Source organism: Novosphingobium sp. (genome assembly GCF_019748365.1).
Lineage (GTDB): Bacteria > Pseudomonadota > Alphaproteobacteria > Sphingomonadales > Sphingomonadaceae > Novosphingobium.
Map to the genome: position 1 here is coordinate 1 of NZ_JAIEPN010000091.1, position 57,671 is coordinate 57,671.

General features: G+C 64.6%; 50 protein-coding genes (1 of these 50 running past the window's edge). 37 read left to right on the forward strand and 13 right to left on the reverse strand.

The window, feature by feature from the left end:
• From K5Q19_RS11255 to K5Q19_RS11300, 10 genes are all read left to right on the forward strand, one after another.
• The coding region (locus K5Q19_RS11255) for a GntR family transcriptional regulator (protein WP_292944968.1) at window positions 1-657 on the forward strand (657 nt) is incomplete at its 5' end.
• 66 nt (window positions 658-723) lie between these two features.
• A complete protein-coding gene (locus tag K5Q19_RS11260) occupies window positions 724-1,647 on the forward strand; it encodes a hydroxymethylglutaryl-CoA lyase (protein ID WP_292944971.1) in 924 nt (307 codons plus the stop codon).
• The gene (locus K5Q19_RS11265; protein WP_292944973.1) at window positions 1,648-3,696 is read left to right on the forward strand and encodes a hydantoinase/oxoprolinase family protein; all 2,049 of its coding nucleotides are present in this window, start codon (window positions 1,648-1,650) and stop codon (window positions 3,694-3,696) included.
• Window positions 3,697-3,711: 15 nt separating this feature from the next.
• Window positions 3,712-5,586, forward strand: coding sequence for a hydantoinase B/oxoprolinase family protein (locus tag K5Q19_RS11270; RefSeq protein WP_292944975.1), 1,875 nt, complete (start codon window positions 3,712-3,714; stop codon window positions 5,584-5,586).
• 3 nt (window positions 5,587-5,589) lie between these two features.
• On the forward strand, window positions 5,590-6,792 hold the full coding sequence (locus tag K5Q19_RS11275; RefSeq protein WP_292944978.1) for a CoA transferase: 1,203 nt from the start codon (window positions 5,590-5,592) through the stop codon (window positions 6,790-6,792).
• A gap of 16 nt (window positions 6,793-6,808) precedes the next feature.
• A complete protein-coding gene (locus tag K5Q19_RS11280) occupies window positions 6,809-7,456 on the forward strand; it encodes an N-carbamoylsarcosine amidohydrolase (RefSeq protein WP_292944981.1) in 648 nt (215 codons plus the stop codon).
• A gap of 169 nt (window positions 7,457-7,625) precedes the next feature.
• Entirely contained in the window at window positions 7,626-9,263 is a 1,638-nt protein-coding gene (locus tag K5Q19_RS11285) for a glycosyltransferase (protein WP_292944984.1), read from the forward strand.
• Window positions 9,256-10,311: a Gfo/Idh/MocA family oxidoreductase gene (locus tag K5Q19_RS11290; protein WP_292944987.1), complete on the forward strand. Its 1,056-nt coding sequence runs from the start codon at window positions 9,256-9,258 to the stop codon at window positions 10,309-10,311. The genes K5Q19_RS11285 and K5Q19_RS11290 overlap by 8 nt, the downstream gene beginning before the upstream one ends.
• Window positions 10,312-10,313: 2 nt before the next feature.
• Window positions 10,314-11,165 carry a class I SAM-dependent methyltransferase gene (locus K5Q19_RS11295; RefSeq protein ID WP_292944990.1) on the forward strand — a complete coding sequence of 284 codons (852 nt, stop codon included), beginning with the start codon at window positions 10,314-10,316 and terminating at the stop codon, window positions 11,163-11,165.
• Window positions 11,153-12,274, forward strand: a complete 1,122-nt coding sequence (locus tag K5Q19_RS11300) for a glycosyltransferase family 4 protein (protein WP_292944992.1) — start codon at window positions 11,153-11,155, stop codon at window positions 12,272-12,274. Before K5Q19_RS11295 ends, K5Q19_RS11300 begins: the two co-directional genes overlap by 13 nt.
• Here K5Q19_RS11300 and K5Q19_RS11305 read toward each other — a convergent pair.
• Entirely contained in the window at window positions 12,258-14,006 is a 1,749-nt protein-coding gene (locus K5Q19_RS11305; RefSeq protein WP_292944994.1) for a hypothetical protein, read from the reverse strand. The two genes, K5Q19_RS11300 and K5Q19_RS11305, sit on opposite strands and share 17 nt — an antisense overlap.
• A 155-nt stretch (window positions 14,007-14,161) precedes the next feature.
• Complete coding sequence (locus tag K5Q19_RS11310; protein WP_292944996.1) at window positions 14,162-15,298, reverse strand: CDP-alcohol phosphatidyltransferase family protein; 1,137 nt, start codon at window positions 15,296-15,298, stop codon at window positions 14,162-14,164.
• A gap of 379 nt (window positions 15,299-15,677) precedes the next feature.
• Here K5Q19_RS11310 and K5Q19_RS11315 point away from each other — a divergent pair, with 379 nt between their 5' ends.
• From K5Q19_RS11315 to K5Q19_RS11375, 13 genes are all read left to right on the forward strand, one after another.
• On the forward strand, window positions 15,678-16,802 hold the full coding sequence (locus K5Q19_RS11315; RefSeq protein WP_292944999.1) for a glycosyltransferase family 1 protein: 1,125 nt from the start codon (window positions 15,678-15,680) through the stop codon (window positions 16,800-16,802).
• A 387-nt stretch (window positions 16,803-17,189) separates the two neighbouring features.
• Window positions 17,190-18,431 carry a glycosyltransferase family 1 protein gene (locus tag K5Q19_RS11320; RefSeq protein ID WP_292945001.1) on the forward strand — a complete coding sequence of 414 codons (1,242 nt, stop codon included), beginning with the start codon at window positions 17,190-17,192 and terminating at the stop codon, window positions 18,429-18,431.
• Window positions 18,432-18,439: 8 nt separating this feature from the next.
• The gene (locus tag K5Q19_RS11325; RefSeq protein ID WP_292945004.1) at window positions 18,440-20,167 is read left to right on the forward strand and encodes a glycosyltransferase family 9 protein; all 1,728 of its coding nucleotides are present in this window, start codon (window positions 18,440-18,442) and stop codon (window positions 20,165-20,167) included.
• A complete protein-coding gene (locus K5Q19_RS11330) occupies window positions 20,164-20,784 on the forward strand; it encodes an HAD family hydrolase (protein WP_292945007.1) in 621 nt (206 codons plus the stop codon). The genes K5Q19_RS11325 and K5Q19_RS11330 overlap by 4 nt, the downstream gene beginning before the upstream one ends.
• Window positions 20,781-22,070 (forward strand): AGE family epimerase/isomerase, encoded by a 1,290-nt coding sequence (locus tag K5Q19_RS11335; protein WP_292945010.1) that lies wholly within the window; start codon window positions 20,781-20,783, stop codon window positions 22,068-22,070. The genes K5Q19_RS11330 and K5Q19_RS11335 overlap by 4 nt, the downstream gene beginning before the upstream one ends.
• Window positions 22,067-23,608, forward strand: coding sequence for a D-glycero-beta-D-manno-heptose-7-phosphate kinase (rfaE1, locus tag K5Q19_RS11340; RefSeq protein ID WP_292945013.1), 1,542 nt, complete (start codon window positions 22,067-22,069; stop codon window positions 23,606-23,608). The genes K5Q19_RS11335 and rfaE1 overlap by 4 nt, the downstream gene beginning before the upstream one ends.
• Window positions 23,605-24,576 (forward strand): ADP-glyceromanno-heptose 6-epimerase, encoded by a 972-nt coding sequence (rfaD, locus tag K5Q19_RS11345; RefSeq protein ID WP_292945016.1) that lies wholly within the window; start codon window positions 23,605-23,607, stop codon window positions 24,574-24,576. Before rfaE1 ends, rfaD begins: the two co-directional genes overlap by 4 nt.
• Entirely contained in the window at window positions 24,573-25,778 is a 1,206-nt protein-coding gene (locus tag K5Q19_RS11350) for a hypothetical protein (protein WP_292945018.1), read from the forward strand. Before rfaD ends, K5Q19_RS11350 begins: the two co-directional genes overlap by 4 nt.
• Before the next feature lie 46 nt (window positions 25,779-25,824).
• Complete coding sequence (locus tag K5Q19_RS11355) at window positions 25,825-26,568, forward strand: ABC transporter permease (protein WP_292945021.1); 744 nt, start codon at window positions 25,825-25,827, stop codon at window positions 26,566-26,568.
• 11 nt (window positions 26,569-26,579) lie between these two features.
• Window positions 26,580-27,749, forward strand: a complete 1,170-nt coding sequence (locus K5Q19_RS11360) for a hypothetical protein (protein WP_292945024.1) — start codon at window positions 26,580-26,582, stop codon at window positions 27,747-27,749.
• On the forward strand, window positions 27,742-28,455 hold the full coding sequence (locus K5Q19_RS11365) for an ABC transporter ATP-binding protein (protein ID WP_292945027.1): 714 nt from the start codon (window positions 27,742-27,744) through the stop codon (window positions 28,453-28,455). Before K5Q19_RS11360 ends, K5Q19_RS11365 begins: the two co-directional genes overlap by 8 nt.
• Complete coding sequence (locus K5Q19_RS11370; protein WP_292945030.1) at window positions 28,442-29,593, forward strand: polysaccharide biosynthesis/export family protein; 1,152 nt, start codon at window positions 28,442-28,444, stop codon at window positions 29,591-29,593. Before K5Q19_RS11365 ends, K5Q19_RS11370 begins: the two co-directional genes overlap by 14 nt.
• A gap of 25 nt (window positions 29,594-29,618) precedes the next feature.
• Window positions 29,619-30,644, forward strand: coding sequence for a hypothetical protein (locus K5Q19_RS11375; RefSeq protein WP_292945033.1), 1,026 nt, complete (start codon window positions 29,619-29,621; stop codon window positions 30,642-30,644).
• Between the two features lie 41 nt (window positions 30,645-30,685).
• On the opposite strand, the gene K5Q19_RS11380 is transcribed toward K5Q19_RS11375, so the two are convergent.
• The 3 genes from K5Q19_RS11380 to K5Q19_RS11390 all read right to left on the reverse strand — a co-directional run bounded on the left by K5Q19_RS11380 (window position 30,686) and on the right by K5Q19_RS11390 (window position 33,340).
• Window positions 30,686-31,768 carry a hypothetical protein gene (locus tag K5Q19_RS11380; protein WP_292945036.1) on the reverse strand — a complete coding sequence of 361 codons (1,083 nt, stop codon included), beginning with the start codon at window positions 31,766-31,768 and terminating at the stop codon, window positions 30,686-30,688.
• 227 nt (window positions 31,769-31,995) lie between these two features.
• Window positions 31,996-32,595, reverse strand: coding sequence for a 2-hydroxychromene-2-carboxylate isomerase (locus tag K5Q19_RS11385; RefSeq protein WP_292945039.1), 600 nt, complete (start codon window positions 32,593-32,595; stop codon window positions 31,996-31,998).
• Between the two features lies 1 nt (window position 32,596).
• Entirely contained in the window at window positions 32,597-33,340 is a 744-nt protein-coding gene (locus K5Q19_RS11390; protein ID WP_292945042.1) for an SDR family NAD(P)-dependent oxidoreductase, read from the reverse strand.
• A gap of 95 nt (window positions 33,341-33,435) precedes the next feature.
• On the opposite strand from K5Q19_RS11390, the gene K5Q19_RS11395 reads away from it, so the two are divergent.
• From K5Q19_RS11395 to K5Q19_RS11435, 9 genes are all read left to right on the forward strand, one after another.
• Window positions 33,436-33,678: a nitrilase-related carbon-nitrogen hydrolase gene (locus tag K5Q19_RS11395; protein ID WP_292945045.1), complete on the forward strand. Its 243-nt coding sequence runs from the start codon at window positions 33,436-33,438 to the stop codon at window positions 33,676-33,678.
• A gap of 26 nt (window positions 33,679-33,704) precedes the next feature.
• Complete coding sequence (locus K5Q19_RS11400; RefSeq protein ID WP_292945048.1) at window positions 33,705-34,379, forward strand: carbon-nitrogen hydrolase family protein; 675 nt, start codon at window positions 33,705-33,707, stop codon at window positions 34,377-34,379.
• Window positions 34,379-35,002, forward strand: a complete 624-nt coding sequence (locus K5Q19_RS11405; RefSeq protein ID WP_292945050.1) for a flavin reductase family protein — start codon at window positions 34,379-34,381, stop codon at window positions 35,000-35,002. The genes K5Q19_RS11400 and K5Q19_RS11405 overlap by 1 nt, the downstream gene beginning before the upstream one ends.
• A 159-nt stretch (window positions 35,003-35,161) precedes the next feature.
• Window positions 35,162-36,502 carry an MFS transporter gene (locus tag K5Q19_RS11410; RefSeq protein WP_292945184.1) on the forward strand — a complete coding sequence of 447 codons (1,341 nt, stop codon included), beginning with the start codon at window positions 35,162-35,164 and terminating at the stop codon, window positions 36,500-36,502.
• Window positions 36,495-38,558, forward strand: coding sequence for an alpha-galactosidase (locus K5Q19_RS11415; protein ID WP_292945052.1), 2,064 nt, complete (start codon window positions 36,495-36,497; stop codon window positions 38,556-38,558). Before K5Q19_RS11410 ends, K5Q19_RS11415 begins: the two co-directional genes overlap by 8 nt.
• Window positions 38,555-39,589: a UDP-glucose--hexose-1-phosphate uridylyltransferase gene (locus K5Q19_RS11420; RefSeq protein WP_292945054.1), complete on the forward strand. Its 1,035-nt coding sequence runs from the start codon at window positions 38,555-38,557 to the stop codon at window positions 39,587-39,589. Before K5Q19_RS11415 ends, K5Q19_RS11420 begins: the two co-directional genes overlap by 4 nt.
• Window positions 39,586-40,722, forward strand: coding sequence for a galactokinase (gene galK, locus K5Q19_RS11425; RefSeq protein WP_292945057.1), 1,137 nt, complete (start codon window positions 39,586-39,588; stop codon window positions 40,720-40,722). The genes K5Q19_RS11420 and galK overlap by 4 nt, the downstream gene beginning before the upstream one ends.
• A 68-nt stretch (window positions 40,723-40,790) precedes the next feature.
• Entirely contained in the window at window positions 40,791-41,930 is a 1,140-nt protein-coding gene (locus K5Q19_RS11430) for a glycoside hydrolase family 68 protein (RefSeq protein WP_292945060.1), read from the forward strand.
• Window positions 41,927-42,799 (forward strand): ROK family protein, encoded by an 873-nt coding sequence (locus tag K5Q19_RS11435; protein ID WP_292945063.1) that lies wholly within the window; start codon window positions 41,927-41,929, stop codon window positions 42,797-42,799. The genes K5Q19_RS11430 and K5Q19_RS11435 overlap by 4 nt, the downstream gene beginning before the upstream one ends.
• On the opposite strand, the gene K5Q19_RS11440 is transcribed toward K5Q19_RS11435, so the two are convergent.
• The 4 genes from K5Q19_RS11440 to K5Q19_RS11455 form a co-directional block, all read right to left on the reverse strand.
• Complete coding sequence (locus K5Q19_RS11440) at window positions 42,792-43,790, reverse strand: substrate-binding domain-containing protein (RefSeq protein ID WP_292945065.1); 999 nt, start codon at window positions 43,788-43,790, stop codon at window positions 42,792-42,794. The genes K5Q19_RS11435 and K5Q19_RS11440 overlap by 8 nt on opposite strands.
• Before the next feature lie 43 nt (window positions 43,791-43,833).
• Window positions 43,834-45,210, reverse strand: coding sequence for a putative 2OG-Fe(II) oxygenase (locus K5Q19_RS11445; protein ID WP_292945068.1), 1,377 nt, complete (start codon window positions 45,208-45,210; stop codon window positions 43,834-43,836).
• A gap of 4 nt (window positions 45,211-45,214) precedes the next feature.
• Window positions 45,215-46,729, reverse strand: coding sequence for a tryptophan halogenase family protein (locus tag K5Q19_RS11450; protein WP_292945071.1), 1,515 nt, complete (start codon window positions 46,727-46,729; stop codon window positions 45,215-45,217).
• A gap of 138 nt (window positions 46,730-46,867) precedes the next feature.
• Entirely contained in the window at window positions 46,868-49,414 is a 2,547-nt protein-coding gene (locus K5Q19_RS11455) for a TonB-dependent receptor (RefSeq protein WP_292945074.1), read from the reverse strand.
• 357 nt (window positions 49,415-49,771) lie between these two features.
• Here K5Q19_RS11455 and K5Q19_RS11460 point away from each other — a divergent pair, with 357 nt between their 5' ends.
• Window positions 49,772-50,965, forward strand: coding sequence for an acyl-CoA dehydrogenase family protein (locus K5Q19_RS11460; RefSeq protein WP_292945077.1), 1,194 nt, complete (start codon window positions 49,772-49,774; stop codon window positions 50,963-50,965).
• A 62-nt stretch (window positions 50,966-51,027) separates the two neighbouring features.
• A complete protein-coding gene (locus K5Q19_RS11465) occupies window positions 51,028-52,158 on the forward strand; it encodes an acyl-CoA dehydrogenase family protein (RefSeq protein WP_292945080.1) in 1,131 nt (376 codons plus the stop codon).
• A 140-nt stretch (window positions 52,159-52,298) separates the two neighbouring features.
• Here the strand turns inward: K5Q19_RS11465 and K5Q19_RS11470 are convergent, their stop codons facing one another.
• From K5Q19_RS11470 to mutM, 4 genes are all read right to left on the reverse strand, one after another.
• On the reverse strand, window positions 52,299-53,270 hold the full coding sequence (locus K5Q19_RS11470; RefSeq protein WP_292945083.1) for a nitronate monooxygenase family protein: 972 nt from the start codon (window positions 53,268-53,270) through the stop codon (window positions 52,299-52,301).
• Between the two features lie 170 nt (window positions 53,271-53,440).
• Window positions 53,441-53,869 carry a GtrA family protein gene (locus K5Q19_RS11475; RefSeq protein ID WP_292945086.1) on the reverse strand — a complete coding sequence of 143 codons (429 nt, stop codon included), beginning with the start codon at window positions 53,867-53,869 and terminating at the stop codon, window positions 53,441-53,443.
• Window positions 53,866-54,021: a hypothetical protein gene (locus K5Q19_RS11480; RefSeq protein ID WP_292945089.1), complete on the reverse strand. Its 156-nt coding sequence runs from the start codon at window positions 54,019-54,021 to the stop codon at window positions 53,866-53,868. Before K5Q19_RS11480 ends, K5Q19_RS11475 begins: the two co-directional genes overlap by 4 nt.
• 16 nt (window positions 54,022-54,037) lie before the next feature.
• On the reverse strand, window positions 54,038-54,853 hold the full coding sequence (gene mutM, locus K5Q19_RS11485; protein ID WP_292945091.1) for a bifunctional DNA-formamidopyrimidine glycosylase/DNA-(apurinic or apyrimidinic site) lyase: 816 nt from the start codon (window positions 54,851-54,853) through the stop codon (window positions 54,038-54,040).
• A gap of 59 nt (window positions 54,854-54,912) precedes the next feature.
• Here mutM and ubiE point away from each other — a divergent pair, with 59 nt between their 5' ends.
• The 3 genes in view from ubiE to K5Q19_RS11500 are tightly spaced (at most 12 nt apart) and all read left to right on the forward strand, a layout consistent with a single transcriptional unit that may run on beyond the window.
• Window positions 54,913-55,665, forward strand: a complete 753-nt coding sequence (ubiE, locus tag K5Q19_RS11490) for a bifunctional demethylmenaquinone methyltransferase/2-methoxy-6-polyprenyl-1,4-benzoquinol methylase UbiE (RefSeq protein ID WP_292945094.1) — start codon at window positions 54,913-54,915, stop codon at window positions 55,663-55,665.
• A gap of 10 nt (window positions 55,666-55,675) precedes the next feature.
• The gene (gene ubiB, locus K5Q19_RS11495) at window positions 55,676-57,229 is read left to right on the forward strand and encodes a 2-polyprenylphenol 6-hydroxylase (RefSeq protein WP_292945096.1); all 1,554 of its coding nucleotides are present in this window, start codon (window positions 55,676-55,678) and stop codon (window positions 57,227-57,229) included.
• Between the two features lie 12 nt (window positions 57,230-57,241).
• On the forward strand, window positions 57,242-57,671 hold the start of the coding sequence (locus K5Q19_RS11500; RefSeq protein ID WP_292945098.1) for an acyltransferase. 689 nt of this gene lie beyond the right edge of the window; only the first 430 of its 1,119 coding nucleotides appear in the window; it begins with the start codon at window positions 57,242-57,244; its stop codon lies off the right edge, out of view.

Consider the following 57,671-nt stretch of genomic DNA (forward strand, 5'->3'; position numbering starts at 1 on the left):
AGGGCCTACGAGATGATCCGCGACATGATCCTTTCCGGGGACTTGCCCTCTGGGGCAAAGATCGGCGAGGAGGCGCTGGCGGAGCAATGCGGGGTCTCACGCACCCCGATCCGGGAGGCGCTGGGGCGGCTCGAAGCCGAACTGCTGATCCGCCGGAGCGATACGCAGCGCAGCTTCGTGGCCGACTGGTCGCTGGAAGATGTCGAGGAAGTGTTCGAACTGCGCGGCCTGCTCGAAAGCCGCGCGGCGCGCCGCGCGGCCACCCGCATCAGCCACAGCCAGATCGAGCGGCTGAAGACCCATCACGCCGCCATTGGCCGGGCCATCCATGCGCCAACGCCCGATACGCAGCAGTTTGTCGAGCATAACCATCTGTTTCACAGCGTTATTCTGGAAGCCTCGGCTTCGGCCGAACTGACCAGCATGCTGGCGCGGATCATCGAGCGGCCGATTGTCCACCGCACGGCGCGGAACTATTCATTCGACGATCTCAAGCGTTCGCATCGCCAGCACGGCGAGCTCGTCGCCGCGTTCGAGCAGCGCGATCCGGCCTGGGCGGAAGCAGTCATGGTCTCCCACATCCGCCGCGCTTTCCACACTTACGCCAACGCACATATCGACCAGCGCATTCCGGATGTGGCGCAAGCCGCTGAATAGGCGCGAAGAAAGCGGGCTGAGGGTGAGCCCCCTTGATTTTGTATCCAAAACTGCGATTGTCCGCCCATGGCATCAGCAAGCATAGACTTTGTCGAGGTCGGTCCGCGAGACGGCCTTCAGAATGAGCGGACGGTGGTTTCCACCGCGGACAAGCTCGAGCTGATCGCGCGCGCGATCGCGGCCGGTGCCCGGCGAATCGAAGTGACAAGCTTCGTGAACCCGACGCGCGTGCCGCAGATGGCGGATGCCGAGGCGGTCTGCGCCGGTCTGCCGGAGCGCGAGGACGTGACATTCATCGGCCTCGTGATGAACGCGCGCGGGGCCGATCGCGCGATTGCGACCGGCAGGATCGACCAGCTTGGCGCCGTGGCCGTGGCCACCGACAAGTTTGCCATCGCCAACCAGGGCCAGACCAGCGACGAATCGGTCGAGGCCGCCAAGGCGATCATCGTCAAGGCGCGCGAGGCTGGCCTGACCGGCCAGGCCACCATCGGCGCATCGTTCGGCTGCCCGTTCGAGGGCGAAGTGGACGAAGTCCGCGTGGTGGAAATGGCGCGCCGTCTGGCAGAGGCAGGCCCGGTGGAAGTCGCCTTGGCCGATACCATCGGGGTTGCCAATCCGGCGCATGTCGCGCGGCTGGTCGCTGCCGTGCGTGCCGCCATCAATCCGCTCCCCGTGCGCGTGCATTTCCACAACACGCGCGGCACGGGCCTCGCCAATGTCTGGGCAGCGGTCTCCGCCGGCGCGGGCGTGGTCGATGCCGCGCTCGGCGGGCTCGGCGGCTGCCCCTTCGCACCCGGCGCTGCCGGCAACGTCTCCAGCGAGGACGTGGTCTACATGCTGGAACGCGCGCACATTTCGACGGGCATGGATCTTGATCGACTGATCGAGAGCAGCGCCTGGCTTTCAGATATCATCGGTCGAAAACTGCCGGGGATGGTGGCACAGGCACCGCGGTTCCCGCAGCAGCCAGCAACAAAGGACGCATAGATGGGTTACCGTTTGGGGGTTGATGTCGGTGGCACGTTCACCGACCTGCTGTTGTTCGACGAGACGACCGGTGCCTTCTGGCGCCACAAGACGCCATCGACCCCGCACGACAGTTCGGAAGGCATCCTCACCGGCGTCACCGCGATCTGCGAGAAGGCGAACGTCGATCCGAAGGAGATCGAATATTTCCTGCACGGGACGACCGTCGCGACGAACGCCGTTCTCGAAGGCAAGGGCGCGCGCGTTGGCCTGATCACCACCGAAGGCTATCGCCACGTGCTGCAGATCGCGCGTTCCTACGTGCCGGGCGGCCTCGCCGGCTGGATCATCTGGCCCAAGCCGACCCCGCTGGCTGCGCTGGAAGATACCGTCACCGTGGGCGGGCGCATGGATGCATCGGGCAAGGAAGTGCGTCCGCTCGATGAGGAAAGCGTCAAGGCCGGGCTGCTCAAGCTCAAGGAACAAGGCGTCGAGGCGATCACCGTCTCGCTGATCAACGCCTACGTGAACGGTGATCACGAGGCCCGCATCGGTGCAATGGCGCGCGAGATGATGCAGGACATCCCTGTCTCGCTGAGCCACGAAGTGCTGCCCGAAATGCAGGAGTACGAACGCACGCTGACCACGGTGGCCAATGCCGCAGTGCGCCCGGTCGTCGGCCGCTACGTCTCGAGCCTGCGCGACAAGCTGGCGGCATCGGGCATGAACGGCAAGCTCTCGCTGCTGCGTTCCGACGGCGGCCTGATGTCGGCGCAGAAGGCGGAGGAGCAGCCGGTCAACATCCTCATGTCCGGCCCCGCGGGCGGGGTGACCGGCGCGCTGTGGGTCGGCAAGAATGCCGGCATCCGCAATATCCTGACGCTCGACGTTGGCGGCACATCGACCGACGTGGCGCTGATCGAGAATCTTGAGCCGCGCCGCCAGCGCACGACCGAAGTCGGCCACCTTTCCGTCCGCGCCTCGGCGCTCGACGTGAAGACCGTCGGCGCAGGCGGCGGATCGATCGCCTACGTGCCCGAACTCACCAAGGCGCTGCGCGTCGGCCCGCAGTCCGCCGGCGCAGTGCCGGGGCCGGTCGCCTATGGCAAGGGCGGCGAACTGCCGACCGTGACCGACGCCAACGTCGTGCTCGGTTATCTCCCGGAAAACCTCCTCGGCGGCAGCTTCAAGCTCGACCGCGAAGGCGCCAAGCGTGCGGTGCAGACCATTGCCGATGCGCTGGGGATCGACCTGATGGCCGCCGCACGCGGCATCATCGACATCGTCAACGAGAACATGTTCGGCGCGCTGCGAATGATCTCCGTGCAGCAAGGCTATGACCCGCGCCACTTCGCGTTGATGGGCTTTGGCGGTGCCGGTCCGCTCCATGTCAACGCCGTGGCGCGGCTGATGAGCAGCTGGCCCGCCGTTTCGCCGGTTTCGCCGGGCGTGCTCTGTGCGCTGGGCGATGCGACGACGCGGATGCGCACCGAAACCGCCCGCTCGTTCTCGCGCCTTGCGAGCCAGACGGATGCTGCGGAGCTGATCGCGATCCTGCAGGACATGGCAAACCAGACCCGCGCCGAACTGCGCGCGGATGGCCTCCCCGACGCTAGCATCGAAAGCGAGTTCGAAGTCGACGTGCGGTACGCCGGGCAGGCCTTCGAAGTGCCGCTCACGATCACCGCCGAAGCGCTGGAGCGCGATGGCATCGCCGGGATGCTCAAGCGCTTCGATGAAGAGCATCTGCGCCTCTTCACGTTCAACATGGATACGCCGCACGAGATCGTGAACCTGCGCGCGGTTGCGCTAGGCCAGGCGCTCGATCTGCCGGCGGCGGAACTGCCCAAGGGTGATGGCAATCCCGTCGCCGCGAAGATGCGCGACCATACCTTGTGGATGGACGGCAAGGAGCAGGCAGCCGTGATCTATGATCGCGCCAAGCTGCGCCAGGGCGATGTGATCCCCGGCCCTGCCATCGTCATCGAAATGGACTCCACGACTTTGATCGAAACCGGATGTGTTGCGGTCGTCGACCGTGTCGGCAACATCCTGATCAACTTGGCCTGAGAGGAGGCAAAACCCATGCCCGCAACCATCATCCAGACCAATCCGGCCCCCTTCGAGAAGCTGGCGATCGACCCGGTCACGCTCGACATCATCGAGAACGCGCTGCGCAATGCGCGCAATGAAATGGACGCCACGCTGAAGCGTACCGCGATGTCCCCCGGCATCCGCGAACAAGGCGACGCCTTCCCGCTGATCGCGGACCATGCCGGACGCATGATCGTCGGCCAGTTCGGCAGCTTCATCGGCGGCTTCCTCGAGCGCTATGACGGCACGCTGGAAGACGGTGATATGATCTTCCTGTCCGACCCCTACAGCTGCGGCGGCGCGGTGAGCCATTCGAACGACTGGCTGGTGCTGCTGCCGGTGTTCAAGAACGGCCGGCTGATCGGCTACACCGCGATGTTCGGCCACCAGGCGGATATCGGCGGCAAGGTCGTCGGCTCGATGCCGATCGATTCGCGCTCGATCTTCGAGGAAGGCGTCCGCATTCCGCCGGTGAAGATCTGGAAGAAGGGCGAATACAACGAAGACCTGATGAAGCTCGTCATGCACCAGACGCGCAAGCCCGACTGGTGCCAGGCCGACCTCAATGCGCTGATTGCCTCATGCCGCGTGGCCGCGCGCCGCGTGATCGAGATGGCGGACCGCTTCGGCGAGGACGTCTATGTCTCGGCGACCGAGGAACTGCTCGCGCGCAACCACCGCGCGATGAAGCAGCTGATCGGCATGGCGATCGGCGAGGAGCCGGTCTCGTTCGAGGACTACATCTGCGACGACGGCATGGGCGCCGGCCCGTTCAAGATCAAATGCACGATGTGGCGCGAGGGCGAGAAGGTCATTCTCGATTTTGACGGCACCGATCCGCAGAGCCAGTACTCGATCAACTTCCTGCTCAACGAGAACATGTTCCGCATGTTCTTCGGCATCTACATGATCATGGTCTTCGATCCGCAGATCCTGTTCAACGACGGGTTCTACGATCTGATCGACGTGCGCATTCCCGAAGGTTCTCTGCTCAAGCCGAAGTTCCCCGCAGCCCTTTCGGGTCGCACCCATGCGCTGGGGCGGATCTTCGACATTCTGGGCGGCCTGCTGGGCCAGAAGACTCCCGAGTTTCTCAATGCAGCCGGGTTCTCGTCTTCGCCGCACCTGTTCTACTCGGGCCTCGACGCCAAGGGCGAATGGTTCCAGCTGTTCCAGATCGGCTTCGGCGGCATTCCCGGCCGCCCGATGGGCGACGGGCCGGACGGGCACTCGCTCTGGCCGGGCTTCACCAATGTGCCCAACGAGTTCCTCGAGCGCTATTTCCCGCTGCTGATCGAGAACTACGAGACCGTGCCCGACAGCGGCGGTGCGGGCCTGCACCGGGGCGGCAACGGCATCAACATGACCTACCGCTTCCTCGCCGACGGTACGATCTCGGCGCATGACGACCGCTGGTTCGTGCCGCCGTGGGGCGTCAATGGTGGCGAGCCCGGCAAGCGTGCGCGCAAGATCGTGGAGAAGCCCGATGGCACGCAGATCATCATCGGCAACAAGGTCGATGCCTACCCGGTAGAAGCGGGCGATCTGCTGCACTTCATCACCTGGGGCGGCGGCGGCTGGGGCGATCCGCTCGAGCGTGCGCCGGAACTCGTGGGCAAGGAAATCACGCAAGGGCTGGTCACGCCGGAAGGTGCCAAGGCTTATGGCGTAATCGCCAACGACAACGGCGAAGTGGACATGGCCGCGACCGAAGCGCTGCGCGCCAAGCTGCGCGCCGAACGGCCGCCGCTGGGCCTGTTCAACTTCGGTCCGGACATCGAAACCCTGCGCGCCAACTGCGAGGCCGAGACCGGTCTCCCCGCCCCCGTCCAGCCCGTGTGGCAGACGGCGCAGGCAGCGGAGTAAGGCATGGGACAGGCAGTGGCGAACGAGGGTGCTCTGAAGGGCATCCGGGTGGTCGAACTGGGTCAGTTGCTGGCAGGCCCGTTCTGCGGCCAGCTTCTGGGCGACATGGGCGCGGACGTGATCAAGGTCGAGCCGCCCGGCTCCGGCGATCCGATGCGCGACTGGGGCCTGGGCGACGACAAGGTCAACTGGGAAGTCATCGCGCGAAACAAGAAGTCGGTTTCGGCCAACTTGCGAGTGCCGGAAGGGCAGGATCTGGTGCGCCGGCTCCTCGCCACGGCCGACGTCATGGTCGAGAATTTCAAGCCGGGCACGCTGGAAAAGTGGGGCCTTGGCCCCGATGCGCTGCACGCGATCAACCCCAGGCTGATCATCGCGCGCATGTCGGGCTATGGGCAGACCGGGCCTTATTCGGATCGCGCCGGGTTCGGCGGGATCGGCGAGGCGATGGGCGGCTGGCGCTACATCGTCGGTGAGCCGGACCGTCCGCCGAGCCGCATGGGCATTTCGATCGGTGACACGCTGACGGCGACCTATGGCTGCATGGGCGTGCTCGCCGCGCTCCATTCCCGCACCTCGACCGGCAAGGGTCAGGTCATCGACACCGCGCTTTACGAGGCGGTGCTGCAGGTGATGGAAAGCGTGATCCCGGAATACGATCATTCGGGGATCATCCGCGAACGCTCGGGCTCGTTCCTGCCCGGCATCGCGCCCTCCAACGTCTACAAGTGCAGCGACGGCGATTTCATGATCGGCGCCAACAAGGACGCGATCTTTGCGCGGCTGGCCGAGGCGATGGGTCGGCCCGAACTCGCGACCGACCCGCGCTATGCCACCCACGTCGCGCGCGGCACCAACCAGCTCGAACTCGACGCGCTGATCAACGACTGGACCAGCACCCTCACCATCGAGGAAGTCGACGCGCTGATGATCAAGCACTCGATTCCCGCTGGCAAGGTCTACCGCGCGCCGGAAATGCTGGCCGACCCGCACTTCCAGGCGCGCGAGGCAATCATCGAGGTCGAGACCGAACGCTTCGGCAGGCTCAAGATGCAGAATGTGGTGCCGCGCCTCTCGGCCACGCCGAGCAGCGTGCGGACCCCCGCGCCTTCGATCGTGGGCCAGCATAACGCCGAGATCTATGGCGGGTTGCTGGGCATGGACGAGACGCAGCTGGCCGATCTTGCCGCGCGCGGGATCATCTGAGGGGAACGGGCGCGCCATGAGCACCGATTACGGCGAGATCGCGGCCAACTATACCGGCGCCTTCGACGGTTCGCTGCCGTTCGGCAAGCGGCCTGCGATCATCGTGATCGACATGGTGGAAGCCTATCTCCAGCCGGGATCGCCGCTCTATGCCGGAATCGAGGCAGCGGTGGAGAGCGCGGCCCGGCTCGTCGCGGTTGCACGGCAATGCGGCGCGCCGGTGTTCTTCACCAATGTGGAGTATCAGCCCGGCGGAGCGGACGGCGGCGTGTTCTTCCGCAAGGTGCCCGCGCTCAAGGTGTTCGAGAAGGGCTCCCCGCTCGGCGCCTTTCCGCCGCAGCTCAGCCCTGTCGATGGCGATTTCGTGATCACCAAGCGGTATGCCTCTGCGTTTTTCGCGACGCATCTGGCGGCCACGCTGAGTTCGCTCGGCGTCGATACGCTGCTGATCACCGGCGTTTCGACTTCGGGCTGCGTGCGGGCAACGGCGCTCGATACCTGCCAGTCCGGCTTTCTGCCCTTCGTGGTGCGCGATGCCTGCGGTGATCGTCATCCGGGTCCGCATGAAGCCAACCTGTTCGATCTTCAGGCCAAATATGCCGAGGTCATCTCGGAAGAGGCCGCCATGGCGCACCTGCTGGCCACGCAATCGGCCAAGGGCTGACCTCTCCTTGGCTTCTCACCGAGTTCCGCTTGCGGTCGGCACAGGCGGTGCGACGCGGGGGCGCTCGGGCAGTGCGTCGTCTGGAGGCGGCAACCGCAGGATGTTAACTGGCCGCTAACCATTCCGACCTATCTCCCGGTAAGAATTTGGCGAGGTTCTCGGGGGCTCTATGGAACTGCATACGGCACAGGCGTTTGAAGCGGAGGTGGTGCCGCTCGACGTGACGATTGTCATGCCGTGCCTCAACGAAATACAATCGCTGCGCCACTGCATGGCCAATGCGCTCGAAGCGCTTGACCGCATTCAGCGGGTCCATGGCCTCGCCGGTGAAGTGGTGATCGCCGACAACGGCTCGACCGACGGCAGCCAGGCACTTGCCGCCTCGCTAGGCGCACGCGTGGTGAATGTCAGCCGCAAGGGCTATGGCGCGGCGATCATCGGCGGTTTCAATGCAGCCTATGGCCGCTTTCTGATCATGGGTGACTGCGACGGCAGCTACGATTTCACCGATGCGGTGGCGATGATCGGCAAGCTGCTCGATGGCGCGGACTTGTGCATGGGCTCGCGCTTCAAGGGCGGAATCGCCCCGGGCGCCATGCCCTGGAAGAACCGCTACATCGGCAACCCGGTGCTCACGGGCCTGCTCAACCTGTTTTTCCGCACCGGCATCGACGATGCGCACTGCGGACTGCGCGCGATCCGCCGGGACGCCTATCATGCGCTGAACCTGCAAGGTTCGGGCATGGAATTCGCCAGCGAAATGGTCATCAAGGCCAGCCTGCGCAAGCTGCGGATCGACGAGGTCGCCGCGACCCTCTCGCCCGACCTGCGCGACCGCGCGCCGCATCTGCGGCCCTGGCGCGATGGCTGGCGGCATCTGCGCTATCTCTTCATGCTGAGCCCGACCTGGGCGTTTGGCGTCCCCGCCGCGCTCATTGCGGCACTCGGGATGCTGATCCTGACCATCGCGACACTCCATGAAACGGGCCTCATCCAGACCTCGCCGTTCGGTGAAAGCTGGACCGTTATCGGGGCGATGCTCGTCTCGGGCGGGCACCTTGGCCTGATCATGGCATTGGCGACGCACCTCTACGCAAGCCGCGCCGGTTGGTCGCCGCCCGCGCGCTGGATGTTTGCGCTCGGCCGGGTGCTCACGCTGGAATCGTTCATCATCACGGGCGCCGCGCTGATCGGCGCCGCCGCGCTCGGCATTGTCACCATCGCGGGCTACTGGTCGTCGATCCACTATCAGCCGCTGTCGACGGTCTTGCCGGTGGTGATCGCCAGCCTCCTCGGCTCGATCGGTATCCAGACCTTGTTTGCAGGCTTCCTCCTCGCCGTGATCAGCGGACATCAGGCCAATTTCCTGAGCGACCTGCAGGCGCCCGAGCCGGCCGCCGCGCCGGGCCTCGTCAAGCAGTTCATCCGGCCGATCCCAGTCTACAGCGTGGCTGCGGTCGCCCTCGCCGTACTGCACAATGCGATCATGATCGGGCTGGACTGGTTCGGCGTGCACTATGTGCTGTGCCAGCTCGCCAGCGCCATGGTTCTGCTACCGGTTGGCTATCTGACCATGACGTCCGGCGCCATCTTCCGGACCCGGCGCAGCTGGGCCGCCTTTGCGAGCTATTCGGCGATCCTGATCAGCAACCTGCCGATCTCGCTTGCCCTGCTCTGGCTCCTGCGCGGAGAAATGGCTCTGCCGATGCTGGTCGCCGCCCCGCTCTCCTCGCTGGTGCTCTACATGTGGAACTACGTCGCCAGCTTCTTCGCCCTCAACCGCACCGGGGAGCCGAGCGTTGCCTGATCCTGTTCGCAAACTTCGCATGGGCGTCGTCGGCCTCGGCTGGGTCGGTCGTGCACGTCATATCCCGACCATTTCCGGCAATCCCGCTTACGAGCTTGTCGGGGTCGCAGATCGCAGCGCCGACCGCGTGGCCCAGTTTTCGGCCGAGAACGGCAAGGTTCGTGCCTGTGCGGCCAAGACGCTGGCGGACATCGACTGGATCGACGAAGTCGATGCCATCTCGGTTGCCACCGCACCGATGGCTCACCACGATCTGGTCTGCGAAGGGCTGGCACGCGGGCTGCACGTCATCACCGAAAAGCCCTTTGCGATGACCCCGGGCGAAGGTGCCGCCATGGTCTCTGCCGCTGCGCAAGCGGACCGCACGCTGGCCGTCGTCCACAACTTCCAGTTCGCCCGCTCGATGGCAAAGCTGGATCGGGACATGGCCTCGGGCCGGCTGGGCAAGATCCGCGGCCTGCGCGCGCTGCAGCTTGGCAACCCCTCGCGCCGCCTGCCGACGTGGTACCAGCAATTGCCGTTGGGCCTGTTCTACGATGAAAGCCCACACCTGCTCTACCTGCTGTCGCGCATCGCAGGGCCGATGTCGCTGGCCAAGTCGGTCTGCGTCCCCAATCCGGACGGCGAGGCCACTCCCTATCAGATCGATGCCTGGTTCCGCTCGGAGCGGGACTATCCGGTCACGCTGTCATGCTGCTTCGAAGCGAGCGTTTCGGAGTGGTACCTGCTCGTCCATGGCGAGAAGGGCGTGGCGATCGTCGATATCTTCCGCGATATCTACATGCGCCTGCCCAACGATGGCAGCCACGCGACGGCCGACGTGATCCGCACCAGCATCACGGCAACCGCGCAGCATTGGGCCCAGCATGGCACGAGCGGCCTGCTGCATGTGCTGGGCAAGCTGCACTATGGCAACGACCATGTCTTCGACCGCTTCGCCAAAGGCGTTGCCGGCGACAAGGCGGCGCTTGCCCCCATCGATGCGGCGGCGGCCCAGCGCGTTCTCAATCTTCAGCATGACATCATTTCCAACACCGAGAGGCTGTGACCATGAAAATCGACAAGCAGCTCATGACCGAATTCGTTGCCCGCTATCCGGCACAGCCCGCCACGGCGTTCTGGCGCGGGATCGAGATCGATGTGCTGGCCCGGGCCGGCATTCCCGAGGGGCTGGGGCTCGATCTCGGCTGCGGGGACGGCATCCTGACCGATATCCTGTTCAAGCGGATGAACCGCGAGCCCCGGCTCGTGGGCATTGATCCCGATCCGCTGGAAACGGACGCCGCGCGCAAGTACAAGTTCTACGAACGCATCCACACGGTTGGCGGCAATGCCATTCCGGAGGCCGCCGATACGTTCGATTTCGCCATCTCGAACTCCGTGCTTGAACACATTCCGGATCTCGAGCCGGTCATCACCGAGCTCGGCCGCGTGCTGAAGCCGGGTGGCCGGTTCTTCTTCACGGTGCCGGGGCCGGGTTTCCATGAGAACCTTTCCGGCAGCGTGCTGCCGGGTGTTTCGCGCAGCCGGTACCTCGCCGAACTGGACAAGCGCCTTGCGCATTTCAATTATCTTGCCGAACAGGATTGGCAGGACATGTGCGAACGCAACGGGCTGAAAGTCATCTCCTTCTCGGGCTACCTTGGCGAGCGGACCACCCAGCGCTGGGAATCGCTCTCGCGCATGACCGGCGGCCTGCTCCACACGCTGTCGAGCGGACGCCGCCGCCCGATCGAGATCCAGCGCGCACTCAAGCTGCGCGCGCTGCAGAATTCGACCATGATGCCGCAATCGGTTGCCCGCGTGCTGGCGGGTGTCATCACCGGCGGGCTCGACTGGGAAGACAACCCTGACCGGCCTTCGTGCCTGCTCGTCATCGGGGAGCGCCCTTGCGCATCCTGACGGTCACGCATTTCTATGAAAGCCATGGCGGCGGGATCGAGCGGGTTGCAGGCCATCTGTGCCGCCATCTCGCCGCACAAGGGCACACCGCGAGCTGGGCCGCGAGCGCCGGGGATACCCCGATCGCCAGCCCTGACGTGGCGGTCGTTGCCCTGCCCTGCATCAACCCGACCGAGGCCCTGACCGGACTGCCCATGCCGATTCCAGGCCCGCGCGGCATGGCGCGGCTGTGGTCGGCAGTCCGTGCCGCCGATGTGGTGGTCGTTCACGATGCGCTTTACTGCACCTCCATCCTCGCGACGGCTTTTGCGAAAACGCAGCGCAAGCCGGTGATTCTGGTGCAGCATGTTGCCGAGATCGCGTTTGCCAGCGCGGTCATGCGCCGCGTCATGGCGCTGGCCAATCGGCTCGTCACCCGGCCGATGCTGCGCAGCGCCGACCAGGTGCTGTTCATCAGCGACACGGTACGGCAGCACTTCGCCGCATGCACGATGAAGCGGCCGCCGCTGTTGCAATTCAATGGCGTCGATACCGGCGTGTTCCATCCCGGCGCAGCCGAGCGGTCTGCGTTCGGCTTGCCCGAGAGCGGCCTGCTGGTGGCCTTCGTCGGCCGTTTTGTCGAGAAGAAGGGCCTGTCGATCCTGCAGGCGGTCGCGCGGCAATGCCCGCAGGTGCAGTTTGCACTGGCCGGCAGTGGGCCGATCGACCCGCGCCGTTGGGATCTGCCCAACGTCCACCTGCTGGGATCGCTGCCAGCCGAACGGATCGCTGCCCTGTTTCGCAGTGCCGACTGCCTGCTGCTGCCCAGCGTTGGCGAAGGCTATCCGCTGGTCATTCAGGAAGCGCTCGCGGTCGGCCTGACGGTCGTTTGCGGCGAAGAAAGTGCGCGCGCCGATCCTGCTGCCAGCCAGTGGCTGCACGGCATCGAGGTTGATCTGCAGGACATCGAGGGAAGCGCGGCCCGCATCGCGGCGGTCCTGAAGGGCGCTGTGGCACAGCCCGCCGCATCGCGCCAGGCGACGATCGCTTACAGCCAGCGTGCTTACTCATGGGCGGGTTTTGCGGCCCGCCTTGCCTCGATCGGACAGGCGCTCAGCCGACGCGGCTGACCCGGCACCCCTCGCGGACAAAGTGCGGGGCCACGCGCGCATTGAAGTGATCGGCGGTTGTCGGGCCAAAGGCGTAATAGCTGCCCAGCGGCGCGATCATCCTGTCGCCGATCAGCACAACCTTGGGATGGCTGGCACAGATTGCGGCGACGCTCGCCCTCGTAAGCTCGTCGCGCAGAAGGCGCACGGGCCGCGCGCTGAGATCCGGCGGATTGTGCACGAGATCGACGGCTGTCGCGGCATCCTTGCCCCCCAGCACAATGTAATCGGCATCGATCGCAGAGAGGCGGGCGGAAATCCCTGCGGAAACCCCATAGAACTGATGCGCCATCACGGCCTGCAGCGGCAGCACGACCAGCGCGCCAGCCGCAGTCGTGCGCAGCAGCAAGGTGCGCCACTGTCCGGTCTGCTCGCCCAGCGCCTTCCAGCCATAGACCGCGAGCAGGATCGCATTACCGATCAGCCCGTGGAGATAGCGATAGCCGAAACCGTGGCCCTGATTGGGCAGCAGTATGGCCATGACGAGCACGGTGATCACCATGCCGCCCGCCAGCGCCGCGATCATCGGATCGCTGCGATACCGGCGCGCGCCCACCAGGAGCAGGGGCACCAGCAGCAGATGCTGCCACGCAATGAAGCGCAGGCCGTTGGCAACCATGTTGGGCAGCCCCATCGGGTCGCGCTCGCTGAGCGTGGTGATCAGGCGCGACAGATAATCGACCCCTTCCGGGCGCGGCCCGAGCGGCTGGGCTTGCACCAGTGATCCGATCCACGTCGGCCACCACAGCCAGAACAGACCGATCGCGGCATAGCCCGCGATGTAGAGCGCGGCGCGATGCCAGCGCCGTTCGGCCAGCAGCAGCAGGATGAACGGCGCCACGAACATCGGGTGCATCAAGGGTTGGTGCAGCCCGGTGGCGACAAAGCCGACGGCCAGCGCCGCAATGTCGGACGCCGTGGTGCGGCGCAGGAAGAGCCACAACCAGCACAGATCGAGCGCCAGATGGCCGGGCATCGCATAGCTGGTCATGCCGGCAAACAGCACTTGCGCCGAGCCGGCATAGAGCACCAGAGCGACAAAGCCGGCCTCGCGGTCATCCGGCCACAGGCGTCTGACACAGCCGAAGAGGGCGACCGCGCCCAGTGCCGTCATGAACGGGCCGACCAGCCAGGGCGCTGCGATCACGCCGAACAAGGCCCGCAGCGCCGCGTTGAGCGGAAGGTACGAGGAAATCCACGCCGCGCGAGGCTGGGCGGGATAGAAGAACAACGTGTTGAGCACATCCGCATGGTCGCGCCAGAACGCCGGCACCGGTGCGACCAGGTGGCCCTGGCCGAACACGGTGGCATCGAATGTGGCCATCTGCTCGTCGCGGCTGAGATCATAGCCGCTGAGGATCAGGAAATGCCCTGCGCTCGTCGCCACCAGCATGGCAAGCGCCACGATCAGCCAAGTGCGGCGCTGCACGGCCGGCAGGAAGGCGCGTTCGGACAGCCGGACGCAGGACAGCACGACGAGCACCGCCGCCGCCAGCAGCAGCCAGCGATCCTGCCGATGGAGCAGGAATGCAGACACATTGGTGAACGGCCGATAGGTCAGGGTGAGAAAGAAGGCGATGGCCGCAGCGCCGATGGCAAACCGCATCGGCCCGCTCCGCGAAGGCGGCGCAACCGGCGCGAGGACCTCCGCGTCATCCGCGAACGCCGCAGGGCTCTGTGGCAATGTCGTCATGCTTACCCTGAGGCCCCCGCGCAAAATTCCTGCATTCACCAAACCAAATCATGGTTAGCAAATCGTTACCGGCCGGGCCGGAACGGGAAAATGCAGCCCTGGTTCCACCAGATGGCGCGAAAGCAGGGATCAGCCGCCTTTCCGGCCGAGCACCGTCAAGAGCGAGGCGCCGTGCGGGCGAGGATCACAGTGATCGCCGCAAACCAGCACACCGCGAAGCCGAGGAAGATATAGGGGACCCAGATCACCCTGCCGATCACCGCAAGCAGGGCCGCCGTAAAGGCGATGAAATCGCGCATGGTCAGCCAGATCAGGATATCGACCAGCCAGCGCCGGGTCGGCTTGCGGCGCAGGTGGACCTTGACCGCTTCGAAGTTGATCGGCTCTCCCTGCCGCTGCGCGCGCCGGCCGATCTGCAGCAGGCCCGCCATCAGCAGGGCCAGACCGGCCACCCCGGCGGCAGAGGCACTGGTATCGCCGCGCAGCCACAGATTGGCCGAGAGACCTGCGACAAATGCGAGGTTGGTCGCCGCATCGATCAGGCTGTCGAGCCGCGCCCCTGCCGGTGATGTGCGAAAGGTGGCACGGGCTATCTCGCCATCCACCCCATCGAAGATCGACGCGGCCTGAAAAAGCACGGCACCGATCACTGCCCCGTGTGCCGGCAGGCCCAGCAGGGCCGCGAGCATGGCGACGGCGATCAAGGCGGTACCAGCCGTCGCGTGAAGCGGCTCGATCCATGCAAACCGGATGAGAAAACGCGTGATGCTGCGCGAGATCGGGCGGTTGAACGTGCGCGAAAACAGTCCGTCCTGCGACTTTGCCGTGGCGAGCAGAAGGAGCCGGTTCGCCTCACGCAGCGTCCGGTCCAGCGAAGCGGCTTGGCTGAAGGTACCGACTCGCAGCGACGGGGCGCGTTCGCCAAGCTCTTCCCGGACCTTGCGCACAAGGTTCACCAGTTCCTCGCCCGCATCGACCACGAAGGCATCGCGCTCCGGCGCTGCGTCCTTGCCCAGCCGCAGGGGGCTTTCCCCGCTAAGCCTGCGGCATTCATCCAGACAGCGTTGAGAAGGCGTCCAGACACCTGCCGCGACTCCGGCGCTGATCGGTGCGCCGTGCGCTTTTTCGGCAAGCGCGCGCACCAGCCTCGCCGCAAGCGGCAAGCCCGCCACGAGGTATTCGGCCGTCCGTGCGTCAGGAAAAACCAGATGAATGGCCCACAATCGTGGCGGTTCGGCCGGGTTCTCGTCGTTTGGCAGCGCGTAGTCCAGACCTTGTTGTCTGTCGTTCATCAAGTCCATGCCATTCCTGTTGGAGCAGATGTGAGACGCCATCGTGTCACACGGCGCGACCACAGCACTGCGCGTCAGTGTTGTGCTGTAGTGTCAAGGGGAGCGGAACCGGAGTATGCTTGGATACAAGTGCCTCGGTGGACGAGTTCTACGGGTTGCTGCCAATCCATTTATATCCATTTTGGTGGATGTTTTGGTATCAGGACACGCATCGGTCTGCCAAGGTTCAGGCACAGAAGTGCGACAGGGGTCTCTCGCAATATTGAATATTCATCGCTTTGGTGTTCCATTTGATTCTTCATACATTCATTATCGATTATAGGAAATTGAAAAAATCGCCGATTTATTGGTTTGCAAATCAGAAGAATAAACCCCCTTCATGACCAAAGTGTGCGTTGACTGCCGCTATATCGGGCCACGACCGAGCGGTATTGGGAAAGTGCAGCAGGCACTGGCAGATTATCTGCCCGGATTGGCACCCGAGATGGAGTTTATCTTCCTGAAGCGCACCGACGCGCCTGCGCAGCTTTCGAATGCCACCAACGTGCGCGAGGTTGTCGTTCATGCTGCAGCAAACAGCCCTGCGACAATGTGGTGGTTGCCACGTGTTGCTCCGCTGGGGGATGTCCGGTTGTTCCACGCAACGTTCAACATCATGCCTGCCGGCCTGACGATGCCCTGCGTCACGACCGTGCACGACATCATGTGGCTGACGAATCCGCAGTGGTGCAAGGCACGCTTCTCACGTCCGGTCGAGCGCCGCTTCTATCGCCACGGGATCAACCGCGCCTTGCGCAGATCCGCCGCGATCACGACAGTGAGCGAGGCCAGCAAGCAGGAGCTGCTGCGCTGGAACCCGGCGCTTGCCGGGCGCGTCCATGCCGCGCTGCTCGGGGCCAGCGACGTCTACCGGCCGGTCAGCAATACGTCGGAGCAGCTTGCCGGGCTGGGCCTCCCGGCGGGCAAGCGCTTCGTGCTGACGGTTGGACAGTACGTCCCCTACAAGAACCATGAGGGCGCCCTGCGTGTCTTTGCCGAAGCTTGCGGCAGCCGGGAGGACGTCCACCTCGTGTTCGTCCAGCGGCTCAGCCGGAATACGGAAGACTTGCGCGCGCTTGCCGCCGCTCTCGGGATTGCCGAGAGGGTCCATTTCCTCGAAGCGGTCGATGATGCATCGCTGGTGGCGCTGTATGGCGCGGCCGCTTGCCTGCTGCACCCGTCGTACTGCGAAGGGTTCGGGCTGCCACTGCTTGAGGCGATGGCCTGCGGCTGCCCGGTGGTGGCGTCCGATCATTCGGCCATGCCGGAAGTTCTGGGCGGTGCCGGCCTCCTGGCACCGGTTCACGATACCGCCGCAATGGCCAATGCGCTGCGCCGGGTACTCGACGAACCCGGGCTTGCCGAAACGTTGGGCAAAGCCGGAGTCGCGAGGGCAGAGACATTCTCGTGGAAGCGTTTTGCAGTGCAGAATCTGGAGGTCTATCGCGGCGTGCTGGGCAGCTGATGGCGCGACCTCGGGACACAAAACCCTGCACAACAGATACTTGTTATTTCACTAAAAATCATCCGATCTGGATGCATGTGGTGCAACTAATGCGTTAAGCGTCGAAAAACGCTCGCTTCATCGTGCAATTGGTCCAAAACGGTGCAATATATCGCCTGCCTCATTCTGCAATATTTCTTTGTCATATTGCGGTCGCGAAACGAGTTATGCTACCCGCCTTGATCGGGGCATTCGAAAAGTGGATTGGCATGATGCAATCTTCGATCACGTTTGCCGGACCGCAGACGACAGGCGCCTTGCGCCTGCAGAATGGTGAACGTACGCGCTGCGACTGCGAAGAGACGTGGCGTCATGGCGCCGGTTCCGCTGCGCGGTTGATTGCCGCCCATGGTTGATCGCCCCTTCCTCATCGACGTCAGCCGTCTTGTCTGGCGCAGTTGGACGAGGCGACTGGCGACCGGTATCGACCGCGTCTGCTACGCCTACCTGCAGAACTTCGCCGATCGCGCGCAGGCGGTGGTGCAGCATCGCGGCGTTGCCCGGGTGCTGACACCGCGCCATTCGGATGAGCTGTTTGCAGCGCTCCACTTGCCCGACAGCGCGTTTCGCTCGCGGCTGTTGTCACTGGCGCCGCGCGCGCTGACCGCCGCCCCACGGCAGATCGACGGGCGAGGTGCATTCTATCTGAACGTCGGCCACACCGATATCGATCTGGCGAGCCTGCCGGACTGGACACGGCGCAGCAACGTCAAGCCGATCTATCTCATCCACGACCTGATCCCGCTGACCCATGCCGAATTCTGCCGGACCGAGGCGATCGCGCGGCACCACGGGCGCGTGGTCAACGCCTTGCGATCAGCGGCGGGCGTCATCGCCAACTCGCGCGCGACGGCGGCTGAACTGGAGGCATTCGGGCTCAGCAACGGCATCTCGATGCCGCCGATCGCAGCCGCCTGGCTCGCCGGCGCGCAGCTTCGCTCACCCGATGTCGTGCCGATCAAGGCAGGACGGCACTTCGTCTGTGTCGGCACGATCGAGGGCCGGAAGAACCATTTCATGCTGCTGCAAGTCTGGCAGAGGCTGGTCGAGCGGCTGGGTCATGCCACGCCCAAGCTCGTGCTGATCGGCCAGAAGGGGGCCGAGGCGGGCCACGTCCAGAACATGCTCGATCGCGGCAAGGGGATTCGCGATCATGTCGTGATGCTCTCGCATTGCGAAGACAGCGAACTCGGGCAATGGATCAGTTCGGCGCGCGCGCTGCTCCTGCCTTCGTTTGCCGAGGGCTTTGGCCTGCCGGTCGTCGAGGCGATGGCGCTGGGAACCCCCGTCATCGCGAGCGACCTGCCCTGTTTCCGCGAGATCGGATGCGGCATCCCGACCCTGCTCGATCCCATCGACGCCGTTTCGTGGGAGCGGATGATCCTGTCCTTTCTTGATCATGGTCCGGAACGGGCACGTCAGCTGCGCATGCTGCAGAGCTATGAGGCGCCCACCTGGCGCGCGCATTTTGCGCAGATCGAAAGCTGGCTGGAAACGCTCGACCACGGCACCTCGGCTTCACCGCTTGCGCATGACGCGAAGGCAGCAAGCGTGCCGAGCGCGAGCCTCACTGCGGCTGGAGCCCTATGACCAGCGCCATGATGTCAGCCGAATTCACGCTGGATGAACCGGTCGCCGAAACCAGGGATCTGCTTGGAGACTTCTTCGCGGCATTCCTCGATGAATCTGCCTTCGGGGAATTCCGCAAGATCGAACGGCTGTTCGCCGCGCTGCAAGAGCAAGGGACGACCCGTTCCGGATATCCGCTGATCCGGCCTGCGGATTGCGGGCAGATGACGCGGTCACTCGAAGAGATCTTCCAGCAATCGCAGCCACGGTTTCGCGCCGCCGACCCGCGCCTTACCGACCGGTTTGAAACGCTGATCGCAAACTTTCACGAGTTCTGTCGCAACATCTATCCGACCGAAGCCGTCGGGGCCTTGATCCTGCATTGCCGGGTGCTTCTGTTCATGAACAGGCCGGAGCAGGTGGTTGCGCTGGCCTCTCCCCTCGCGCTGCGCCCCTATGCGGTGATCGACAACATCGGTCATTGCCATGATCTGGTGAGACTGTTCGGTCAGGCCCACCTCATGCTGGGCACGCTCGCGCAAGTACCGATCTCGTTCATTGCGTTCGGCGCCTGGCTCTCGTCGCTGCCAAAGGGCCCATCGGTCCTTTCAATTGGCCCGGCGATGGCTCCATTCGTCTCCAGGCAGCAGTCGGCGCAAGGTTTTCGGGCCGCCCTGATCGCGTTCGCTTCGATCCGATACCTGCGCGCCGCCCGCGAACATCGCGGTGTACTGCCCAATCTGCTTCAGCGACTGCGCCTTGGTATGCTGCGCTTGATGCTGGCGGCAGGATACTTCCTACTGAAGACCGCCCCAGCCAAGCGCGCGCCTTTCAGTTTGAAGATGAACCCGGCCGGCGGTGTGCTGGTGACCCGCGCGATGGGCGGGATCGGTGACCTCTTGATGATGATACCCGGGCTGGAAGCCATCTCGGCTGCCACCGGAAGGCCGGTCGATTTCGCTCTTCCCCGCAAATTCTTCGCGGTCCTCAAGGACAATCCGCATGTTCGCCTGATCGATATCGATGGCCCGCCTATCGATGTGTCCCAGTATCGCCGGTTCGCGAATCTGAGCATCTGTCCGGCCGGTTGCTACGAGAGCAGCAAGCGCCCCAACGTAAAGCGCGGCCGGGTAGAGCTTTTTGCCCGAGCGATCGGTGTTTCGCGCGAAAGGCTCATCGCCCAGGGGTGGCACATCAACCAGTACATCGGACCCGAACTGCAAGCGCGGGCGAAACAGTTTCTCGAGCAAGCCGGCTTGGGCGAGCGCCGGCTCATCGGGCTCCAGCCCTATTCCCGCGACAGCTACAAGGACCACCCCGAGATCGAGGCGATCACAACCGCGCTCGCGCGGGACTATGACGTGCTCGTTTTCCACCATACCGACAAGGGCCTGCCAAGCGGCGCGGGCATCGCGAGCACAGCAGGTCTGCCGCTCGATCTTTCATTGGCGCTGGTCCAGCAGATCGAAGCAATGGTCTGTGTCGACAGCGCTTTTCTCCACGCTGCTGCGGCACATGACATCCCGGTCGTAGCCTTGTTCGGACCAACCGACGCGCGGACATTCACGCGCCATCACAATCGGGTCGAGATTCTCTGGAAGCAGCAGGAAATGGGTTGCGTCCCCTGCTGGCGCAACGAGGACCTCCCCTGCCGGATAACCGGTTTGCTGGCGGTCAGTCCCTGCATGGCGGCGATCCAGATCGGCGAAGTCCGACAGGCGGTTTCGCGGGCGCTGGAACCGGGGAGACTCTCGTGATCTCTGACGATCTCGCCAACTGGACAGAGGTAATCGCGCCGCTTCCGCCGGGGGCGCCGGTGCTGTTTCTTGATAGAGACGGCACAATCATCGAAAATCGCGACTATCTTGCCGACCCTGATGGCGTGGTCCCGATCTCGGGCGCGATCGAGGCGATCCAGAGATTTCGGACAGCGGGGTTTGCCGTAGTCGTTGTCACCAACCAGTCCGGGATTGCCCGCGGGCTGATCCGGCCTGAACAGTATGCTGCGGTCAATCAGAGGATGCTGCAATGTCTGGGCGATGCCCGGATCAACGCGGTACTGGCATGCCCGTTTCATCCCGAGGGATCGCCGCCGTGGCGCCTGGCGCATCCGTGGCGCAAGCCCGAGCCGGGAATGCTGGTCGAGGTCGCAGCCATGTTCCAGTCGGATCTTGGCCGATCTGTGATGGTTGGCGACAGCCTGTCGGACTTGCGCGCCGGAGCCGCGGCCGGCGTGGGCCGTCTGGTTCACGTCGCAACCGGACATGGCCTGGCAGAGCGTGAAGCCATCATTGCGTACGCGCGGCAGAGCATGCGGTCGATCGAACTTCTGACCAGTATCGGCGCACTCGAAGTCGCGGGTGACGTGGCATGAGCCAGATCCTGGAAGTGCCGATGAGCAATTGGCAGTTCAGCGACGTGCGCCGATGGTGCCTGGACCGCGATTACCGCGCACTTCTTTCGGCCGACGCGCGTCACGCGGCGGTTCCGGTGGCCGAGCGCTTCGATTGGACCGGCAAGGCGATTGAACCGGGATTCCGCCGGATGCGTGTGCTTGGGCGCCAGTTGTTCGTCCTTTCACGCGCCGCGCTCGGCGGCAATGCCAGCGCACAGGCTTGCGCGCCGCTGGCGGCCAACGCGGTGCTAGGCAAATGCATCGGGCCGAATGGGCAGTTCGTCTCGCGACTGGATCCGGCGGGCCGAACAGTCGATGCCACCTGCGACCTTTACGATATTGCTTTCGGTCTGTTCGGACTGGCATGGTGGTACCGGTATTCCGGCGATGAGCGGGTCCGGCCCGCAGCCTTGCGATCCGTGGCCCACCTGAACGAGGTCATGCGCAGCCCCTCCGGAATGGGGTTTGTGGCACGCACGGATGCGCCGGTTCAGCACAGTCAGAACCCGCATATGCATCTGTTCGAGGCCGCATTGTACTTGTGCGCCTATCTGCCGCACCCGGATTTTGCCGCACTGGCGGAAGAGCTGTTTGCGCTAGCCGAACAAGCGCTGTTCGATCCGTCCAGCGGGACGATCGCCGAGGAGTTTGACGGGAACTGGCGCGCGGCGGCCAGCCGCGATGGCCAGATCTGGATCGAACCCGGCCATCAGTTCGAATGGGCCTGGCTTCTTGATCAGTTCGCCGCGCTTACGGGCAAGATGGCGCCATTGCGCCTGGCAGACCGGCTTTTTGCCTTCGCGGAGAACCATGGCATCGATCAGACCACCGGCCTGGTCTTTGACGCTGTCTCGCCTGGCGGAGATGTCCTGGCGGCTGACCTGCGGATCTGGCCGAACACCGAACGGCTGAAGGCGCAAGTCGTGATGGCCGAACGTGCCGGCCGGAACCGCCAGAGCGAAGCGGTGTTGCATGACACCTTGGCAAGGATCCGCCACTTCTACCTCCGCAGCAGGCCACTGCCCCAGGGTGGGCAGCTGGGTGAGGGGTGGTGGATCGATTACCTGCACGCCGACGGCAGGACCCTGAAATCCGATCATGTGCCGGCTTCAACACTCTACCACATAGTGTCGGCCTTCAGCGAAATCATCAGATACTGCGACAACCACGAGCCGTTCACCTGCCATACATGGCACGAAACGGAGAAATCCGCGCCGTCCATGGCTGGTGCTGGTTCCAGAGCCGATAGAGTAGCCAACGCATGAAATCTGGTTCTATTACGCTGCGCGAAGTGGATTTTCGGGCGCTGTCGGTGCTGGTCATCGGGGACATCATGCTGGATCATTTCCGGTATGGTTCGGTTCGGCGCATTTCGCCCGAAGCGCCCGTGCCAGTCGTTCACATCGAAGATGAAAAGCTGATGCTCGGCGGGGCTGGCAATGTGGCCGCAAACCTCGCAAGTCTGGGCTGCCGCTGTTCGCTGATTGCGATGGTGGGCAACGACCGCCATGCAGCCACCTGCCGGCAACTGCTGGACACCATCGGGGTCGATTCCCGGTTCCTGTTTCAGGCCGAGAGCCGCCGGACCACGGTGAAAACCCGGCTTATCGGGGCCAGTCAGCAATTGCTCAGGTTTGACGAAGAGGATCTCTCGCCGATCTCGGAGGCCGAAGAGCAGGCCCTCATCGACCTGCTGGATTCCGAGGCGCCGCACCATCAGGTCATCGCCGTCTCCGACTACGCAAAGGGCGTCCTGACCGATCGGGTCCTGCGCCACGTCATCACCCGCGGTCGTGAGCTGGGTATCCCGGTTATCGTCGACCCCAAGCGCAAAGACTTAACCGCCTATGCCGGGGCAACGGTGATCAAGCCGAATTGCCACGAGCTTTCGGCGGCAACGGGAATGCACTGCAGCGATATAGCCGATTCCAGCCAGGCAACGGCCAAGGCCATCGAGTTGACCGGGGCAGATATCCTGCTGACCATGGCGCAGAATGGCATGGCGCTGGCCCGCAAGGGGCAGGAACCGTTGCACGTTCCGACAGTGGCGGCCGAAGTGTTCGACGTTTCCGGGGCCGGAGACACCGTTATGGCCAGCCTCTGCGCGATGATCGCCGCAGGCCTCGAGCTCGACTTCGCGGTGAACATTGCCAATGTAGCCGCCGGAATCGTCGTCCGGAAACTGGGCACCGCAACAGTGACGCGCGCGGAATTGATCAGGGCGTTCGACGCATCGAACGTCCACACGCATCTGGGTTCCGTTTCGTCCGAGCAGGCTATGATGGTTGTCGAGAAATGGCGCGAGAGCGGCTTGCGGGTCGGCTTTACCAACGGCTGCTTTGACATCGTCCATGCCGGACACATTGCCATCCTGCGCGAAGCACGGCGCCGGTGCGACCGGCTGGTTGTCGGCTTGAACTCCGACGCATCGGTCACACGCCTGAAGGGTCCGGGTCGGCCAGTGCAATCCGAAAGCTCGCGCGCCGCCGTGCTGGCGGCGATCGATGCCGTCGATCTCGTGGTGCTTTTCGATGAGGACACTCCGCTGCGATTGATCACGATGCTTCGGCCAAGCGACCTGATCAAAGGCGCCGACTATTCCGAAGACGCCGTGGTGGGCGCCAGGGAAGTGAAGGCCGACGGCGGGCGCGTTCACCTGATCGACCTGCTTGACGGACATTCCACGACGGCCGCGGTCCAACGCATCCTGGAAGGAAAGAGGAAAGCAGCCGAAGGCGGACACCTTGCACGGGGTTTGGCCGAAGAATCCGCGCAGGCCCCGGACACGCAGGTGCTGCAATGATCCTCGTGACCGGCGGAGCCGGGTTTATCGGCGCGAATGTGGCTGCCGCGCTGGACGGGACCGAGGTCATCGCGATCTGTGATCGCTTTGGCTGCGACGATCGATGGATGAACCTGCGGCCTGTCACGGTCGATCGCTTCGTTTTCCCGGAAGAGATCGAGGATTTCCTCGATCAAGCTGGCGCGGAAATATCCGCAGTGGTCCACATGGGTGCGATCAGTGCCACGACCGAGCGTGACGTGGATCTGATCGTGCGCAACAATCTCCAGTTCAGCCTCAAGCTCTGGCAATTCTGTGCGCGGCGCCAAATCCCCTTTATCTATGCTTCATCCGCGGCGACGTACGGCGATGGCCAGAACGGCTTTGATGACCGCAGCGATGATGCCTATCTCGGAAGCCTGCGCCCGCTCAACGCCTATGGCTGGAGCAAGCTGGCCTTTGACCGCCAGGTTCTGGCGATGATCCGCCGGGGCGAGCCCGCTCCCAGTCGGTGGGCAGGCCTCAAGTTCTTCAATGTCTATGGCCCTCGCGAACGTCACAAGGGTGCGATGCGGTCGGTGGTCACCGCCAACTTCGAGAAGCTTCGCGACGGGGAAGGCCTGAAGCTGTTTCGATCCGATCGGAGCGACTACACCGATGGCGGTCAGATGCGCGACTTCATCTTCGTCAACGACTGCGTGGCGGTCATCCAATGGATGCTGGCCAACGAGTTTGAATCGGGCCTGTTCAACGTCGGCACCGGCAAGGCCCGGTCGTGGCTGGACCTTGGCAAGGCGATGTTTTCGGCACTCGGCCTGGAGCCCCGGATCGACTTCATCGACATGCCGGCCAACCTGATCGGCCGCTATCAGTATTTCACCGAGGCGAAGATGGAGCGGCTTGCCGCGATCGGCGCGCCGGTCCCGGCGACGGACCTCACGGCAGGCGTTGCTGCGACGTATCGCTATCTTGCGGATGAGGGGGCGTGACTCGAGCCCAATCAGGTCAACACCTGGCGGGCCGCGCGGGTCAATCTGGCCGCGGCGGGCTCCTGAATGGTTTCCGGGGCTATTTCGCCAAGCATTACGCGCGTGTGCTGTTCATGGCGGTGTTCGTGCTGCCCAGCCTGCTGGCTGCCATCTATCTGTCGCTGGTCGCGTCGGACCAGTACTATTCTGAAACGCGCTTTCTGGTCCGCTCGCTCGAGAAACCCGCCGCCCAAGGTGCAGCTGCCTATCTTCAGGATTTTGGCATTCTGCGTGCAAGTGATGATGCCTTCGCGATCCAGGAATACGTCCGTTCGCGCGATCTGATGCATGCTGTCATGGCTGAGATCGATCTGCGCAAGGTATGGAACCCGCCCGGGGCCGACTTCTACAGCCGTTACGGCAGCATTCTGTTCCCCGACAGCGACGAGGCGCTCTACCGCCACTTCTTGCGCAATGTCACGGTCGAGAAAAACCTCGAAACCGGCATCACGACAGTGCGTGTCTATGCTTACAGTGCGAAGGACGCACAGGCGATTGCCAAGATCATTCTGGCCAGGAGCGAAGGCCAGGTGAACGCCATGAACGTCCGAGCCCGATCCGACAGCCTGACGGTTGCCGAGCGCGCGAGCCAGGACGCCGCACAGAAACTGCTTGCCGCCAATGTCGCGTTGACGCAGCAGCGGCAACGATCGAGCGAGATCGACCCGAAGCGTGAAGCCGGAGCGGCGGTGGAAAGAAACTCCACCCTTGAGGGTGAAATCGCCAGCCTGGAAGTTACGCTTCAGACCATGCGGGCACGGGCTCCTGCAAATCCGGCGATCCCGGCGATGGTCCAACGGCTCAACGCGCTCAAGGCCGAGGCGGCCACCCAGCGCCAGGCGCTGACCGGATCTCAGACAGCCGCCGCCAGCCCGATGCAGGGCCTTGCCGGCAAGCTGGATGAGATGAACCGGCTCGAGGCCGAAGCGGAAATTGCCGAACGGACCTACGAGGATGCACGCAAGCAGCTTGCCAATGCGCAGGAAGAATTTGCCCGGCAGCAGGTTTTTGTCGAAGAGGTGGCCGCGCCGAGCCTGCCGGACGTTCCGCTCGAGCCTCGCCGCTGGCGCTATTTCTTCACGGTGACGTTGCTTGCGTTCTGGACCTTCCTGATCCTCTACCTGCTTGTGTCAGGTAGTCGTGAACACCTGAACTTGCACTGAAACGAAGATGCCGATCCGGTTTCCCCGCCTTCGCAAGAAAGCTCGCGTGATCAACGCCTTGCTGATCCGCGAACTGATGGCCCGGTTTGGGCACCACAACATCGGCTTCATGTGGCAGATCATCGAGCCGCTGATGCTGACCCTGGGCGTGATGATTTCGTGGTCGTTCATCTACGGCGACCGCAATCACGGCGTGCGCGTCATCCCGCTGGTGCTTACCGGCTATACCTTCCTGACCTTGTGGCGGCACATGATCGCACGCCTGACCCATACGTTCCGCCATGGTTCAGGCCTGCTGTTTCACCGCGACGTTCGACCGGCCGACATTCTCGTCGCGCGGGGCCTGCTGGAATCGATCGGGACCTTGATATCCTTCTTCGTTGCCTACATCCCGCTCAGCCTGCTCGATGTGATCGAGCCGGTCGATGACTATCTCGTCCTGCTTGGCGCCTGGACCCTGATGGCCTTCTTCTCGTTCGGCGTTGCGCTCGTCATCACGGCATTGGCCCACTTTTCGGACGCGTTCGAACGGATCGTTCAGCCGATCATGTACCTGATCCTGCCGCTGACCGGCGTGTTCTACATGGTCTACTGGCTCCCACCAGCGGCCCAGTCGATCGTCAACTGGTCCCCCCTGGTGAATGCCAGCGAGATGTTCCGCGCAGGCTACTTCGGGTCTGGCCTGCCGACCACCTGGAATGCAGCTTACGTGCTGCTCTGTGCGATTGCCGTCAATGCGGTAGGCTGGGTTCTTGCGCTGAAGGCCCAGCAGCATATCGAGCTGGAATAGAGAACCGCGTGATGCAAGGCCAGCCCGAGATCGACAATGCACCGCGCCAGCAGCTTGTTCTGCTGAACAGTGTGGCCGATGGCGAAACCCACGCGATCAGCCCGCTGCATCGCCGCGATCTTGTCCTGCTGGCGCTGCTCGGGCTCGTTGCCATGATCGCCGTGCTCTACAACTTCGTGATCGCGACACCGCGCTATGCCTCGGAGATGAGCTTCGTGGTGCGGACGCTTGATCGCTCGCACCAGCGGTTCAGCTTCCTCAATGTTGGCAGTGGCGGCAGCGGGGACGATGACAGTCATGCGATCGTCGCCTACATCGAATCGCGCGATATGCTCGCGTCGATCAACGCCGACCAGTTCGTCTCGCGGATATTCAGTGCCGAGGGCGTCGATGCCTTTTCCGCATTCCCGTCATGGCTGGCCGGGGCAGGCGAGGAACGCTTCTTCAAGCACGTTCAGGACTACATCAATGTCAGGTTCGACGCCGGTACCGGCATAACGTCGGTTTCGGTGCAGGCCTTTACCGCAAGCGATGCGAAACGTCTGGCCGAGCGTCTGCTCGCGGCTGCCGAAGCGAAGGTGAACCAGCTCAACGCGCGCGCGCACGATGCCATGGTGTCCTCGGCCGAGGCTGAATACAAAGCAGCCGACGCAGACCTTGGTGCCCAGTTGGCTGAACTGGCCGCAGTTCAGCGCCGGACCGGGGTGATCGAACCCGGGCTGGAAGCGGGCGCCGCGATCGGGGTCAGCTCGGATTCTGCCAGTGCGCTCTCGCAGATCAATGTCGAGCTGGCCAACACGATCCGGGTCGCGCCGCGCAGCCCATTGATCCAACAGTTGCAGACCCGCCGCGCCGCGATCCTCGCAGATCTTGGTCGGCAACTTGCCGCCCGAAGCGGTGACAAGGGCTCGTTGGCCGAGCGCATCGGGCCCTATATGGCAGTATCGGTCCGGTTGAATGTTGCCGAGAAGCGTCTGCTGGGCGCCAGCCTCGCGCTCACCAATGCCCGCAACACCGCCAGTAGCAACAGAATCTACATCGAATGGATCTCGCGCCCCGGCAGCCCTGACATTCCGGCGTACCCTCGAAAGTGGTTCAACCTCCTTGCCGTGGTGCTGGTGGCAGCCGGTCTGCTCTGGATCGTCAGGAGCCTTTCGGATCTGGTGATGGCCGATGACTGAAACCTTGCCTGACATCATGCCGGCCCATGTCCCGGAGGGCCGCTCATCGCCGCGCAGACGGATTGCCGCGCAAGGCATATCCAAGGTCTATCAGACCCCGACTGGCCCCAAGCAGGTCCTGTCCGGCATCGATTTCTCGATCGGACCCGGCCAGAAACTGGCCGTCCTGGGCCGCAACGGCGCCGGCAAGTCGACCCTGGTCAAGATCATCGGCGGCGTCGAACGGCCAACCGGGGGACGCATTGTTCGCGGCATGTCGATGTCATGGCCGCTCGCATTCGGCGGCGGCTTCGAGGCAGCGATGACCGGTTATGACAACATCCGCTTTATCGCGCGGGTCTATGATCAGCCGTTCAAGGACATGATCGAACGGGTCGATGATTTTGCCGAGCTGGGCCAGAATTTGCTCTTGCCGGTCAAGTACTACTCATCCGGCATGCGGGCCCGCCTCGCTTTTGCGCTGACACTCGCGATCGATTTCGATTGCTATCTGATCGATGAAGTCATCGCGGTTGGCGATCAGCGCTTTCATCAAAGGTGTCACGACGCGCTTTTCCGCGATCGTGCCGGTGCTGCGATGATCCTGGTCAGTCACGATATCGGGATCATCCGGGAATACTGCGATACGGCACTGGTGCTGAAGGGTGGCTATGGCAGGACTTTCACCGATCTGGAGTTGGCGATCAGTATCTATGCAACGCTGTGAAATCACCGTCCCGGCTGTCCCGGCCTGGCCGCGACAATGGCGCACGCTGGCATTGGCTGTGCTGGCGGCTCTGTCGCTTGCGGGCTGCGCCACCTTGCCGCAGGCGGGACCAACCGGGCGGCGGATCATCTCGGCCGGGGCCAAAGGCGATTTTGCGGTGGTGGAGGTGACCGGCGTCAGCGCCTTGCCCCAGGCCGAAACCTTGCCTCGGTTCACGGCGCTTCCTCCGTCGTGGCGCACGTCGGTCGGCCAGCTTGCGCCTGGCGACACCGTGAGCGTCATCTTCTACGAGGTCGGCGTGCGGATCTTTTCCGGCGGCTCGTCCGGCCAGGGCGGCGCTTTCGATCCGGCGGCCAAGGGCGAGAAGGTCGGCCCGATCGAAATCGACCAGGGCGGTCGCATAACGCTGCCCTATGTCGGCACGCTTGCGGCAGCGGGGCGAACGCCCGCGCAACTCGCGCGGGACATCGAGGAACAGCTGCGCGGCAAATCGGAATACCCGCAGGCGGTTGTCCAGCTCGACGCTGCGAACGGCAGCGCGGTGATCGTCGGCGGAGAAGTCGCGAACCCCGGGCGGGTCCGCCTGACCGCCGCGCATGAGCGCCTGCTCGACATCATTGCCTTGTCAGGCGGGCACCGGGGCGAAACCGGCGACCTGCTGCTGCGGGTGATGCGCGGGGATGCGGTGAGCGAAGGACCGGTCGATGCGCTGAGCTTCAACAATATTGGCGGGATGCCGATGGAGCCGGGCGATCGGATCGATGTGGTCCGGACGCGGCGCGGTTTCTCGGTGCTGGGCAGCGCCAACAAGGTCAACCGCTATCCGCTGCCGCTCCGTTCCACCTCGCTTGCCGAAGGGCTGGCCCTGGCCGGAGGGGCGAACGAAAACGTCGCCAATCCGGCAGCGGTCTTCGTGTTCCGCTATGTCAGACCGTCCCCGGACGCGCCCGAGCAGCCGGTGGTCTATCACATCAACATGCTGAAGCCGGTCTCGTACCTGCTCGCCCAGAAGTTCGATCTGCAGAACAAGGACGTCGTCTACATCGCCGGCGCCGAAGCCAACCAACCCGGCAAGCTCCTGCAGATGATCGGGCAGGTATTCACCCCGCTGGTTATCGCCCGACAGATCACGAATTGACGCCAAGCACACGAGGAGTCAGCAATTGCCTATTGAGAACGAAGAAATTCGCAACGCCTTGCGCCAGTTTGCGCAGAGTATCGATCCGAGTAACGGGAACCCGAACACCGAACCGTTGTGGGAACTGATCCGCGACATCGGCATGGTCAAGCTTAACGTGAAGAATCTAGGCTATGACATCGCACGAGCCTTGTCGGACAGCCAGATCGCCAAAGTTCCGGCATCCCCGCAGCCGGTCAAACTGGGCTGGCGGGCTTCGACGCAAGCAGACATCGAGAGCGATTGGGCCGCATTCTGGTGCCACGAGCTGGGAATCAAGCCGCTCTATCACCGGAAACTCTGGGAACTGCCTTACGTTCTCCACAATTTGTGGGTCCACGGCATGATTGCGCCCGGCAAGCGCGGGCTCGGTTTCGGTTGCGGCGAAGAAGCCATACCCAGCTATCTGGCGAGCAAGGGCGTGGACGTCGTAGCTACCGACCTGCCGGCGGATCATGCCAGCGCCCAGGGTTGGCGACAGACAGCACAGCATACCGACAGTCTGGAGAAAATCTGGCGGCCGCACCTTGTATCCAAGGCTCTGTTCGACCGGCATGTCAGCCTTGAATTTGTCGACATGAACGCAATCCCGGAACACTTGCGCGATTTTGACTTCTGCTGGTCGATTTGCGCAATCGAGCATGTCGGATCGATCGAACTTGGTCTCAAGGTGGTTGAGAATAGCCTTGCGACGCTCAAGGCAGGTGGGATCACGGTTCACACTACCGAATTCAATTTCATGCCGGGGCCGACCATTGACAATTGGGGTACAGTCCTGTTCCAGCAGCAACATTTCGAGGACTTGGCCCGTCGGTTGATTTCGGCAGGACACCGCGCAGAACCGATCAGTTTCGATGTCGGCGACGGCCCTCTTGATCGCTTCGTCGATTTACCTCCGTTCGGGGTATATCCTTGGGTCAATGAACCAAAGGATGAGTTCCCCGCGCACCTCAAACTGTCGATTGATGGCTTTCCCAGCACTTGCTACGGCGTCGTCGTGGAAAAGGGTTAAAAGCCCGGGAAACTATATTCCTTGATTCAATACTTTACCGATTACGGCTTAGTCTTTGGGCTAAGACTTAAAGCGGTAAGGCAGAATCTTCCAGATATTGCACCACTGCAGATGAACGTTCGAATTTCTATAGGTTGGTATTGATCCTGAATCTCAAAGTCGAAGGTAAGGCGGTAACTGCCGCCTCCTTCGATTTGAAACTGGTGGTCAACCTTGGCTTCGCGATCCGCCAACAAATCGATCCGGAAGCTGTTGGCGGGCACGTTCCCGTCGGCAAAGAACTCGATGCTTGCTTCCCAGTGCCCCGCCGGGAAATTGAAGTAGGGACCAAATGTCAGGCATCGCGCCGGGCCCACCAGTTCGATCGGCCCAGTCATGGGCAAATGCGGCGGCTTGCCATCAACAAGGACGGCAACCGGAAGGTTGAAGCGCTCTTGTTGGCGAGTCATGGTCAGAGAGTAGATGCGGTCGAGCTGCGCCAACGTGCCCTCATCCCTGTCGTCACCGACAAATGCACCATGACTGAAATGCTCGCAGAGAAGTGCCTCCAGTGGTCGATCAAGGGCCCGATCACGGATCATCGCAGTGAGCGCGTCATGGGCAACGCCCAATACGGCTGCAATCTTCTGGGCGAGCTGGCCAGCTGGCGCGTCGAATTCGGGTCGGATGATGATGGCGCGCTCTATGGCTGAAATCGCGATCGATCCGATTTGCGCGCGACTGATTGAGCGTGCCGCATCAAGCAACGCCAGATCTCGCGCCGAAATGAAATCGCGGCAGGCCTCGGCAAATCCCTGATCTACGACGACGACGGGAAATCGTTCAGCCGTCGCATAACGTACTATGGAATCATCGGGGACTTCCGAAAGAAGCAGCTTCGGCTCGATGCTCGCACCGGCCAGGCGCCTGACAGTCTCCTCAGACATGGAGTTGAACGGGATCACCTCGCACGAGCCATAGGCGCGCTGCATGAGGTCTCGAGCGAAGTCGGCGGCGAGGTAGGTGAGCGAAGTGGGCAGGCCGCAGATCAGTCCGAAGTGCTCTGGCCCGGCAGGCAGCGGCGCCAGTGCGGTCGACTTGCGCCGGCGCCGGGGAGCGGGAGCCGCGCCGTGGTCAGCCGTCATCGCAGCGCCGCCAGGGCACACAGAGCAACCGCCGCGGGGCAAACCGCCGGCGTTGCGCACCGGGCAGACGGCAGTGTTCGAATCACCGGCAGGCTTGTCACAAGATGTGGTCCGCTTCGGGCCAAGGCGTTGAAATGGCGATGCTGCTATAGCCAGCCGGGGCAGGACTGTTCAATCCGCATGTGCACATTCGCGCGGTCCGAGCCGTGCCGTGTGCAGATGCTAGTTCAGCCGAGCATCTCCTCGATCTGGCCAAGGCGTTCCTTGCCGAAGAACATCTCGCCTTCCACGAAGAAGGTCGGGATACCGAAAGCCCCGCGATCGACGGCGGCCTGCGTGTTGGCTGCGAGCCGGTCCTTCACCGCAGCGGACTGGGCGCCCTCTGCCAGCGCGGCGGCGGGAAGGCCGGCCGCGGCCATCACCGCCTCGACGGCGGCGCTGTCGGAAGGATCGAGCCCCTCCTCCCAGACCGCGCGGAGAAAGGCTTCCGCACATGGCTCGCCGCAGCCGAGATCGATGGCGGCGAGCAGCAGGCGCAGAAGTTCGACCGAGCGGAACGGGAACGCCGGATTCATGCGGAACTTCGTGAGGCCGTGGCGGGCGATGAAGCGCTGCATTTCCAGCTGGGCATAGGCGTTCTTGCCCTTGATCTCGGCATCGCGAATGAAAGGCGGCGCATTGCCGGTGAGCTTGTGCATGCCGCCGAGGAGCGTCGGTATAATCGTGATCGTTGCCCCCTTGCGGGCGGCAAGCGCCTTAAGCGGCCACCAGGCGAGATAGCCGTTGGGGCTGACGAAATCGAAGATGAACTCGATGGTCTTGGTCATGTCAGAAGCGCTCCTGCCAGGGGCGAAGGTCAAGCTCGTGCGTCCAGGACGAGCGGGGTTGCTGGTGCAGCCAGACGAAAGCCTCGGCGGCATCTTCGGGCTTGAGCACCGAGTCTTCAGCCAGCAGCGGCGCGACATCCTCCACCCGCGAGCGCAGGAAAGTGCCATCGATCGCGCCGTCGCAGACCACGTGGGCGACATGGAGGCCTTCGGGGCCCAGTTCGCGCGCCATCGACTGGGCAATAGCGCGCAGGCCGTGCTTGGCGGCCGCGAAGGCAGCAAAGCCTGCCCCGCCGCGCAGCGAGCCGGTGGCGCCGGTGAAGAGAATCGTGCCTGCCCCACGCGGCGCCATCACACGCGCTGCCTCTCGCCCGGCAAGGAAGCCCGCAAAGCAGGCCATTTCCCAGACCTTGGTGAAGACGCGCGAGGTCGTCTCGCGGATGCCGAAGCGGACATTGGCGCCGATGTTGAACACGGTGACGGCAATGGGGCCAATTTCGCGCTCGATCCGGTCGAACAGGGCCACGGTTTCCTCTTCGGAGCGGGCATCAACGCCAAAGGCATGCGCCGCGCCGCCAGTGGCGCGAATCTCGGCGCAGAGCGCTTCGAGCTGATCCAGATGGCGAGCGCGGCGGGTAACGCAGACGGTAAGGCCGGTGCGCGCGAAGGCCCGCGCGATGGCGCCGCCCAGACCGTCGCCCGCACCGATGACGAGGCACACGCCGTTGCTGGCTGGTTCGCTCAAGACGCTCTCCCTTTCCTCTGTTGGCATTCTTCGTACCGCGCAGAACATGAAGTTAGCAATCGCCCGAGCGAAAGGCCGCTGCTAGATTGCGCACCATGAGCAACTCTCCCTTTCGCGCCGCTGTTGTGCAAGCGGCATCCGATCCCGCAGGCAGCGCAGCATCCGCCGCCAAGGCTGCCCGTTTGATCGTCGAAGCCGGAGCTGCGGGCGCGCGGCTGGCGGTGTTTCCCGAAGCCTTCATCGGCGGCTACCCAAGGGAGCACGGTTTGGCGCGCCGATCGGGCTGCGGCTGCCGGAAGGACGCGAGGCTTATGCGCGGTACCATGCCGCATCCGTAGCGCTGGACGGGCCGGAGATCGCGGCTGTGCGTGAGGCGGCGGGGGCCGCAGGCATGGTCGTGGTGATCGGCGTGATCGAGCGCCTCGGCTCGACGCTCTATTGCACCGCGCTGATCATCGACGGGACGGCGGGCACCATGGCGCACCATCGCAAGCTGATGCCGACCGCTGCCGAGCGCCTTGTCTGGGGCTTCGGCGATGGCCCCACCCTGCCCGCTGTGGAGACCGCGCTGGGGACGGTGGGCGCGGTGATCTGCTGGGAAAACTACATGCCGATGCTGCGCATGGCGATGTATGGGCAAGGCGTGACACTCTACTGCGCGCCGACAGCGGACGACCGCGACGGCTGGGTTTCAACCATGCGCCATATCGCGCTGGAGGGGCGCTGCCACGTGCTCTCCGCCTGCCAGTTCCTGCGGCGGCGCGATCTGCCCGAGGGGCAGGAATGCGTGCTGGGCGAGGATCCCGATACCGTGCTGATGCGCGGCGGCAGCCTGATCATCGGACCGCTGGGTGAAGTGCTGGCAGGCCCAGACTACAGCGGCGAGACGGTGCTCTATGCCGAGATCGATCCCGCAGAGATTGCCCGCGCGCGCTATGATTTCGACGCGGTGGGGCATTACTCGCGGCCCGATGTTTTCCGCCTCACGGTGGACAGGCGCGCCAAGCCGGCGGTGGCGTGGATCGAGGACGAAGCCTGATGCACCTCAGGATGGACGCGCTCAGCGGTGCCGAGCGCTACAAGCTGCTGGCCGGGTCCGTGGTGCCGCGTCCGATTGCGTGGGTTTCGACGCGGTCTGCGGCGGGCGTGGGCAATGTCGCGCCCTACAGCTTCTTCAACATGATATCGGCCGCGCCGCCGCTGGTGGTGCTGGGCGCGATGCGAGGGAGCGGTGGCGGCCTCAAGGATACGGCGGCCAACATTCTGGAAACGCAGGAATTCGTCGTCAATCTGGTGAGCGAGCCGATGCTCGAGGCGATGAACGTGACTTGCGTGGATGCGCCGCCCGAAGTCGATGAGGCGATGCTTGCGGGCCTCGAGATGAGCCCGAGCGAACTTGTTGCGCCGCCGCGCATCGCAGGGGCTCCGGTGAGCCTCGAATGCAGGCTCTATCAGGCCATCGACGCGCCGCCGGGCAGCACGATCATTCTCGGCGAAGTCATGGCGATGACGATTGACGACCGCTTCGTCGATCCTTCGAACCTGCGGCCCGATCCGGTGGCGATGCAGCTGATGGGCCGGGTTCACGGCGTGGGCGGCTATACCCGGATCCAGACCGACCGGGCGCTGGAAAGGCCCGTCTATCGTCCCGGAACAATTTGATTCACTCGATTGAATCATTCTGTTTGCTAGGGTAGACGGTCACAAAGGCTCCAATGAGAGTCGTGCGGGAGAGTACCGTTGAGCGTGACCCATTCCCAAGGAAACGAGCGGACCCCGGCCCAGCGCAAGCCGATCCTCCCGCTTCTGCGCGTCATCGAGATGAACCTCGGGTTCCTCGGCCTGCAGTTCAGTTTCGGGCTGCAACAGGGCAACATGGTGCCGATCTATTCCTGGCTCGGCGCGGATGAGTCGAACCTGCCGATCCTGCAACTGGCGGGACCCATGACAGGCTTGCTGATCCAGCCGCTGGTGGGCGCGCTTTCCGACCGGACCAACTCGCGCTTCGGCCGGCGCACGCCCTATTTCCTGATCGGCGCGGTGATGTGCAGCCTTGGTCTGCTGTTCATGCCGTTTTCCGCCAGCATCCTGATGGCGGCGAGCCTGCTGTGGCTGCTCGACGCCGGCAACAACATCACGATGGAACCCTACCGCGCCTATGTGAGCGACCGGCTGGACGAGAGCCAGCACGAGATCGGCTATCTCAGCCAGAGTGCGTTCACTGGCCTTGCGCAGTGCCTGGCGTTCCTTTCGCCTTCGATCCTCGTCTACTGGGTGGGGATCGACCGCAATGCGGTGGATGCACACAATATCCCGACGATCACGCATATCTCGTTCATGGTGGGCGCGGTGCTTTCGATCACCACGATCCTGTGGTCGATCTGGCGCGTGCCCGAATTGCCGCTGAGCGAGGACGAGAAGGCCCGCATCGCTGCCGCGCCGCGCTCTGCAGGTGCAACGCTTGGTGAAATCGGCCGCGCCATCGTGGAAATGCCGCAAGCCATGCGCTCGATGGCGTGGATGAGCCTGTTCCAGTGGTACGGCTTCTCGATCTACTGGTCCTACAGCGCGCTTTCGATCGGGCGGTCGATCTACGATACTGCTGACAAATCGAGCGAGGCGTTTCGCGCAGCCGTGCTGACAACGCAGCAGCTGGGCGCGTTCTACAACCTCGTCGGCTTTGCGGCGGCGCTGGCCATGGTGCCGATCTCGCGCGCACTCGGTGCTTCGCGCGTGCACATGGCCTGCCTTGCCGCGGGTGGGATCGGGATGGTCGCGCTTGCCCACGTGGCGAGCACGCCCTCCGCGCCCGGCGCGCTGTTTTCCGCACTGGCGATGCCGGACCTTGGCAGCCACACCCCGCTGCTGCTCATCGCGGTGACGCTGGGCCTTGCCTGGGCGAGCATCATGGGCAACCCCTACATCATCCTCGCAGGCTCGATCCCACCCGAGCGGACGGGGGTCTATATGGGCATTTTCAACATGATGATCGTGATCCCGATGCTGCTCAACGGGGTGACGTTCGGCTGGATCTACAACCATGTGCTGGGGGCGGACCCGCGCAATGCGCTGAGCTTTGCCGGTGCGCTGCTGGTCATGGCCGCAATCACCATGCTGCGCGTGCCCGATCCGCGCAAGGCGGCAGGGCTGGCGCATGCCTGAGCGCGCGCCCCGGATCATCGCCCTGGAAAGCCCGGGATGCAGCGCCGTGTGGGAGCTCCCTCCCGGCGAAGCGCCGCTGTGGCGCTACTGGGGGCCGCGCCTGCCCGATGGCGCGCGCCCTTCTGCACCTCTGCGCAGTGAACGGCCGGAACCCAGTTTCTCGCTCCATTTCGACCAGCCGCTGACGGTGTTTCCTGGCTTCGGCATGGGCTGGTTCGGGCAAAGCGCGCTGCTGGCAGATCGCGGCGGGCAGGGCTGGTCGTTTCAGGCGAGCGAATGCGAGGTCGAGCAGCCGGACGCGCAGACCGTGCGCTTCGTGCTGCACGATGCAGTGGCCAGGATCGCGGTGACGACGAGCTACACGCTCGATCCCGCGACCGATGTGATGACCGTGCGCACCGCGCTTTCCAACGAAGGCGCCGCGCCGCTCCACGTGCACTGGCTGGCCGCCGCCGCACTGCCGTTGCCGGAAGACGCGGCGGAGGTCCATTCGCTCGCCGGGCGGCACAATTCGGAATTCGTGCCGGTGCGCGATCCCCTCACCCGCAGTATCTGGCGGCGCGAGAACCGGCGCGGGCTGACCTCGCACGATTGCTTCCCCGGTGCGGTGGCGACCTGCGCGGACGGCAGTGCCTATGGCGCGCAGATCGCGTGGTCGGGCAACCACGTGCAGACGATCGAGTGGATCGACGACGGACGCTGGCAGTGGCAGCTCGGCGAATGGCTCGCGCCGGGCGAGGCTATCCTTGCGCCCGGCGCGGTGCTGCAGAGCCCCGAAGTGCTGGCGACCGCCTCCGCCGAAGGGCCAAACGGCGTGGCGCACGCCTTCCACCGCGGCGTCCGCGCACGGATGACATGGCCGGGCGGCGCGGCTGGCGCGGCCAAGCGCCCGGTGCATATCAACACCTGGGAAGGCTTCTACTTCAAGCACGACGAAGCCGCGCTGATGGATCTGGCGCGGGCAGCGGCGAGCATCGGGATCGAGCGCTTCGTGCTGGATGACGGCTGGTTCGGGAAGCGCGACGACGACACCTCCTCGCTCGGCGACTGGACCGTAGACAAGCGCAAGTATCCGCGCGGGCTGGGTCCGCTGGCGAAGACGGTGACCGACCTTGGCATGGAATTCGGCCTCTGGGTCGAGCCCGAGATGGTCAACCGCAACAGCGAGCTTTATCGTCGCCATCCCGACTGGGCGCTGCACGTAGATGGTCGCCCGCTGCTCGAGGCGCGCAACCAGCTGGTCCTCGATCTCGCACGGCCCGAAGTCAGCGCCTATCTGTTCGATGCGATCGCGGCGCTGCTGCGCGAGTTGCCGATCGGCTACCTCAAGTGGGACCACAACCGCGATCTCGTCCATGCCGGAAACGAGCCGCATTACCGCGCGCAAGTGCTGGCGACTTATGCTTTGATGGACCGCCTGCGGGCTGCTTTCCCCAATGTGGAGATCGAAGCCTGCGCCGGCGGTGGCGGGCGGATCGATGCGGGGATCATAAAGCGCACGCACCGCTTCTGGACCAGCGACTGCATCGACGCGGTCTCGCGCGCGCAGATGCAGCGCGGCTTCCTCCAGTTCATGCCCCCCGAAGTGATGGGCAGCCACGTGGGTGCAAGCCCGGCGCATTCGACCGGGCGCTCGCAATCGATGGCCTTCCGCTGCGGCGTTGCGCTGCCGGGGCATTTCGGCGTGGAGCTTGATGCGCGAAAGCTGGGCGAGACCGAGCGCAAGGAGCTGATGGCCGGGATCGCGCGCTACAAAGCCCTTCGCGAACGCCTGCATCAGGGGCGCGTGTGGATGGGCGAGGTCGGCGACGGCGTGGTGTGGCAGGCCCATGGCTCTGCCGAGGACATGGTCGTGCTGGTGACCCGCACGCAGCCCACCACGATGCGCCATCAGCCCAACCTCAGGCTGCCGATGGCACTGCCCGGACGCACGTATACGATTGCGTCCGAAAAGGGCGAGCTCGCGAGCATGGACGGTGGCTGGCTCAGCCGCGTAGGCATGGCCGTCCCGCCGCTTCCCGGCGAGGCGGTTCTGGTGCTTGAGGTGCGTTCATGAGTTTCGATCCGGCCGAACATCCCCATCGGCGTTACGACCCGTTGAGCGACACCTGGCTGCTCGTCTCCCCGCACCGCGCCAAACGGCCGTGGCAGGGGGCGGAGGAAGTGCCGGATACGACCCGCCCGCCCGCGCACGATCCCGGTTGCTATCTCTGCGCCGGCAACACGCGGGTGAACGGGGAGCGCAATCCGGACTACACCGGGCCTTACGTGTTCCGGAACGATTTCGCGGCGCTGCTGCCCGATACCCCTGCGCCCGACATGGGCAGCGGGCTGTTCCGCGCCGAGCAGGCGACGGGCGAGGCAAGGGTGATCTGCTTTTCGCCCGACCATGGCCGCACCCTGCCCGAGCTTTCGGATGACGAGCGCCGCGCGGTGATCGATTGCTGGTGCACCGAGGCGGCGGACCTTGGACAGCGCTACAGCGTGGTTTCGATCTTCGAGAACAAGGGCGCGATGATGGGCTGCTCCAACCCGCATCCGCACGGGCAGGTCTGGGCGACAAGCCATGTGCCGCAACTGATCGCGACCGAGGACCGCACCCAGGCGGCCTGGCTGGCGAACACGGGCCGGCCGATGCTGGCCGAACTGGTCGATGCAGAAGCCGATGGCCCGCGCGTGGTCTGCGCGAGCGAGCACTGGCTCGCCATCGTCCCGTTCTGGGCGGTCTGGCCGTTCGAGACGCTGCTGCTGCCGCGTTTCGATGTGGCGCGGCTGCCGGACCTTTCAGCCGATCAGCGCGCCGATCTGGCGGGTATCCTTGGCGATCTCACCACGCGCTATGACAACCTGTTCCAGTGCTCCTTCCCCTATTCGATGGGATGGCATGGCGCGCCGTTCGGGCAGGAGCCGAGCGCGCACTGGCGCCTTCACGCGCATTTCTATCCGCCGTTGCTGCGCTCGGCCTCCGTGCGCAAGTTCATGGCGGGGTTCGAGATTCTGGCAGAAACGCAGCGCGACCTGACCGCCGAGCAAGCTGCGGAACGGCTGCGCGCCTGTGGCGGTGCACATTTCCGGAGCGGCACATGAACCTGGCGATGGCAGACCCGGCGACCGATCTGTTCGGGGCACCGCCCGCGCTGGTGGTACGCGCACCGGGGCGGGTGAACCTGATTGGCGAGCACACCGACTACAACGACGGCTTCGTGCTGCCGGTGGCAATCAGCGTCGAGACCCGAGTCGCCGCAAGACCGCGCGGCGACCGGCGCATCCGTGTGATCGCCAGCGACTTCGGCAGCGCCGTGGCCGAGTGGGAGCTCGATGCCCCCTATGCAGCCAACCCTTCCGCGCCCTGGGCCGACTATATCCGCGGCATGACTTGCGCGATGATCGCGCGCGGCCACCAGCTGATCGGCGCAGACCTTGCCGTGAGCGGAACGGTGCCCAAGGGCGCCGGGCTGTCCTCCTCGGCCTCGCTGATGGTCGGCATCGGCCGGGCATTGGCCGAACTGGCGGAGCTCGCCATCGCGCCGGCCGAAATCGCGCTGATGGCACAGGCCGGCGAGTGCGACCATGTCGGCATGCGCTGCGGGATCATGGACCAGCTGGCGTCTGCCTGCGGGGTCAAGGACCACGCGCTGATGATCGATTGCCGCTCGCTCGCGGTGCGCCCGGTCGCGCTGCCGGAGGGCGTCGCGATCCTCATCGTGCATTCGGGGGTCGAGCGTGGGCTGGTCGAAGGCGCCTACAACGAGCGCCGCGCGCAGTGCGAGGCGGCTGCCGCTGCTGTGGGGGTTTCGGCCTTGCGCGATGCCGATATGGCGATGCTGGAAGGCGCCGGGCTCGACCCGCTGACCCTTGCCCGCGCACGCCATGTGGTGACCGAAAACGCGCGGGTTCTCGCCGCAGCGGAAGCGCTTGAAGCCGGGGATCTGGTGGCGATGGGCGCGCTGATGGCCGCGTCGCACAGCTCGATGCGCGACGACTTCGAGATCACCGTGCCGCGCATCGATGCGCTGGTAGCCGAATTGCGCGCGCTGATCGGCCCAGAAGGCGGTGCGCGGATGACCGGCGGCGGCTTTGGCGGCGCGGTCGTCGCGCTGTGCCGTGCGGACCGCGCCGATGCGGTGCTGGCAGGCCTCACCTACCGCAAGCCTGATGGCGGGGCACCGCTGGTGCTGCGCGAAACCGCCTGTGACGGGGCCAACCTCGTCATGAGATAAGTCCCGCGTCTGTCCCTTTTCGGTGGCTGCCGCTCAATTCCAATCGATTGTTTCAGGATACCTGCTTGATGTCCGTACTGACTTCCCCGACCACGCACTGGACTGGCGAGCACCTTCGCGCGCTGCGACAGGAGCCGTGCCACCAGATCCCGCTGGTCGATGGCAAGACCTTGCGCCACCCGCTGCCAGGCCTCGACTTGTGGGACCTCTGGCCGCTGCAGCTGGCGGACGGCAGCACGGCCGTGGTCGATGGCTGGACGCTGTGGTTCGTGCTCTCGGCCCCGGCGGGCGAGGACCCCGAGGCGCGGCACGATATTGTCCGCATCCGCCTGATGGCCGCACGCGGGGACGAATGGCGCGACCACGGCAATGCCCTGCCGGGCGACCTCAATCCCGGCAGCCGCGAGTGGGCCGGCTCGGCGCTTTATGATCCCGAAACCGCCGCGGTTACCCTCTACTGGACCGCATCGGGGCTGCGCGGGGAAATGCCGCGCACTTTCACCCAGCGCATGTTCGAGACGACGGGCACCCTGTCCGGCGACGCCGGCGGCTTCACGGTGGAAGACTGGAGCACCCCGCGCGAAATCGCCGGCGGGCCGATACCGCACTATGTGCTGGTGACCGCCTCCGAAGGCGTGCCGGGCATGATCAAGGGCTTCCGCGATCCGGCGCATTTCCGCGATCCCGCTGATGGCGCGGACTATCTGCTGTTCACCGGATCACTCAAGGGTTCGGCGAGCCCGTGGAACGGCTGCATCGGCCTGCTGAAGCGCGAGGGTGACAGCTGGGCGGTGCTGCCGCCACTGCTGAGCGCCGACGGGCTGAACAACGAGCAGGAGCGGCCGCATATCGTCTTCCACGCTGGACGCTACTACCTGTTCTGGTCGACCCAGCGGAAGGTCTTTGCGGCGGGCGAACCCAATGGTCCGAACGGGCTTTACGGCATGGTCGCCGAGAGCATGGGAGGCCCCTGGCTGCCTCTCAACGGGAGCGGGCTGGTCGCAGGCAATCCGCCCGAAGCGCCGGTGCAGACTTATAGCTGGTGGGTCACGCATGAACTCACCGTGCACGGTTTCGTCGATTATCCCAATTCGCTGAAGGGCAATGACCATGGCGATGCGGCATGGCGGCGGGCCCATTTCGCTGGCGTGCCGGCCCCGGTGTTCCGGCTGGTTCTCGACGGGACCCGCGCGGAAGTCGCAGCATGAGCGCGGGCCGTTACGGCCTGATCGAGGCGGGCGGCACCAAGTTTGTGCTGGGCGTGGCCGATGCAGACCGCACCATCCATGCGCGGGAGCGGATCCCCACGACCACCCCGCTGGAAACGCTGGGCGCGGCAGTAGAATGGTTTGCAGCGCAGGGCGCGGACTACGCCGCCTTCGGCATCGCCTCGTTCGGACCGCTTGATCTGGACCCCGCTTCCGCCAGCTTCGGCTGCGTGCGCCCGACGCCCAAGCCGCATTGGAGCGGAGCGAGCCTGATCGAGCCCTTCAGCACGCGCTTCGGGGTGCCAGTGGCGATCGATACCGATGTGAACGGCGCGGCCTTGTCAGAGGCGCTGTGGGGCGCGGGAGCCGGATTGGGCTCGGTGCTCTATCTCACCATCGGCACCGGAATCGGCGGCGGCTTTTGCAGCGACGGACACTTGCTGCGCGGGCTTTCGCACCCGGAAATGGGCCATATCCGCATGCCGCGCCATCCGGAGGATCCGGACTTTGCCGGGACCTGCCCGTTCCATGGCGATTGCCTCGAAGGTCTTGCCTGCGGGCCGGCAGTGATTGCGCGCTGGGGCAAGTCGCTTTCGGAGTTGCCTGAGGGTCACCCCGGCAAGCGCATCATCGCTTGGTACATCGGCCGCGCGCTGGCGACCTTCCAGACGGTGATGGAGCCGGCCCGCATCGTGCTGGGCGGCGGCGTGACGGCGACGGAGGGGCTGCTCGACCTGATCCGCGCCGAAGCACTGGCGGCGAACGGTGGCTACACCGTGGGCAAGATCGACGAACTGATCGTCCCGCCGGGTCTGGGCGACAACGCCGGTCTGCTGGGCGCTCTCGCCCTGGCGTTTGCGCTCAGGTAGATTCGCGGACCAGCAGGCGCGGCTGGAGAATGACCGAGTGGATCTCCTCCCCCGCTATGCGCTGGATCACGCTGGTGACGAGGTTCTCGGCGCCCTGTTCCAGATCCTGCGCGATCGTGGTGAGCGGCGGCATCGTGTGTTCGCCCAGCGGAAGACCATCGTAGCCGATCACCTTGACATCACCGGGCACCGCAAGGCCCTGTTCCGCCAGCACGCGCATGGCGGTGACGGCGATGACGTCGGAGGCGGCGACCACGCCATCGGGCCGATTGGTCCTGGTGCGGAAATACTTGCCGATCTCTCCCTGCGCGGCATCCGCCACGAGGTGCGTCGGCACCACGCTGAACTGGGCACCGGCGCGCTCGACCACTGAGCGGCAGCCTTCAAGCCGCTGCCCGATCTCGATCGCGCGGGCATCGCCGAAGAATACGATGTTGCGGCAGCCGCGCTCCAGCAGGTGCTGCCCGGCCAGCGCGCCGCCGCGGAAATTGTCCGAACCCACCGAGCAATGCGCCTGCCCCGCAATATGCGAGCCCCAGACCACGAGCGGGCGGTAAAGTTCGGCCACCCGGTCGAGCACGACGGACTGGTCCGACTGGCCGATCACGATGATCCCGTCCGACTGGCCTGAGCGTGCCAGCTTGAGCAGCCAGTCCTCGTCCGTCGGCACGACGCGCGAGAGGAGGAGGCTGTAGCCGCGGTTCGTCAGCTTGTCCGCCAGCAGGCCCAGCATCGTGATGAAGAACGGGTCGGAGATGTTCTGCCGCACTTCGTGGCCCAAGGGGATGACCACGCCGATCGTGTTCGTCTTGCGCATGCGCAAGTTGCGCGCGGTGGCATTGGGCGTGAAGCCATGCTTGCGCGCCAGCGCCACAATCATGTCGCGCGTGGCGGGGGTGACAAGGTTCGAGCCCGACAGCGCGCGCGAGACCGTGCCGCTGGTGACACCGGCGATCTCGGCGAGTTCCTTGAGGGTCTTGGGGCCGGTCATTTCTGGCCAGTCATGTCTGGAGCATCATGGCAAAGTCATGTCTTCAGGCGGAGGTCGGAACGACATCGAAGGCGATGTTGAGCCGTTCACCCGCTGCGAATGGATAAGTGCCATGCCACAGGATGGAGGGGAAGACCACTAGGTGCCCAGCCCGGGCAGGTATTACTACATAGGGTGGGAGCTTAACACCAAGCTCGGGCGGCGGCGCACCAAGCTGCAGCGCACCGGCGGGCGCGGGGCCCGGATCATCGGGTAGCGCGACATAGAGCACCGCCGAAAGCCAGCCGACCGGGTGGCTGTGCGTTACATTGAAGCCCCCCGCCCCGAGCCGCACCGACCAGCTGCCGGAAATCTGCAAACCCCCGCGCGGACGGCCCAGAACCGGATGGTGCGGATCGGGCGGCGGCAACGTGCGCACGAAATCGCGCAGCGCTTCCATCAGCCGCGCGCGGACGGTGCCGAGCAGCGGCTCATGACGCAGCAGGATCGAGCGATCCGTCTGCGTGCCATGGCGCACCGATTGTTCGGCATAGGGCAGCGAGGCGGTGTGCAGGCGGCGCAGCAGCGCGGCGAGATCGGCAAGCTCTGTGGCGGAAAGGCCGGGATCGAGAAGGCCGTGAAGCACCGGATCGCCGTCCAGCCAGGCCGCGCGCGGATCGCCGAGCAGGCGCCACGCGGTGGAGAGATAGGGCCAGACCTGACCGGCCAGCCGCGTGCCGGTGAGCGGCAGGGCGAGATCGCGCGCCCGCGCAGGATCGCCAGCGCGCAAGGCGGTCCGGATACGGCAGAGCACGAGGAATTCGTCGTCGGCGCCGGTCAGTGCAGCGAGGCGCCTCTGCGCTTCGGCGAGGGCACCAGTTTCGCTGGCGAGAAACGCGCGGGCGACGGCGAGCGCTCGGGTCTCGCCAAGTTGGCGGGCGGCTTCATCGAGGATGCGCTGCGCGGCAGGCCAATCGCGCTGCTGGGCGCGCAAGGTGAACCAGCCGAGCCAGAGGCCCTGATTGCGCGGTTGGCTCCGGACTGCCACTGCAAAGCCAGCATCGTACAAGTCCGCATCGCCATGGCTGTAGCGCAGGCTGGCCAGCACGCGCTGGCCGTCGAGCCAATCGGGCCTTGCCGCAAGCGCGCGGACGAGCACGGCTTCCGCCTCGCCCGGCTGACCCTCCGAAGCGAGTGCCAGCGCGTGGTTCCTCAGCACATCGGGATTTTCGGGCCAGAGCCGCACGGCCCGTTCAAACAAGGCGGCCGCCGGGTAGCCCAGTTCATACGCCGATTGCGCGCGCAGGAAGGCGGTGAGCGGATCGTCAGGGGCAAGCCGCGCGGCTTCGTTGATCGCCTTGTCCGCGCCCGCCATGTCCTGCACGGCGCGTGCGGCACGGGCGCGTTCGCGCCAGACTTCGGCTTCGAGCTGCTCCGACACGCGCTCAGGCCGCGGCTGGAGCACCGACGAGACCGGCGATATAGGCCGGGTGGCTCGGCAGTTTGGCCGCTTCGGCTGCCATCGCCGCGCGCAGTTTGGCAAGGTAGTCGCGCGCATCGATGCCGCGGTGTTCGATCAGGGGATCGAGGCCTTCGGGATAGTTGTGCTGACCGATATGGACCGCGAGCCACGAGGCGGGGGCGAACAAGTCCATCTCGCGCGCGATCAGGCGGCCGTGGCGGCGGAAGTGGTCCAGCTTGAGCGCCAGCGTATCGGGCACCTCCATGGCTGAGACATAGCGCCACAACTCGTGGTCCTGCCGCTGCGTGAGCTTGTAATGGAGGATCAGGAAATCGCGGATCCGATCCGTTTCCGCGTCGGCGATACGGTTGAATTCGGCGATCGTGGCGGGATCGAAGTCGCGATCCGGGAACAGCCCGATCAGCTTGGATATATTGGCCTGAATCAGGTGGATCGAGGTCGATTCCAACGGCTCCAGAAAGCCGCTGGAAAGGCCCACCGCGATGACGTTCCGGTTCCAGTGCTGCTTGCGGCGGCCGGTGCGGAAGCGCACGAAGCGAGGGTCCCCGAGCGCTTCGCCATCGAGGCGGGAGGCGAGCAGTTCCGCCGCCTTGTCGTCGTCCATGAACTGGCTGGAATAGACGTAGCCATTGCCGATGCGGTGCTGCAGCGGAATGCGCCACTGCCACCCCGCCTCGCGCGCGGTGGAGCGGGTGTAGGGCGTCGGCGCGCCGGCATTGGCGCATGGCATGGCGACGGCGCGGTCGCATGGCAGCCAGTGGCTCCAGTCCTCGAACCCCGTCTTGAGCGCACCCTCGATCAGCAGTGCACGCAGGCCCGAGCAATCGATGAAGAGATCGGCCTCCAGCGTCCGCCCGCCCTCCAGCGTCACGCTTTCGACGAAGCCGGTCTCGCCGCTCAGCGTCACGTCGGCGATCTTGCCTTCGACGCGCGTGACGCCGCGCGCCTCGGCATGGCTGCGCAGGTACGCGGCGTAGAGCGAAGCGTCGAAGTGGTAGGCATAGTCGAAAGTCGAGAGCAGCGAGCGCTGATCGGGCACGGGCCTTGCCATGCGGCCGGCGCGGGCGATCTGCCAGGCCATGGAAAGCTCTTCGAGCGGGAACGCGCCCGGCTCCTCGCGCGTCTTCAGCCAGTACTGGTGCAGCGGCACCATATCGAAATTGCGGCCATGCGGGCCGAACGGGTGGAAATAGCGGCTGCCGACAGAGCCCCAGTCGACGAACTCGATGCCGAGCTTGAAGGTGCCGCGCGTCTCGCGGATGAAATCGGCCTCGCTGATGCCCAGCGTCTCGTTGAACAGGCGAATGGGGGGAATGGTCGCCTCGCCCACACCCACGATCCCGATTTCATCGGATTCGACGAGCGTGACCTTACAGTTCTGCTTGAGCATGGTGGCCAGCATGGCCGCGGTCATCCAGCCCGCCGAACCGCCGCCGACGACAAGCACGGAACGGATCCGCCGATCCCCTTCGTTCACCACGCAAACCCCTTCCACAATGCCCCGCCGTTTTCCGGCACGTGCCTTTGCTTACGCAAAAAGGGGTGGGTGCGGAACCGTCTGGCCGCGCCCACCCCTCTTCAGTGTGCCTTCCCTTTCGGGGGGCCGTTCAGCCGATCAGAAGTTGAAGCGGACCGAGGCGTTCACGTTGCGGCCGAGCACCGGCGAGATGCCGCCGATGAAGCGGCCATTGCCGACATTGTAGTCCGTGCCGGCCGGCCCGAGCGGGGTCAGCGTGTCGAACAGGTTGTAGACGTTGATGCCAAGCTCGAGGTTCTTGACCGGGCGAACCTTCACGTTCGCGCCGACCACGCTGCCGCCCGGCCACTGGTTGCCAGCACCATCGAGCGTGCTCGTCACGCCGGTGATGTTGGCGCCGACCGAGAGGTAATCGGTCGCATCGTAGTTCGCCGCGAAGGTGTACGACAGATCGGGGATGTTAGGCGACCGCGAGAAGACAGAACCCGGTGCCGAGGGCTGTCGCTTGGCCTTGTTGTACGTCATGTTCGCCAGCAGGCTGAAGCCGCCGAGGCTTACCGTGCCGTAGAATTCCGCACCGGTCGTCTTGTACCTGTCGGCCACGATGCAGGTGGTGGCATTGGGGTCGCCAGTGACGATCGGGCAGTTCCGGGGGCTCAGTTCGAACGTCGTGATGTTGAAGTGGCTGTGGTAGACGGTGAGTTCGACCGTATAGCGCGCCGCGCCGATGTCGCCGCGGTTCTTGAGGCCCACTTCGTACTGATAGACACTGTTCGCAACCGCCACGTTGCCGCGATCGTTGAGCGAGCCATTGGAATTGAAGTAGCCGCTGAAGCTCAGACGATCGGCGTTGGCACGCACGCCCTTCGAGGCGCGGACGAACAGGTTGAGGTTGTCCGCCGGCTTGAAGTTGGCACCGACCGACCACGAGGTGGTCGCCTTGGTGAAGTTGATGTTCTCACGCGCGCCATCGGGCAGGAAGTAGGGCAGCGTGACCGACTGCGAGGCGCCCGTCACCGGGTTGACCGCGTTCTGGACGATGAAGTTGGTGACCGGATCGCCCGTGCCCGGGTTGGCGTTGATGCCCGAACCCGACCCGCGGTTGATGTCGTGACGGATCGAGGCGTCGAGCCCGAACTTGCCCACATCGAAGATGAAGTCGGCATAAGGCGCGTTGTCGGTGAAGCTGTAGTCGTAGGTGCGGGCGCAGCAACCACCCCAGTTGTTGTTGTAGCCGGTGAAGCCGTTGGCGCTGAGCAGGTTGCCAGCCGCATCGAGCAGATCGATCGGCGAGGCGGTCGGGGTCAGCGAGGCATTGAACTGGTTGGGGTGCCAATCCATCCCGATCTTCTGGTTCATGTAGAACCAGCCAGCGGTGAGGTTCGCCTTCACCGAGCCGAGATCACCCTGCCAGTTGACCTTGAGGTCATTGACGAAGCTGCCGATGTCGCGGATCCGCGTGTAAACCGAGACGTTGTTGTTGTAATAGGCCTCGGCGACGTCCTTGCCCTTGTCGGGGCCGGCCGAATAGACCGCGCGGGCAACCACGCCGCCGTTCCTGGTCGAACCGATCAGGCCCGAGAGCGGAGCAACGCTGAGGAAGTTCGACGAGAAGCCGCCGCTCATGTTGGTGTAGCGGGCGTTGTTGTCGACGGTGATGCCGTTGTCGAACTTGTAGTGCAGCTGCGCCTGAAGCGACTGGGAATTGGTGGTGATGCCGTTCAGCGGGGTGCTGCTGACCGCACGGGTCCCGAAGTCGACGTAGTTGACGACCGGGTTGAACACCGAGAAGTTCGAGGCACGGCGCGGATCGAAGCCCGGGCACGCCTGAAGATCGGAGACCTTGCCGCCGCTGAGGTTGCCGCAGACGATACCACCCTGGGTATTGGGCTCCTGCGTGTCCTGCGCCTTGAAGTAGAGGCGGAAGAAGCCGCGGTTGTCATCGAATTCGCGCGTGATGTTGCCCTTGATCAGGTACGAGTTCGAAAGGTCGTAGCCCGAGTGCCAGGGGCCATTGCCGGCGCCGTAGTAGCCGCCGATGTTGAAGTAGGTCTTGTCGTCGATGCCGCCCGAGAGCAGGAAGCTTGCGCGCGTGTAATCGTAGGAAAGATTGCGCTCGAGCTGGACATAGCCGCCTTCGCTGCGATCGGTCTTGCTGATGTAGTTGATCACCGCGCCGGGCGCCTGGCTGGCAAGCGTCGCGGCGGTGCCGCCGCGGATCGCATCGACACGGACGTCGGTCGGGCTCGACTTGGTCCAGTAGTCGTTGTTGCCGAACTGGATGTCACCATACAGCACGGTCGGGAGGCCATCTTCCTGCAGCTGCACGAAGGTGGCACCGCCGGTGGCGACGGGCAGACCGCGAACGGCGAAGTTGCCGTTACCGCCCGGACCCGAAACGTTGGGCTGAAGGCCCGGCAGAAGGCGAAGCAGATCGCCTTCCGACATCGGGCGGAAGTTCTGGATGATCGACGAATCGACCGAGGAGATCGAGACCGAGCTGTCGAGCTTGCTCTTGGTACCGGTCGAGGCGGTGACGACGATTTCGCTGAGGGTATCGCCTTCGGCCTTGTCGGTCGCGGCGGCGTCAGCGGGCGCAGCGGCCTGCGCAAGCACCGGGGTCGAAAGGCTGGCCATGGCCAGCGCGACGACGGATGCACACGATTGAATTGCAGTGAGCTTCACAGGTATCCCTCCCGATTGCGAGCACTTTTGTGCGTACGACAGCAGCGAATCGAAGCCTCGAGACGCCTGCATGCCGGTTCTCTGGCAAAAGGATGGGCCAAGCGCAAGCAGGAATTCAAGCGATTGAATCAGAGATTGCACGGGAGCGGAGGAAGTGTGTCTTCTTTGCATCGGGCGGGAGATCACCCCGGCGGATGGGCAAGCAGGCGCTTCAGGAGCACGGCTGGACCATCACCCTCTTGACGTTTACGTAAAGTGGAAGGATGGAGGGTGCAGAAGACCGGCATCCCGCAGTGGATGCCGAGTCTCGCCGCGTCAGGGCCTTAAAAAGGCCATGGATTCAAAAGGGAGAGCTTCATGCATCTTGATTTCAGCCCCGAGGACCTCGCCTTCCAGCAGGAAGTCCGTGCCTTCATCGCCGAGAATTATCCGGCGGAGCTGCGCGGCAAGCAGGACGAGGGCGACGAGCTTTCGAAGGAAGACTTCCTTTCCTGGCACAAGGTGCTGGCGAAGAAGGGCTGGATCGCGCCGGCGTGGCCGGTGGAATACGGCGGCACCGGCTGGACCGCGACGCAGAAGTACATCTGGTCGGAAGAGACGGCGCGCGCGGACTGCATCCGCCTGATGCCTTTCGGCCTCTCGATGGTCGGACCGGTGATCTACACCTTCGGCACGCCCGAACAGAAGGCGAAGTTCCTGCCCGGCATACTTTCGGGCGATGTGTGGTGGTGCCAGGGCTATTCCGAGCCGGGTTCGGGCTCCGACCTCGCCTCGCTGCGCACCAAGGCGGTGCGGGACGGCGATCACTATGTGGTCAACGGCCAGAAGACCTGGACGACGATGGCGCAGCACGCTGACTGGGGCTTCTTCCTCGTCCGCACCGATCCCGATGCCAAGCAGCAGGAAGGCATCTCGTTCCTGCTGATCGACATGAAGAGCCCCGGCATCACCGTGCGCCCGATCATCACGCTGGGCGGCGAGCACGAAGTCAATGAAGTGTGGCTGGAAGACGTGCGCGTGCCGGTCGAGAACCGCATCTACGAGGAAAACAAGGGCTGGACCTGCGCCAAGTTCCTGCTCGCGCACGAGCGCACCGGGATCGCCGGTGTGGCGGCGTCGAAGCGCGGGATCGAGAAGGTCAAGTCCATTGCCCGTGCCGAGCTCGACGGCGACAAGCCGCTGATCGCCAACGCGTTCTTCAAGCGCAAGATCGCCGAGCTGGAAATGGACCTCACCGCGCTCGAGTTCACCGAGCTGCGCAGCCTGGCGGGCGAAAGCGCGGGGCGCGGTCCGGGGCCGGAATCGAGCCTGCTCAAGATCAAGGGCTCGGAAATCCAGCAGCGCCTGACCGAGCTGACCCTGGAAGCGGTGGGCCACTATGGCGCACCTTATTTCCGCGGCTTTGGAGAGGGCGACAACGAACACCCGATCGGGCCGGACTACGCGCACCGCGCCGCGCCGACCTATTTCAACACCCGCAAGACGACGATCTACGGCGGTTCGAACGAGATCCAGCGCAATATCATCGCCAAGATGGTGCTGGGGCTCTGACATTATGTGAGGCCGCCGCGCAGCAAGAGCCGCGGCGGCCCCTTTAGCGGGATTTGAGGACAATGGATTTCAGCTACACCGAAACGCAGGGCATGCTGCGTGACACGCTCGCGCGCTTCCTTGCCGACACCTACGATTTCGAGACGCGCAAGAAGATGCTGCTGCGCCCCGAAGGCCGCGATCCGGGCATCTGGCAGGCGCTGGCGACCGAGCTCGGCATTCTGGGTGCGCCCTTTGCCGAAGAGCATGGCGGCCTTGGCGGCGGCGCGCTCGAGAACATGATCATGATGGAAGAGCTGGGCAAGGTCATTGCGGTCGAGCCTTATCTCCAGACCGTGGTGATCGGCGGCGGCGCGATGAAGCGCGCGCCTGCAGCCATGGCGGATGCGGTGATCCCCGAGATCATCGCGGGCAATGCCGTGATCGCGTGGGCCTATGCCGAGCCGCAGGGGCGCTATGATCTGGCGAACATCCGCACAACGGCGAAGACGGACGGCGCGGGCTTCGTGCTTTCGGGCCATAAGGCGGTGGTCTATGCCGCGCCGTGGGCGACGCACCTCCTCGTCACCGCACGCACCGGTGGTAACCAGCGCGAGCGCGAAGGCGTCGAGCTGTTCCTTATCGACGCGAGCCTGCCAGGCATCGTGCGGCGGGACTACCCGACCGTCGACGGCTTCCAGGCGAGCGAAATCTATTTCGAGAACGTCGCCATCCCCGGCGACTCGCATATCCCCGGCGGCATCGACCTGATCGAGCTTCTGGCGGACGAGGCCACCATGGCGATCTGCGGCGAAGCCTGCGGGGTTAGCCGCAAGCTCCACGAGGGCACGCTCGACTACATCAAGCAGCGCAAGCAGTTCGGCCAGCCGATCGGCAAGTTCCAGGTGCTGCAGCACCGCATGGCCGACATCTTCATCGAGGTGGAGCAGATCGCCTCGATGGCGTTGATGGGCACGCTCAAGCTCGATCTTCCGGCGGATGAGCGCAAGGCAGCAGTGAGCCTTGCCAAGGCGAAGGTGGCGCGCAGCATCAACTTTGTCGGGCAGAACGCGATCCAGACCCACGGCGGCATCGGCATCACCGTCGAGCTCGCCATCGGCCACTACTTCAAGCGCGGCACGATGATCGAGAACCAGTTCGGCTCGGCGGACTTCCACCTTGGCCGGTTCGAGGATCTGACGCTGGCGGCCTGATCGGGCCGCAGATCAAAGCCCCTCCCCACTCGGGGAGGGGTTGGGGAGGGGTGAGCGAGCCATCCTGCCAGCGCCCATCACCCCCACCCAACCTCCCCCGAGCGGGGGAGGGGCAGTTAGTGCTTGTTGCGGGGCAGCGCTCAGGCCATCCCCGCCAAGCGCTCGCGGATGATGCTGTTCGCCTGCGCCATGATGCGGTCGATCAGGTCCTTGCAGGTCGGGATGTCGTGGATGAGGCCGGCGACCATGCCGCAGCTCCACGCGCCGGCTTCCATGTCGCCTTCCATCATGATGCGCGGATAGACGCCGGCGACTTCCTCGATGATATCCTCGAACTTGATGTCGGCGCCGAGGCGGCGTTCCTTTTCGAGCAGGCGTTCGACCGCCGCGTTGGTCAGCACGCGTTCAGTGTTGCGCAGCGGGCGCATGACGAGGCGGGTGTCGAGTTCGGAGGCGGCGAGGAGTGCCTGCTTCACCTTTTCATGCACCGGCGCTTCCTGCGTGGCGATGAAGCGCGTGCCCATGTTGATGCCGTCCGCCCCCAGCGCCAGCGCGGCAACGAGGCTGCGGCCATCGGCCATGCCGCCCGAGGCGACGAAGGGGATGGTGAGTTCCTCGGCCGCGCGGGGGAGCAGGATGAAGTTCGGAATATCGTCCTCGCCCGGGTGGCCGCCGCATTCGAAGCCATCGACCGAGATCGCATCGCAGCCGACGTTTTGCGCCTTCACGCTGTGGCGCACCGAAGTGCACTTGTGGATCACCTTGATCCCGGCGTCCTTGAAATAGGGCAGGAACGGCGCGGGGTTGTTGCCCGCGGTTTCGACGATCTTGACCCCGCCTTCGATGATCGCGCGGATATAGCCCGGATAATCGGGCGCGTTGACGGTGGGCAGGAAGGTGAGGTTCACGCCGAACGGCTTGTCGGTCATATCCTTGCAGCGCGCGATTTCATTGGCGAGCGCATCTGCGGTCTTCTGCGTGAGGCCGGTAATGATGCCGAGCCCGCCCGCATTGGAGACGGCAGCGGCCATTTCGGCAAAGCCGACATAGTGCATGCCGCCCTGGATGATCGGGTGCTCGATGCCGAACAATTCGGTGATGCGGGTCTTCATGGCTGACTCTCTCTCCCGTTGGATGATCTTGCGACTGCGCCGTCGGTATCATGTTACCCAGTTTAAGGCCCACTGCCATAACTGGAAGGGGGTGCTTCGACCGATCCGGGCCGAGATCTTCGCCGGGCGACCTGCGCCTCTGCGCGGACGGAAGAGGCCTCCTCCGCCCCTCAAGCCTCTCTATCAGACCGGAATGTCACGCCCTTGTGCCAGAAATAGCTGATGAACACTGTCAGCAGCGAAAAGCCGAACTGGGCTGGTATCGGATGCAAGCCAAGGCCCTGCACCAGCAGCGGCAGTGCGATCAGGTTGGCCCCGAACACGGCGTAGGAATAGGACGAGAAGTAGGCGAACTCGCGCAGGATATTGGCCCGCGTGCGAAAGACGCCGATCTTGTAGGTGCTGAAGGCGAAGACGACGCAGATCACTTGCGAGAGCAGCAGCGCGGCCATGTAGTGACGCGTGAACCACGGCGAAAGCCACAGCAGCGCCGGAAAGAACGAGAGCCCGAACGCAGTGTTCGCCGCACCGGCGAGGAGATAGCGCACCGGACGCTCGCCCCGGCGCAACCGCACGAGAACGCGCTCGACGGGGTTCACCGATTTGCGCCCTTGCGGTGGATCTGGGAGACCGAAACAGAGCCGGTTTCGCTGGGCAGGATGATCTTCATCACCGGCCCGCCGTATCCGATGATGGTCGGTCGCTCCAGCCCGTTCGCTGCCGTGCGGCCCTCGCCTGCGATCCGGTCCATCTGCCGCGACTGCCGGTCAGGGCCGCTGGCAGGACGCGCAGAAGAACGTGGAGCGCCCGCCCTGCACGATCCGGCTGACCGGCTTGCCGCAATGGCAGGGCTCGCCCTCGCGTCCGTAGACGCGCCAGTCCTTGGCGAAATAGCCAAGCTCGCCATCGGGGCGGACATAGTCGCGCAAGGTGGAGCCGCCCGCGCGAATCGCTTCTTCGAGCACCGCGCGGATTTCGGGCACGAGCCGGGCGAGCGCGGCGCGGCTGACTTTGCCCGCCTCGCGCTCCGGATGGATCTTCGCGCGGTGCAGCGCCTCGCAAACGTAGATATTGCCCAGCCCGGCGACGATCTGCTGATCGAGGAGGAGCAGCTTCACGGCGGCGAAGCGGCCGTCGAACGCCTTGGCGAGGTGCGCGGCGGTCAGGCCCGGGCCAAGCGGTTCGGGGCCCATTGCAGCAAACTGCGGCCATTTTTCGAGCGCATCGGTATCGACGAGATCGACCGAGCCGAACCGGCGCGCGTCGTTCAGCGCCAAAGTCCGCCCTGCCCCGGTTTCCAGCACGAGATGATCGTGCTTGCCGATGTCGTCAGGATCGATTCGCCAGCGCCCGCTCATGCCAAGGTGGAAGACCATGGTCTGCCCGCGATCGACATGGATGAGCCCGTACTTCGCGCGCCGCGAAAGGCTGGTGACGCGCGCACCGGTCAGCGCCTGCACCAGACCGTCCGGGAACGGGCGGCGCAAGTCCGCGCGGCGGGTCTCGATACGCGCGATGACCTGTCCATCGAGGACATGGGCAAGGCCGCGGACGGTGGTTTCGACTTCGGGCAATTCGGGCATCGTGCATTGCCCCTAACAGGCTTTGCGGTTGCGGCAATTCCCACGTAAAGGCGCGGGGTATGACTGACGCAACTGCTGCCGAGCCCGAAACCGTCTCCTTCGGCTATGAGGAGGTGACTCCGGAAGAAAAGACCGAGCGCGTGGGCGCGGTGTTTTCCTCCGTCGCGAAGAACTACGACCGGATGAACGACGCCATGTCGGCGGGGATGCACCGGCTGTGGAAGGACCGCTTCGTGCGCCGGGTAAAGCCGCGCGCAGGCGAGGCGATCCTCGACATGGCAGGCGGCACGGGCGATATCGCGTTTCGCATGGCGCGGCATGGCGCGGCGATCACCGTCTCCGATATCAATCAGGACATGCTCGACGTCGGCATCGAGCGCGCCGAGAAACAGGGCATCCAGGGCCTGACGTGGTCGCGCCAGAATGCCGAGGAGCTGACCTTTGGCGACAAGGAATTCAACGCCTATACGATCGCGTTTGGCATCCGCAACGTGACGCGGATCGACAAGGCGCTGGCCGAGGCGCACCGCGTGCTCAAGCCCGGCGGGCGGTTCTTCGTGCTTGAATTCTCGACTACCGAATGGCCGGGCTTTGCCGAGGCTTACGACTTCTATTCGCACCGGATCGTGCCGCAGCTGGGCCAGATGATTGCGGGCGATTCCGAATCGTATCGCTATCTGATCGAGTCGATCCGCCGCTTCCCCAAGATGCGCGAATTCGAAGGCATGATCCGCAGCGCAGGCTTCCGCCACACCAAAGTCGAGCCTATTCTGGGCGGCGCGGTCGCGATCCATTCGGGCTGGAAGGTCTGAGGAATACCCTTTGACCCGGCACATCACCCATATCCGCCGCCTGCTGGGCTGGGGCATCACGCTTGCCCGGCATGGCGCGCTGATCGGCATCGAGAACGATGCGAACACGCCCGCGCCGGTGCGGCGGCTGGTGAAGCTGGCGCGCTGGGCCTCGCTCACCGGCAAGAACCGTGACCGCGACTATGCCGGGGCATTCCGCGCCATCGGTCCGGCAGCGATCAAGCTGGGGCAGACGCTGGCGACGCGGCCTGACCTCGTGGGGCCGGGTCCGGCAGAAAACCTGCTCAAGCTGCAGGACAAGCTGCCTCCAGTCGATTTCGCGCTGATCCGGCGCGAGATCGAGACGAGCTTTGAGCGCCCGCTGGAATCGCTGTTTGCCGAGTTCGAGGAAGATCCGGTCGGCGCGGCTTCGGTGGCGCAAGTGCACCGCGCGGTGACATCTGATGGCCGCAAGGTCGCGGTCAAGGTGCTGCGTCCGGGCGTGCGCGAGAAGTTCGCCGCCGATATCGCGACCTATGAATGGGCGGCGGCGCATCTGGAAGCGCTGGGCGGCGAGGCCTCAAGGCTGCGTCCGCGCATGGTGATCGCCAATTTCAAGCGCTGGACCTTGCGCGAGCTGGACCTCAGGCGCGAGGCGGCCTCGGCCTCCGAGCTTGCCGAGCAGATTCATGCCTTCCCCGGTTACCGCGTGCCGAGCATCGACTGGGACCGCACCAATGGCCGGGTGATGACGCTCGACTGGATCGACGGGATCAAGATCAGCGACAACGATGCGATCGATGCCGCCGGACATGACCGCAAGGTGCTGGCGAGCCGGCTGGTGATCGCGTTCCTGCGGCAGGCGATCAGCGGCGGATTCTTCCATGCCGACATGCACCAGGGCAACCTGTTCATCGAAGCCGACGGCACGATCACCGCGATCGATTTCGGCATCATGGGCCGGATCGACCGGCGCGCGCGGCAGTGGCTGGCGGAAATCCTCTATGGCCTGACGACGGGCAACTATACGCGCGTAGCCGAGATCCATTTCGAGGCGCAGTACGTGCCGAGCTACCATTCGGTCGCCGAGTTCGCGACGGCGCTGCGCGCGGTGGGCGAGCCGATGCGCGGCAAACCCGTGAGCGAGCTTTCGGTCGGCCAGATGCTCGACGGGCTGTTCGCCATCACGCGCGATTTCGACATGCAGACCCAGCCGCACCTGTTGCTGCTGCAGAAGACCATGGTGATGGTCGAAGGCATCGCCACCCAGCTCGATCCTTCCATCAACATGTGGGACGTGGCTGCGCCCTTCGTGCGCGATTGGATCCGCGACGAGCTGGGCCCCGAAGCCGCGATTGCCGACCGCATCCGCGAGAACGTGAAGACGCTGCTGGGCCTGCCCGATCTTGTGCGCCGGGTGGAAGAGCGCTTCCCGCCCAAGGGCGGCGCGCCTGAAGACCCGCCGCTGCCGCCGATCGCGCTGATCGGCGATGGCGGCGGGCTCAAGTGGCTTGGCTACGCAATGGCGGCTGCACTGGGTGCTGCGGCGAGTGCGGGAGTGATGCTCCTCGGGCTCTGGACGTGACGGTGATCTGAAGTGAGCAGGACGCCACCCCTGCCCGGCCTGCGCCTGCCCAAGCGGCATTTCAACGCGCTTGACCTGTCGCGCCTGCTGGCGGCCTGTGCGGTGCTGTTCTGGCACTACCAGCACTTCTTCGTGCCGCCGGTGGACTACCAGTTCCATGTGAACCGCAAGGCGGTCTCGCCGCTCTATCAGGAGCTGTGGTGGCTGTTCGATTATGGCCACGTCGCGGTGCAGTATTTCTGGGCGGTTTCGGGCTTTGTCTTCGCGCATGTCTATCTTGCCGACGCTGGCGCGCGCGGGCGTTTCTGGCTGGCGCGGGTGGCGCGGCTCTGGCCGCTGCATCTGCTGACGCTCGGCCTCGTGGCGGTGATGCAGGCGGCGTACAACGGGGCGAACGGTACCGAGTTCATCTATCACCATCAGGATGCAAAACATTTCGCGC

What these genes read in the sequence shown, in the direction of transcription:
- K5Q19_RS11260 (WP_292944971.1), top strand. Translation starts at nt 724, where the DNA reads ATGGCATCAGCAAGCATAGACTTTGTCGAGGTCGGTCCGCGAGACGGC.
- K5Q19_RS11265 (WP_292944973.1), top strand. Translation starts at nt 1,648, where the DNA reads ATGGGTTACCGTTTGGGGGTTGATGTCGGTGGCACGTTCACCGACCTG.
- K5Q19_RS11270 (WP_292944975.1), top strand. Translation starts at nt 3,712, where the DNA reads ATGCCCGCAACCATCATCCAGACCAATCCGGCCCCCTTCGAGAAGCTG.
- K5Q19_RS11275 (WP_292944978.1), top strand. Translation starts at nt 5,590, where the DNA reads ATGGGACAGGCAGTGGCGAACGAGGGTGCTCTGAAGGGCATCCGGGTG.
- K5Q19_RS11280 (WP_292944981.1), top strand. Translation starts at nt 6,809, where the DNA reads ATGAGCACCGATTACGGCGAGATCGCGGCCAACTATACCGGCGCCTTC.
- K5Q19_RS11285 (WP_292944984.1), top strand. Translation starts at nt 7,626, where the DNA reads ATGGAACTGCATACGGCACAGGCGTTTGAAGCGGAGGTGGTGCCGCTC.
- K5Q19_RS11295 (WP_292944990.1), top strand. Translation starts at nt 10,314, where the DNA reads ATGAAAATCGACAAGCAGCTCATGACCGAATTCGTTGCCCGCTATCCG.
- K5Q19_RS11305 (WP_292944994.1), bottom strand. Translation starts at nt 14,006, where the DNA reads ATGACGACATTGCCACAGAGCCCTGCGGCGTTCGCGGATGACGCGGAG.
- K5Q19_RS11310 (WP_292944996.1), bottom strand. Translation starts at nt 15,298, where the DNA reads ATGAACGACAGACAACAAGGTCTGGACTACGCGCTGCCAAACGACGAG.
- K5Q19_RS11315 (WP_292944999.1), top strand. Translation starts at nt 15,678, where the DNA reads ATGACCAAAGTGTGCGTTGACTGCCGCTATATCGGGCCACGACCGAGC.
- K5Q19_RS11320 (WP_292945001.1), top strand. Translation starts at nt 17,190, where the DNA reads ATGGTTGATCGCCCCTTCCTCATCGACGTCAGCCGTCTTGTCTGGCGC.
- K5Q19_RS11325 (WP_292945004.1), top strand. Translation starts at nt 18,440, where the DNA reads ATGATGTCAGCCGAATTCACGCTGGATGAACCGGTCGCCGAAACCAGG.
- K5Q19_RS11335 (WP_292945010.1), top strand. Translation starts at nt 20,781, where the DNA reads ATGAGCCAGATCCTGGAAGTGCCGATGAGCAATTGGCAGTTCAGCGAC.
- rfaE1 (WP_292945013.1), top strand. Translation starts at nt 22,067, where the DNA reads ATGAAATCTGGTTCTATTACGCTGCGCGAAGTGGATTTTCGGGCGCTG.
- rfaD (WP_292945016.1), top strand. Translation starts at nt 23,605, where the DNA reads ATGATCCTCGTGACCGGCGGAGCCGGGTTTATCGGCGCGAATGTGGCT.
- K5Q19_RS11360 (WP_292945024.1), top strand. Translation starts at nt 26,580, where the DNA reads ATGCAAGGCCAGCCCGAGATCGACAATGCACCGCGCCAGCAGCTTGTT.
- K5Q19_RS11365 (WP_292945027.1), top strand. Translation starts at nt 27,742, where the DNA reads ATGACTGAAACCTTGCCTGACATCATGCCGGCCCATGTCCCGGAGGGC.
- K5Q19_RS11370 (WP_292945030.1), top strand. Translation starts at nt 28,442, where the DNA reads ATGCAACGCTGTGAAATCACCGTCCCGGCTGTCCCGGCCTGGCCGCGA.
- K5Q19_RS11380 (WP_292945036.1), bottom strand. Translation starts at nt 31,768, where the DNA reads ATGACGGCTGACCACGGCGCGGCTCCCGCTCCCCGGCGCCGGCGCAAG.
- K5Q19_RS11385 (WP_292945039.1), bottom strand. Translation starts at nt 32,595, where the DNA reads ATGACCAAGACCATCGAGTTCATCTTCGATTTCGTCAGCCCCAACGGC.
- K5Q19_RS11395 (WP_292945045.1), top strand. Translation starts at nt 33,436, where the DNA reads ATGAGCAACTCTCCCTTTCGCGCCGCTGTTGTGCAAGCGGCATCCGAT.
- K5Q19_RS11405 (WP_292945050.1), top strand. Translation starts at nt 34,379, where the DNA reads ATGCACCTCAGGATGGACGCGCTCAGCGGTGCCGAGCGCTACAAGCTG.
- K5Q19_RS11410 (WP_292945184.1), top strand. Translation starts at nt 35,162, where the DNA reads ATGAACCTCGGGTTCCTCGGCCTGCAGTTCAGTTTCGGGCTGCAACAG.
- K5Q19_RS11415 (WP_292945052.1), top strand. Translation starts at nt 36,495, where the DNA reads ATGCCTGAGCGCGCGCCCCGGATCATCGCCCTGGAAAGCCCGGGATGC.
- K5Q19_RS11420 (WP_292945054.1), top strand. Translation starts at nt 38,555, where the DNA reads ATGAGTTTCGATCCGGCCGAACATCCCCATCGGCGTTACGACCCGTTG.
- galK (WP_292945057.1), top strand. Translation starts at nt 39,586, where the DNA reads ATGAACCTGGCGATGGCAGACCCGGCGACCGATCTGTTCGGGGCACCG.
- K5Q19_RS11430 (WP_292945060.1), top strand. Translation starts at nt 40,791, where the DNA reads ATGTCCGTACTGACTTCCCCGACCACGCACTGGACTGGCGAGCACCTT.
- K5Q19_RS11435 (WP_292945063.1), top strand. Translation starts at nt 41,927, where the DNA reads ATGAGCGCGGGCCGTTACGGCCTGATCGAGGCGGGCGGCACCAAGTTT.
- K5Q19_RS11440 (WP_292945065.1), bottom strand. Translation starts at nt 43,790, where the DNA reads ATGACCGGCCCCAAGACCCTCAAGGAACTCGCCGAGATCGCCGGTGTC.
- K5Q19_RS11460 (WP_292945077.1), top strand. Translation starts at nt 49,772, where the DNA reads ATGCATCTTGATTTCAGCCCCGAGGACCTCGCCTTCCAGCAGGAAGTC.
- K5Q19_RS11465 (WP_292945080.1), top strand. Translation starts at nt 51,028, where the DNA reads ATGGATTTCAGCTACACCGAAACGCAGGGCATGCTGCGTGACACGCTC.
- K5Q19_RS11470 (WP_292945083.1), bottom strand. Translation starts at nt 53,270, where the DNA reads ATGAAGACCCGCATCACCGAATTGTTCGGCATCGAGCACCCGATCATC.
- K5Q19_RS11480 (WP_292945089.1), bottom strand. Translation starts at nt 54,021, where the DNA reads ATGGACCGGATCGCAGGCGAGGGCCGCACGGCAGCGAACGGGCTGGAG.
- mutM (WP_292945091.1), bottom strand. Translation starts at nt 54,853, where the DNA reads ATGCCCGAATTGCCCGAAGTCGAAACCACCGTCCGCGGCCTTGCCCAT.
- ubiE (WP_292945094.1), top strand. Translation starts at nt 54,913, where the DNA reads ATGACTGACGCAACTGCTGCCGAGCCCGAAACCGTCTCCTTCGGCTAT.